The organism is Pseudomonas serboccidentalis (assembly GCF_028830055.1).
Taxonomy (GTDB): domain Bacteria; phylum Pseudomonadota; class Gammaproteobacteria; order Pseudomonadales; family Pseudomonadaceae; genus Aquipseudomonas; species Aquipseudomonas serboccidentalis.
On record NZ_CP101655.1, the window covers coordinates 4,783,999 to 4,831,756 of the forward strand.

Annotated in this window: 39 protein-coding genes (1 of these 39 cut by a window edge); 29 read left to right on the forward strand and 10 right to left on the reverse strand. The window is 59.8% G+C overall.

The genetic code is table 11. The annotated features are described in order from the left end of the window. A protein-coding gene (locus tag NN484_RS21825) for an ABC transporter substrate-binding protein (RefSeq protein ID WP_215500140.1) crosses the window boundary here: on the reverse strand, nt 1-976 show its 5' portion. It extends 299 nt beyond the left edge of the window; the window shows 976 of its 1,275 coding nt (coding positions 1-976); it begins with the start codon at nt 974-976; its stop codon lies off the left edge, out of view. Nucleotides 977-1,145: 169 nt separating this feature from the next. Here NN484_RS21825 and NN484_RS21830 point away from each other — a divergent pair, with 169 nt between their 5' ends. Next, nucleotides 1,146-2,711 carry a carbohydrate porin gene (locus tag NN484_RS21830; protein WP_274657868.1) on the forward strand — a complete coding sequence of 522 codons (1,566 nt, stop codon included), beginning with the start codon at nt 1,146-1,148 and terminating at the stop codon, nt 2,709-2,711. Nucleotides 2,712-2,836: 125 nt separating this feature from the next. Beyond that, nucleotides 2,837-3,241, forward strand: coding sequence for an acyl-CoA thioesterase (locus NN484_RS21835; protein ID WP_127647321.1), 405 nt, complete (start codon nt 2,837-2,839; stop codon nt 3,239-3,241). 126 nt (nt 3,242-3,367) lie between these two features. Here NN484_RS21835 and NN484_RS21840 read toward each other — a convergent pair whose 3' ends face one another. The 5 genes from NN484_RS21840 to xylA form a co-directional block, all read right to left on the reverse strand. Beyond that, nucleotides 3,368-4,501: an aminotransferase class V-fold PLP-dependent enzyme gene (locus NN484_RS21840; RefSeq protein WP_274657869.1), complete on the reverse strand. Its 1,134-nt coding sequence runs from the start codon at nt 4,499-4,501 to the stop codon at nt 3,368-3,370. 248 nt (nt 4,502-4,749) lie between these two features. Beyond that, the gene (locus NN484_RS21845) at nt 4,750-5,886 is read right to left on the reverse strand and encodes a sugar ABC transporter permease (RefSeq protein WP_215500142.1); all 1,137 of its coding nucleotides are present in this window, start codon (nt 5,884-5,886) and stop codon (nt 4,750-4,752) included. After that, nucleotides 5,887-7,443 (reverse strand): D-xylose ABC transporter ATP-binding protein, encoded by a 1,557-nt coding sequence (gene xylG, locus NN484_RS21850; RefSeq protein WP_274657870.1) that lies wholly within the window; start codon nt 7,441-7,443, stop codon nt 5,887-5,889. 100 nt (nt 7,444-7,543) lie between these two features. Further along, nucleotides 7,544-8,545 carry a D-xylose ABC transporter substrate-binding protein gene (gene xylF / locus NN484_RS21855; protein ID WP_102899781.1) on the reverse strand — a complete coding sequence of 334 codons (1,002 nt, stop codon included), beginning with the start codon at nt 8,543-8,545 and terminating at the stop codon, nt 7,544-7,546. Nucleotides 8,546-8,694: 149 nt separating this feature from the next. Then, the gene (xylA, locus tag NN484_RS21860; protein ID WP_274657871.1) at nt 8,695-10,011 is read right to left on the reverse strand and encodes a xylose isomerase; all 1,317 of its coding nucleotides are present in this window, start codon (nt 10,009-10,011) and stop codon (nt 8,695-8,697) included. 175 nt (nt 10,012-10,186) lie between these two features. Between xylA and NN484_RS21865 the strand changes: the two genes are divergently transcribed. Both NN484_RS21865 and NN484_RS21870 read left to right on the forward strand, forming a co-directional pair. After that, on the forward strand, nt 10,187-11,368 hold the full coding sequence (locus NN484_RS21865; RefSeq protein ID WP_274657872.1) for a XylR family transcriptional regulator: 1,182 nt from the start codon (nt 10,187-10,189) through the stop codon (nt 11,366-11,368). A gap of 57 nt (nt 11,369-11,425) precedes the next feature. Then, entirely contained in the window at nt 11,426-12,037 is a 612-nt protein-coding gene (locus NN484_RS21870; RefSeq protein ID WP_274657873.1) for a dTMP kinase, read from the forward strand. Between the two features lie 853 nt (nt 12,038-12,890). Here the strand turns inward: NN484_RS21870 and NN484_RS21875 are convergent. Beyond that, the gene (locus NN484_RS21875; RefSeq protein ID WP_274657874.1) at nt 12,891-13,787 is read right to left on the reverse strand and encodes a helix-turn-helix domain-containing protein; all 897 of its coding nucleotides are present in this window, start codon (nt 13,785-13,787) and stop codon (nt 12,891-12,893) included. Between the two features lie 161 nt (nt 13,788-13,948). Here NN484_RS21875 and NN484_RS21880 point away from each other — a divergent pair, with 161 nt between their 5' ends. The 5 genes from NN484_RS21880 to NN484_RS21900 all read left to right on the forward strand — a co-directional run bounded on the left by NN484_RS21880 (nt 13,949) and on the right by NN484_RS21900 (nt 20,332). Then, nucleotides 13,949-15,307: a glutamine synthetase family protein gene (locus NN484_RS21880; protein WP_127647288.1), complete on the forward strand. Its 1,359-nt coding sequence runs from the start codon at nt 13,949-13,951 to the stop codon at nt 15,305-15,307. A 158-nt stretch (nt 15,308-15,465) separates the two neighbouring features. Next, nucleotides 15,466-16,554: a polyamine ABC transporter substrate-binding protein gene (locus NN484_RS21885; protein ID WP_127647286.1), complete on the forward strand. Its 1,089-nt coding sequence runs from the start codon at nt 15,466-15,468 to the stop codon at nt 16,552-16,554. Continuing rightward, nucleotides 16,551-17,852: an NAD(P)/FAD-dependent oxidoreductase gene (locus tag NN484_RS21890; protein ID WP_274657875.1), complete on the forward strand. Its 1,302-nt coding sequence runs from the start codon at nt 16,551-16,553 to the stop codon at nt 17,850-17,852. The genes NN484_RS21885 and NN484_RS21890 overlap by 4 nt, the downstream gene beginning before the upstream one ends. 256 nt (nt 17,853-18,108) lie before the next feature. Continuing rightward, a complete protein-coding gene (locus tag NN484_RS21895; RefSeq protein ID WP_274657876.1) occupies nt 18,109-19,764 on the forward strand; it encodes a PqiB family protein in 1,656 nt (551 codons plus the stop codon). Between the two features lie 16 nt (nt 19,765-19,780). After that, a complete protein-coding gene (locus tag NN484_RS21900) occupies nt 19,781-20,332 on the forward strand; it encodes a PqiC family protein (RefSeq protein WP_274657877.1) in 552 nt (183 codons plus the stop codon). Here NN484_RS21900 and NN484_RS21905 read toward each other — a convergent pair. Continuing rightward, on the reverse strand, nt 20,290-21,603 hold the full coding sequence (locus NN484_RS21905) for a sensor histidine kinase (protein WP_274657879.1): 1,314 nt from the start codon (nt 21,601-21,603) through the stop codon (nt 20,290-20,292). The two genes, NN484_RS21900 and NN484_RS21905, sit on opposite strands and share 43 nt — an antisense overlap. Before the next feature lie 311 nt (nt 21,604-21,914). On the opposite strand from NN484_RS21905, the gene pmrG reads away from it, so the two are divergent. The 6 genes from pmrG (at nt 21,915) to NN484_RS21935 (ending at nt 29,984) form a co-directional block, all read left to right on the forward strand. Beyond that, the gene (gene pmrG / locus NN484_RS21910; protein WP_274657880.1) at nt 21,915-22,595 is read left to right on the forward strand and encodes a lipopolysaccharide core heptose(II)-phosphate phosphatase PmrG; all 681 of its coding nucleotides are present in this window, start codon (nt 21,915-21,917) and stop codon (nt 22,593-22,595) included. 299 nt (nt 22,596-22,894) lie between these two features. Continuing rightward, complete coding sequence (gene arnT, locus NN484_RS21915) at nt 22,895-24,616, forward strand: lipid IV(A) 4-amino-4-deoxy-L-arabinosyltransferase (protein ID WP_274657881.1); 1,722 nt, start codon at nt 22,895-22,897, stop codon at nt 24,614-24,616. Beyond that, entirely contained in the window at nt 24,613-26,136 is a 1,524-nt protein-coding gene (locus NN484_RS21920) for an ArnT family glycosyltransferase (protein WP_274657882.1), read from the forward strand. Before arnT (NN484_RS21915) ends, NN484_RS21920 begins: the two co-directional genes overlap by 4 nt. 180 nt (nt 26,137-26,316) lie before the next feature. Next, a complete protein-coding gene (locus NN484_RS21925; RefSeq protein WP_274657883.1) occupies nt 26,317-27,330 on the forward strand; it encodes an iron ABC transporter substrate-binding protein in 1,014 nt (337 codons plus the stop codon). Nucleotides 27,331-27,333: 3 nt separating this feature from the next. Next, nucleotides 27,334-28,929, forward strand: a complete 1,596-nt coding sequence (locus NN484_RS21930) for an ABC transporter permease (RefSeq protein WP_274657884.1) — start codon at nt 27,334-27,336, stop codon at nt 28,927-28,929. After that, nucleotides 28,926-29,984: an ABC transporter ATP-binding protein gene (locus NN484_RS21935; RefSeq protein WP_127647266.1), complete on the forward strand. Its 1,059-nt coding sequence runs from the start codon at nt 28,926-28,928 to the stop codon at nt 29,982-29,984. Before NN484_RS21930 ends, NN484_RS21935 begins: the two co-directional genes overlap by 4 nt. Here the strand turns inward: NN484_RS21935 and NN484_RS21940 are convergent, their stop codons facing one another. Then, a complete protein-coding gene (locus NN484_RS21940; RefSeq protein WP_127647264.1) occupies nt 29,985-30,875 on the reverse strand; it encodes a site-specific integrase in 891 nt (296 codons plus the stop codon). Nucleotides 30,876-31,310: 435 nt separating this feature from the next. Here NN484_RS21940 and arnB point away from each other — a divergent pair, with 435 nt between their 5' ends. The 10 genes from arnB (at nt 31,311) to NN484_RS21990 (ending at nt 42,340) form a co-directional block, all read left to right on the forward strand. After that, nucleotides 31,311-32,459 (forward strand): UDP-4-amino-4-deoxy-L-arabinose aminotransferase, encoded by a 1,149-nt coding sequence (arnB, locus tag NN484_RS21945; protein ID WP_274657886.1) that lies wholly within the window; start codon nt 31,311-31,313, stop codon nt 32,457-32,459. Beyond that, nucleotides 32,456-33,487, forward strand: a complete 1,032-nt coding sequence (gene arnC, locus NN484_RS21950) for an undecaprenyl-phosphate 4-deoxy-4-formamido-L-arabinose transferase (protein ID WP_127647260.1) — start codon at nt 32,456-32,458, stop codon at nt 33,485-33,487. The genes arnB and arnC overlap by 4 nt, the downstream gene beginning before the upstream one ends. Further along, a complete protein-coding gene (arnA, locus tag NN484_RS21955) occupies nt 33,484-35,475 on the forward strand; it encodes a bifunctional UDP-4-amino-4-deoxy-L-arabinose formyltransferase/UDP-glucuronic acid oxidase ArnA (protein ID WP_274657887.1) in 1,992 nt (663 codons plus the stop codon). The genes arnC and arnA overlap by 4 nt, the downstream gene beginning before the upstream one ends. Next, nucleotides 35,475-36,359 (forward strand): 4-deoxy-4-formamido-L-arabinose-phosphoundecaprenol deformylase, encoded by an 885-nt coding sequence (gene arnD / locus NN484_RS21960; RefSeq protein WP_127647256.1) that lies wholly within the window; start codon nt 35,475-35,477, stop codon nt 36,357-36,359. Before arnA ends, arnD begins: the two co-directional genes overlap by 1 nt. After that, nucleotides 36,356-38,005 (forward strand): lipid IV(A) 4-amino-4-deoxy-L-arabinosyltransferase, encoded by a 1,650-nt coding sequence (arnT, locus tag NN484_RS21965; protein ID WP_215500158.1) that lies wholly within the window; start codon nt 36,356-36,358, stop codon nt 38,003-38,005. Before arnD ends, arnT (NN484_RS21965) begins: the two co-directional genes overlap by 4 nt. Further along, the gene (arnE, locus tag NN484_RS21970) at nt 38,002-38,346 is read left to right on the forward strand and encodes a 4-amino-4-deoxy-L-arabinose-phosphoundecaprenol flippase subunit ArnE (protein ID WP_127647252.1); all 345 of its coding nucleotides are present in this window, start codon (nt 38,002-38,004) and stop codon (nt 38,344-38,346) included. The genes arnT (NN484_RS21965) and arnE overlap by 4 nt, the downstream gene beginning before the upstream one ends. Further along, on the forward strand, nt 38,343-38,756 hold the full coding sequence (gene arnF, locus NN484_RS21975; RefSeq protein ID WP_127647250.1) for a 4-amino-4-deoxy-L-arabinose-phosphoundecaprenol flippase subunit ArnF: 414 nt from the start codon (nt 38,343-38,345) through the stop codon (nt 38,754-38,756). The genes arnE and arnF overlap by 4 nt, the downstream gene beginning before the upstream one ends. Continuing rightward, on the forward strand, nt 38,753-40,132 hold the full coding sequence (locus NN484_RS21980; RefSeq protein WP_274657888.1) for a UDP-glucose dehydrogenase family protein: 1,380 nt from the start codon (nt 38,753-38,755) through the stop codon (nt 40,130-40,132). Before arnF ends, NN484_RS21980 begins: the two co-directional genes overlap by 4 nt. Continuing rightward, nucleotides 40,129-41,727: an ArnT family glycosyltransferase gene (locus NN484_RS21985; protein ID WP_274657889.1), complete on the forward strand. Its 1,599-nt coding sequence runs from the start codon at nt 40,129-40,131 to the stop codon at nt 41,725-41,727. The genes NN484_RS21980 and NN484_RS21985 overlap by 4 nt, the downstream gene beginning before the upstream one ends. Before the next feature lie 85 nt (nt 41,728-41,812). Further along, nucleotides 41,813-42,340, forward strand: coding sequence for a GNAT family N-acetyltransferase (locus tag NN484_RS21990; protein ID WP_274657890.1), 528 nt, complete (start codon nt 41,813-41,815; stop codon nt 42,338-42,340). Here NN484_RS21990 and NN484_RS21995 read toward each other — a convergent pair. Continuing rightward, a complete protein-coding gene (locus NN484_RS21995) occupies nt 42,324-43,289 on the reverse strand; it encodes a LysR family transcriptional regulator (protein ID WP_274657891.1) in 966 nt (321 codons plus the stop codon). The two genes, NN484_RS21990 and NN484_RS21995, sit on opposite strands and share 17 nt — an antisense overlap. A gap of 298 nt (nt 43,290-43,587) precedes the next feature. Here NN484_RS21995 and argH point away from each other — a divergent pair, with 298 nt between their 5' ends. The 4 genes from argH to NN484_RS22015 all read left to right on the forward strand — a co-directional run bounded on the left by argH (nt 43,588) and on the right by NN484_RS22015 (nt 47,686). Further along, nucleotides 43,588-45,015 carry an argininosuccinate lyase gene (gene argH / locus NN484_RS22000; protein WP_215500163.1) on the forward strand — a complete coding sequence of 476 codons (1,428 nt, stop codon included), beginning with the start codon at nt 43,588-43,590 and terminating at the stop codon, nt 45,013-45,015. A 154-nt stretch (nt 45,016-45,169) separates the two neighbouring features. After that, nucleotides 45,170-46,048: an amino acid ABC transporter permease gene (locus NN484_RS22005; protein ID WP_123468870.1), complete on the forward strand. Its 879-nt coding sequence runs from the start codon at nt 45,170-45,172 to the stop codon at nt 46,046-46,048. Nucleotides 46,049-46,058: 10 nt separating this feature from the next. Beyond that, a complete protein-coding gene (locus NN484_RS22010) occupies nt 46,059-46,823 on the forward strand; it encodes an amino acid ABC transporter ATP-binding protein (protein WP_127647236.1) in 765 nt (254 codons plus the stop codon). A gap of 38 nt (nt 46,824-46,861) precedes the next feature. After that, complete coding sequence (locus NN484_RS22015) at nt 46,862-47,686, forward strand: ABC transporter substrate-binding protein (RefSeq protein WP_274657892.1); 825 nt, start codon at nt 46,862-46,864, stop codon at nt 47,684-47,686. Nucleotides 47,687-47,758 lie beyond the last annotated feature (72 nt).

Consider the following 47,758-nt stretch of genomic DNA (forward strand, 5'->3'; position numbering starts at 1 on the left):
AGCTCACCAATTCGGCGGCAAGTTGGGGATGGGCGCTGTAGCGCGATACCGCCAGGCCCCAGCCACCGAGGGTGGATGCATGGCGGCCGGTCTCGCCGCCGCGGGGCAGGGGGGCGACCCCGACCTTGTCTTTTACGGCGCTGTCCTGGCTTTGCACCAGGGCCCAGACATAAGGCCAGTTACGCATGAACAGCGCATTGCCCGACTGGAATACACCCCGGCCTTCTTCCTCGGTGTAGTTCAGTACGCCACGCGGGGAGATGTCTCCCACCCAGCTTTTCGCCAGGGTCAAAGCCGCTTTTGAGGCCTGACTGTTGACCACGATGTCGCCTTGTGGATTGACCAGCCCGCCTTCCGGTTGGCTGCTGATCCACTCCAGCGCATTACACGTCAGGCCCTCGTATGCGCGTCCCTGAAAGATGTAACCCCACACGTTGGCGTTCCCGGCATTGCGCTCAGCCTGCTGAACATCCCTGGCGGTAGCGGTCATTTCCTCCCAAGTCTGGGGAACCTGTTTGTTGTATTTCTCGAGCAAGTCTTTGCGGTAATACAACAGGCCCGAGTCGGTGAACCACGGCATCGTCACCAGCCGTCCGTTTACCGTGGCGTTATCGACCTGTGCCTGGAAGTAGCCTTCGGTCGCGTTGGCTGGAAGCACCTCACGCAGATCCATCAGATGTTTGGCCAGCATTCCCGGCCACACCATATCGATTTGAATGATGTCGATGTCAGTGGACTGCGCGCTGAGGATCTGCTGGTAGAACGACAACCGCTCGGTCGCCGAGTTAGGCGTGGAAACCACTTCAACGTTGTTGCCGGTCTGCTTCGACCACGTCTCGACGGCCTCCTTGCACAGTTGTAACTCCGCACCCACCGCACCGCACGAGATCGTCAGATCGGCTGCGCTCGATACGGATGGAAGTGCGGCACACAGGGTGATCAATGCGCTGGGCAGGAGCGATTTCAGGTGTTTCATCGAGCGTCCTTTATTTTTGTTTTTAGAAAAGTTAACGTTAACATCGCCAAATGTAGCAGCGTATTTGCGATGAGGCACCCTTTTTTTCGTCGATTGCGACAACTCGCAACGCACGCAAAAAACGACTACTTGCGTCAACAAACAATAAAAACAAAACAGGGATTTTCACATGCAGAAAGCAACAGGCTGGCTACTGGCAGGTGTGCTCGGCACAACGGCAGCGACCTCTCAGGCCGCGACTCTGGAAGAACGCATGGCCGCGTTTGAAGCCCGTGCCAGCGCAGCGGAAAAGCGTGCAGCCGCAGCCGAACAGCAGACCCAGGCACTTGCCAGGGAACTGCAGCAGATCAAACTTTCAACGTCTACCTTGCCGCCCGCCGCCTCTACTGCGACAGCAATTTCGGCGCCTGCTTTGGATACCCGGTTGGCAAAACTCGAAGCCCGCCAGCAAAGCCTGGAGAAGGAGGGCAATACCGGCCACCTCACCGATGGGTTCAGCTTCAACGGTTATGCCCGCTCCGGATTGCTGGTCGACGAGGGGCTGGGGGGTGGCCGTGGCGGCCCTTACACAACGCCGGCCGGCTCGGTGGGTGGGGCAGTCGGACGACTCGGCAACGAAGACGACACCTACGTGCGTATAGACCTGTCGAAAGAAATCCATGCGCAAAACGGTACCCGTGCCAAATTCACGGTTTCAATCGCCGACGGTGTGGAAAGTTCCAATGACTGGACGGCCGACGAAAGCAAACTGAACGTACGCCAGGTATTCACAACGCTCGACCATGTCGCTGCGTTCAAAGGCAATTCAGTGTTCGAGAACGCCACGCTGTGGGCTGGCAAGCGATTCGACAGAGACAATTTCGATATCCACTGGCTCGACTCGGACGTCGTTTACCTGGCCGGCACCGGCGGGGGAATTTACGATGTGCAGATGAGCAAGAACTGGCGCTCGAATTACTCCTTGATTGGTCGTAGCTACGGCGATTTCAGTCAAGGCGGTATTAATGCCGATGTGGAAAGCTACATCCTGACCTCCAACCAGTTCTTCGACGATGGCCAGTGGCAGTGGATGTACAACGCCATCGGCGCAAAGAAAAACGATTTCGGTACCCGCACCAATAAAGCCGGCTTGACGCCTGCGGATTCCGGCTTGCACAGCATGCTGGCCAACCACCAGAAAACCTTTTTTGGCAGAGAAGGTTTCTTCAAAACGGCGCTGCTCTATGGGCAAGGTCTGGGGGCAGAGGTCAAGAACGTTGGCTCGGACGGTGAACTGATTGATGACGCCCGCGCGCTGCGGCTGGCGCTTTACGGTGAAACGCCTCTTGCGTCTGACTGGCGCATCGGGCCCAGCTTGCTGGCCGAACAGAGCAAGGATAGATACGTCAAAGGTGACGACTACCGCTGGCTGACCCTGAACGTGCGATTGGCTAACAGAATCAACAGCAACTTCGAAATGGCCTACGAAATGAGCTGGCAAACCATGAACCTCGACCCCAAGGGCTATCTGCAACGTAATGCGGTCGACGGTAACTTCTGGAAATTCACGGTCGCTCCGACTTTCAAACTTGACGTCGCAGATCTTCTCACGCGTCCCGAATTGCGAGTGTTCGCAAGCTTCATGAACTGGTCTTCGGATCTGGACAGATTCAGTACCACAGACGCCTTTGGCATGACTGACTTCCATGCTGGAGGTGTATGGCAGTACGGCATACAGATGGAGACCTGGTTTTAAAATTGAAGCGTTCGGCCAACACGTCTTCAGCTGACCTGTTGGCTGTTAATGAAGATCGGCACCTGTTGCAATACTAAAACAAGGTGCCGACGACTCGGGCAAGCAATAACCATAGGGATGAATTAATGCCGGATGCAGTTTTTGTAAATCGAACTGTTTTGTTCGGAGATTGTGATCCGGCAGGGGTGGTTTACACTCCCCGGTTCTCATATTTTGCTGTAGAGGCTATTGGCGTAGCGCTTGATCGGTGGGTGGGCGCTCCGGGGCTTCGAACTTTAATGGGTTTTAATATATTGCCGCCGGTGCGCGCGATGTCGATTGAGTTGCTGAGCCCGGTGACGTGGGATGATGAAATGATTATAAAGGTTGGTGTGGCCAGGCTGGGGGAACACTCTTTTACCTTTTTGGTTGAGGGTTTTCTAGGTGAGGGCGTATTGGCTTTTACGGCGAATGTCACCCATGTATGTATCTCACCGGAGAGTAAGGAAGTTATATCCATTCCGGCGCCGCTGAGAGCACTTCTTTCATAGAGAGCGAGCGGCGAACGGGTAGTGGCCTAATGAAGCCGGAGGTCGCCATCCGTTCGCGGCGTTGGTGGCTGACCGCGACGGCAGCCAAGCTGCTGTCGCTAAAATCAACCAAGGGCAAGATGAGGGCTAGTCAACCATCACCTCGTCGAGTGCCTGCTCAAGCGTGCTGACCGTGCGCTCGATATTCTGCAGCTTCTCGAGTCCGAACAGCCCGATACGGAAGGTCTGGAAGTCGGCCGGTTCATCGCATTGCAACGGCACTCCGGCGGCGATCTGCAGACCGTGCTCGGCAAATTTCTTGCCGTTCTTGATGTCGGCATCATCGGTGTAGCTCACCACGACGCCCGGGGCTTGAAAGCCGGCAGCGGCCACGCTTTTGAAGCCATTGCCGGTCAACATGGCGCGTACCCGATCACCCAGCGCCTGTTGTTCGTCGCGGATCTTGTCGAAACCGTAGGCTTGCGTCTCTTTCATCACGTCGTTAAACCGCGCGAGGGAATCGCTGGGCATGGTTGCGTGATAGGCATGTCCGCCCTGTTCGTAGGCCTGCATGATCTGCAGCCACTTTTTCAGGTCGCAGGCGAAGCTGCTGCTTTGTGTCTGCTCGATGCGTTCAAGGGCCAGAGCACTGAACATCACCAGGGCGCAGCAAGGGGAGGCGCTCCAGCCTTTCTGCGGTGCGCTGATCAGCAGGTCGACGGCGCATTTGTGCATATCCACCCAAATCGTGCCCGAGGCGATGCAGTCCAGCACGAACAGACCGCCCACCGCATGCACGGCGTCGCCGACCGCTCGCAGGTACTCGTCGGGCAGGATGATTCCGGAGGACGTTTCAACGTGGGGCGCGAACACCACCTGCGGCTTCTGCGCCGCAATGGCTGCCAGCACTTCGTCCAGCGGCGGCGGGGCGTAGGCTGCCTGGCGACCCGTCTCGACCGGACGGGCCTTGAGCACCGTGGTAGCTGCCGGGATGTTGCCCATCTCAAGGATCTGGCTCCAGCGATAACTGAACCAGCCGTTGCGTATCACCAGGCATGGCTGGCCGGTGGCGAACTGCCGCGCCACTGCTTCCATGCCGAATGTGCCACTGCCCGGCACCACCGCAACAGCCTCGGCGTTGTAGACCTGTTTCAGGGTCTTGGAAATATTCTTCATCACGCCTTGAAAAGACTGCGACATGTGGTTAAGCGAGCGGTCGGTGTAGACCACTGAGTACTCGACCAGCCCCTCAGGATCGATACCGGGATAGAGCTTTGACATGGCGTAACTCCTTTGGCAGGGATGTAGTGATATCGACCCTGCCTCAAGCCTGGGCAAATGACAAGGTTGCCCGGGGTGGAGTAACACCGCCGCCGAGCAGAAACAACCTCACCGCGAGCAGCGTCGAGGACAACGGCAGCAGGACGATCACCCGCGATAAAACCCTGCCAGATTGACGCTGCTGAACACGATGAAAATGGTCAACAGGCTGCGCACCGAAGCACGTACCTGAGACAGCCCTCTGTGGCTCAACGGCGCCCGGTCCGCGTACTCACATCCACCCAAACGGCCAACACCAGAATGCTGCCCTTGACGATCATCTGCCAATAGCTGTCGACATCGAGCATGGACATGCCGTTGTCCAGGCTGGTGATGACCAGCGCACCGAGCAGGGCGCCGTACACCGTGCCGGAGCCACCGCGCATGGAGGTGCCGCCGATGAAGCAGGCGGCGATGGCGTCGAGTTCGCCCATGCTGCCGGCCGAAGGCGAGCCGGCGGCGAGGCGCGCGGTGTTGACCACGCCGGCGAGGGCGCACATCACGCCCATGATCCCGAAAATCCACAGCTTCACAGCCTGCACATTGATACCGGACAGGCGCGTCGCTTCCATGTTGCTGCCCACGGCGTACACGCGCCGCCCGAACACGGTCTGACTGGTCACGTAACTGAACACGCCCAACAGAATCAGCAGCAGCAAGACCGGCACGGGAATGCCATCGTAGCTGTTGAGCGTCTGCACGAAGCCGGCCAGCACGGCGCCGATCACTAACACGCGGATGACGTCACGCACCAATGAATGCGCCGCCAGCCCGTGAAGGGCACGATTGCGCCGTTGTTTCCAAGTGAGGAACACCGTCAGCGCGAACAGCACAACGCCCAGCCCAGTGCCGATCGCGTGGGGCAGGTAGCCCTGGCCGATGTAGACGAGTTCCGGCGATACCGGCGCAATGGTCGTGCCGCCGGTAATCCCCAGCAGAATCCCGCGAAACGCCAACATGCCGCCCAGCCCGACAATGAATGAGGGGATGCGCAGGTAAGCCGCCATGTAGCCGTTGGCAAGGCCGATCAGCAGTCCGCACAGCGCGACCAGGCTCAGGTTAGCCAGCAGAGGAATGTGGTAGACCACATCGAGAATGGCCGCGAGGCCACCGAGCAGGCCGAGCAAAGAGCCGACCGACAAATCGATCTCGCCGCTGATGATCACCAGCACCATGCCGCAAGCGAGAATGCCGGTAATCGACATCTGACGCAGCAGATTGGAGAGGTTGCGCGGGGTCAGGAATCCGCCTTCGGTCTGCCAGCTGAAAAACAGCCAGATCAGCACCACGGCAAACACCAGCGCGAGCATTTTGTAGCGGGTGAACAGTTGTTTGACCTGATTCATTTACGCGGATTTCCGATCATTATTGTTATGGCTGCCAGGCTGGCTGAGGGCGGCGGCGAGCACCTGTTCCTGGGTGAGGTCATGGTTGATGAAGTCGCCACGCAACTGGCCTTCGCCGATCACCAGCACGCGGTCGGAAACGCCGAGCACTTCGGCCAGCTCCGACGACACCATGATGATCGACACGCCTGCGGCAGCCAGCGCGCCCATCAATTTGTAGATTTCGTATTTGGCGCCGACGTCCACGCCTCGGGTCGGCTCATCGAGAATCAGCACCCGCGGTTGGGCCAGCAGCATCTTCGCCAGGACGGCTTTTTGTTGATTACCCCCCGACAGACTGGTGATCGGCAGGAACGGACTTGCGGTCTTGAGGTGCAGGCGCGAGATTTCCTGATCGATGCAGCCCAGTTCGGCTTCGGCATCGATACGGGTCAGTTTCGAGTAGTTGTCCAGCACGGCGAGGGTGATGTTCTGGCCGACGCCCAGGTCTGGAATGATGCCTTGGCGCTTGCGGTCCTCCGGCACCAGGCACAGGCCGGCACGGATCGATTTGAGCGGCGTGCGCGTGTCGATGGGTTGTCCGTCCAGCCAGACTTCGCCCTCGTGGCGGCCGGGGTAAGCGCCGAACAGTGCGGTTACCAGTTCGGTACGGCCGGCACCGACCAGCCCGGCGATACCGAGGATTTCGCCGCGTTTGAGGACGAAGGAAATATCGTCGACCCGTTTGCGCCTGGGGTTGTCGACGTCGTAGCAGGTGATATGAAGGGCCTCGAAAATCACTTCGCCGATGGCGTGTGGCTCGGTGGGGTAGAGGTTGCTCATTTCCCGCCCGACCATCTGGGTGATGATCTGCGCAATATCCATATCGGCCATCGCGGTGGTGGCGATATGTTTGCCATCGCGGATCACTGAAATGGTGTCGCACACGGCGGCCACTTCATCGAGCTTGTGCGAGATATAGACGCAGGCGACGCCTTTGGCTTTGAGGTCGCGGATGATGTCCAGCAACACCTCGATTTCCGAACGGCTCAAAGCCGATGAGGGCTCGTCGAGGATCAGCAGGCGGGCCTTTTTGTTCAGGGCCTTGGCGATTTCCACCAGTTGCTGATAGCCACCGCCGTACTGCGACACCGGCAGCGATACGTTCATGTCCGGCACTTTCAATTCGCGCATCAGGGCTTCGGCGCGGTGGATCATCGCCGGGTAATTCATGCGTCCGCCGGGCAGCGTCAGTTCATGGCCCATGAAAATGTTTTCAGCCACCGACAGGTCGGGCACCAGCGTCAGTTCCTGGTGAATGATGACGATGCCGGCGGCTTCCGTTTCGCTGATCGATTGCGCTCTGAGCGGTCGCCCGTCCCAGAGGATTTCACCGTCCCAGGTGCCGTGCGGGTAAACCGCCGAAAGGATCTTCATCAGCGTGGACTTGCCGGCGCCATTCTCGCCGCACAGGCCAACGCATTCACCCGGTTTGACCTTGATGTCGATGCCGTTGAGTGCTTTGACACCACCGAAGGTTTTGACGATGCCGTTCATTTGCAGCAGATAGTCGGACATGGAGAGGGCTCGTATATCAAAGACTCACACACCACTGAACCTGTGTGGGAGCAAGCTCGCTCCCACAAGGGTTTTCGCATAACCGGAGTTTGTGATGTGATCACTTCCCGGCGATTTGCGCCTTGGTGTAGAAGCCGTCCTGTTCGAGCAGGTCGATGTTGTCCTTGGTCAGCGGGGTTGGCGTGAGCAGGATGGTGTCGACTTTTTTGCTGCCGTTGTCGTACTGCGAGCTGAAGGCGGGTTTTTCGTTGCGCGCCAGTTGCACCGAGAGCTTGGCTGCTTCTGAGGCAATCAGTTTGAGCGGCTTGTACACGGTCATGGTTTGTGTGCCGGCGATCACGCGCTTGACCGCAGCGAGGTCAGCATCCTGCCCGGAAATCGGTACCTTGCCAGCCAGTTGCTGCGCCGCCAGTGCCTGAATGGCACCGCCCGCCGTGGCGTCGTTGGAGGCGACAATGCCGTCGATTTTGTTGTCGTTGCGGGTCAGGGCGTTTTCAACAATGCTCAGCGCCTCGGTAGGGTTCCATTCCTTCACCCACTGCTGGCCGACTATCTTGATATCGCCCTTGTCGATGGCCGGCTGCAGCACTTTCATCTGACCCTCGCGCAGTATTTTTGCGTTGTTGTCGGTGGGCGCACCACCGAGCAAAAAGTAATTGCCCTTGGGCGCAGCTTTCAGCACGCCGCTGGCCTGCATCTCGCCGACTTTCTCGTTATCGAAGGAAATATAGGCGTCAACATCGGCATTGAGGATCAGGCGATCGTAGGACACGACTTTGATCCCGGCTTTCTTCGCTTCAGCCACCGCGTTGGTCAGCACCGTGGCGTTGAACGGCACGATGACAATGACATCGACGCCTCGGGAAATAAGGTTTTCGATCTGGGAAATCTGCTTTTGCTCGTTGGCATCGGCCGACTGCACGAAGACCTTGGCGTCCATTTTTTCTGCCGCCGCGACGAAATAGTCGCGGTCACGCGACCAGCGCTCCAGGCGCAGATCATCAATGGAGAAACCGATTTTCGGGTGGGCAGCGTCAGCCATCACTGGCAGTGACAGCAATGCCAGGGCAGTGGCCAATAACGTGCGTTTTACGTTCTTCATGGTGGGGCGTCCTTTTATTGTTGTTGGAAAGACACGGCCTGACGATGAGTATCGGGCTGGTAAAACTGTAGAGAATCCGCAGGCGCTGCAGGCACAGATTTGTCGTGCAATTGTCACCGCGTCGTTGCGCCGGCAGAGTCTCGTAGCGTTCAGCGATAGATAAACCGGTTAACGATGTTCTCGAGCATTTCCTGCCGGCCGCTGACGGCTTGCGGGTTCAACTCGTTGGTGAACGCGTGCTCGGCCAAGGACTCAAGATTGAAGTCACCCGCCATCACCGCCTGCCCGAACGGCTGCTTCCAACCGGCGTAGCGTTGATCCTTGAGCCGTTGCAGCTGGTCGTTCTGCACCATGGCCGCTGCCCGTTCCAGAGACAGGGCGAGAACGTCCATGGCGCCGACGTGGCCATGGAACAGATCGATCTGATCGAGGCTTTGCCGACGCACCTTGGAGTCAAAGTTGAATCCGCCATTCTTGAACCCGCCAGCCTTGAGGATTTCATAGGTGGCCAGGGTCATTTCTTCGACGCTGTTGGGGAACTGGTCGGTGTCCCAGCCGTTTTGCGGATCACCACGGTTGGCGTCGATGCTGCCAAAAATCCCCAGCGAGACGGCCGTCGCAATCTCGTGATGGAAGCTATGCCCGGCCAGCGTCGCGTGGTTAGCCTCGATGTTGACCTTGATTTCGTGCTCCAGTCCGTACTGCTGGAGAAAGCCGAACACAGTGGCGCTGTCGTAATCGTATTGATGCTTGGTCGGCTCTTGCGGCTTGGGTTCGATCAGCAGGTCGCCGGTGAAACCGATCTTGTGCTTGTGCTCGACCACCATGCGCATGAAGCGGCCCAGTTGTTCGCGTTCACGCTTCAAGTCCGTGTTGAGCAGAGTTTCGTAGCCCTCGCGGCCGCCCCACAACACGTAGTTGGCGCCTTTCAGGCGATGGGTCGCGTTCATCGCGCTGAACACCTGGGCAGCGGCGCAGGCGAACACTTCCGGATCCGGGTTGCTCGCGGCACCCGCGGCGAAACGCGGGTTGCTGAAGCAATTGGCGGTGCCCCACAACAGCTTTATCCCGCTTTGTTCCTGATGTCGCTCCAGGTGATCGACCATTTGCGCGAAGTGGTTGCGGTACTCCTTGAGAGACTGGCCTTCCGGGGCGACATCCGTGTCATGGAAGCAGTAATAGTCGATACCCAGTTTGGAGAAAAATTCGAAGGCCGCGGCTGCCTTGCCTATGGCCAGCTCCATCGGGTCGCCGGCGTGTTGCCACGGGCGCTTGAACGTCCCCGCGCCGAACACATCGGAACCCGGCCAGACGAACGTGTGCCAGTAACAGGCGGCCATACGCAGGTGTTCGCGCATGGGTTTGCCGAGGATGAGTTTGTCGGCGTCGTAGTGACGAAAGGAGAGGGGAGAATCGCTGTTTGGGCCTTCGAACCGAATCGGCTCGACATCGGGGAAATACTGCATGGACTTTGTCCTTGTTGTTCTTGGCGGTGTCTCGATACTAGCAACGGCCCTGTGCCTGCTGATTATGAAAAGCACCAACACCGGGTGCGATTTTGCGTATTGAGCTTCTTCGGTGAGGCGCCTAGTCTGTGCCAATCGCCTCTGTGACAAGGGGCTCAGAACAAGCATAAAAACAATGAAAACCGTACCGCCTGTTCACCGCATCGCGCTGTTGTTCAACGGCAGCAAGATCTATGACCGTGGGATCATCAGCGGCATCGGCAACTACCTGAGCAGCACTCGCGCCTCCTGGGACCTGTTTCTGGAAGAGGATTTTCTCTGTCGTTTGAAAGGGATAGAGCGCTGGCAGGGTGACGGGATCATTGCCGACTTTGACGATCCGCTGATTGGCGAAGCGCTGGCCGACATTCAGATGCCGGTGGTAGCAGTAGGGGGGTCGTACGAGGACAAGCGCGCTTATCCGAAAGCGATCCCGTACGTCGCCACCGATAACAATGCACTGATCAACTTGGCTTACTCGCATTTGATCGAAGCGGGACTGCAGCGTTTTGCCTGCTTCAGCCTGCCTGAAGCGCAGGCCAATCGATGGGCGCAGGAGCGGGAAAAAGCCTTTCGCAGACTGATGCGGCGCGACGGCTTGCACGCCGAAATCTACCGCGGCATGGGCACCAGCGCACCGCTGTGGGACAGCGCCGTCGAACAACTGATCGCCTGGTTGCAAAGCCTGCCCAAGCCCATCGGTATCATCGCCGTCAGCGACGCCCGCGCGCGACAGTTGCTGCAAGCCTGCCTGACCGCCGGCATCGCCGTGCCGGAGCAAGTGGCATTGATAGGAATCGACAACGACCCGCTGACCCGCAGCCTGACCCGAGTGCCCCTGAGTTCGGTCATCCAGGGCACGGAAACCATGGGTCGTACCGCCGCGCAATTGCTCCACCAGATGCTTCACGGCATGCCATCCACCGGCACACAAATCCTGATTCCTCCCGATGCGGTCAACGTGCAGGTGTCGAGTTTGCACCAGCCATTGGGCAATCCCTACGTCATGCAAGCACTGCTGTTCATCCGCCAATACGCCTGCCAAGGCATCAAAACGGCGCAAGTGGCGGCTTATGTCGGCGTGTCGCGCTCATCACTCGAAGCACATTTCCGCGCCGAGCGAGGCTGCAGCGTGCATGACGAGATCCTGCGTTTCAAACTGGCAGCGGCCACCCGCGGCCTGAAAAATACCGACTCAGTGATTGCCGACGTTGCGCGCAGCTGTGGGTTCAAATCTGCGCAGTATCTGCACACGGTGTTTCGGCGGGAGTTTGGTTGCACGCCTCGGGAGTATCAGCAAGGGGCAGGGATGCGCTAATGGAATGCCGGAAATGAGGTTAGAGTGGTCATCAATGTCTTGATGGTTGCGTGAACAATGAATCGTCCGCTGTTCGTTTCTCTGGATGGGCCCAAAGGCACCGGCAAAACCACACTGTTGGAGGCCGTTACGCAAGTACTGAGGGCGGGCAACCAGAAAGTCATCCGGCTATGCGAGAGAAAAAGCGATCCTTTCAGGGGTGAAACCATGGCCCTGGTTAATACGCTGGCCAGAAATCCTTCCCGGGATCTGGAGTGGGCTGTGTGTCAGCGACTTGCTGATAGCCGCAGTTGGATCTCCCATAACGTTCTGACGAAGCAGCCGCTGGACAGCATTATCTTGATCGATCGCTGGTATCCGTCTGATGCCGCGTTTCGCCAAACCATCCCGTTTGCCGAGATTCTGCAGTTGAACATAGATCGAGGCGTGCGAGTGCCGGACCTGCATGTCGGCGTCGTCACCGATCCGGATATTTCATGGGCAAGGGCCACGGCGCGATCGCGAGGATTGGGCGGCACAGTGATTCAGAAGCACCCAGCGCATGTGGCGTGTACGGAGATGTTCGAGCACGCGATTAAGGAGCACGGCTGGGTTCTATGCCGTAATGAGGGAACGATTGAGGACGCTACGAGGCAGGTGGTTTCTGAGATCTATAAAATGCTGGGGTGATTTTTCGAGATAGAGATAGGTGTTGGTGCTAGGGTGCGTAGCGTAATACTTGATTTAACATAATATACATTACACGTAACAAGATATTTCAGAATCAGCCCAGTTGCGCACGCGTTTTCAATCTCCAGCGACCGCTTGCAAGCGTAGTCCTCGGAAGTAATCTTTAGGACAGTTGCGGAACTAATTCATAGACAGCAACGATTCTTCTCCGAGTTCACATTTTACTTCCAGCACTCGCTGCGCCTAATTTCTGCCATTCGCGAGCCTGACGATGAGGACCAGAATTAGTCATAAGGACAGTCAGTAGCATTACTGTGCGTCACAGATGCGCCTGCAAACACGGCGCTGTGCGAAATCTGCGCCGTTCAGCGTGGAGTTGGTGCGCAGATTTCAAGGTTGCCAAGAGTGGAAAATTCAAAAAACGCTGATCTCCTTGTGAGCGCTGATGGTTTGGCAACGAAACCGTTTCGCTCGAATCCCATTGAGCTCTCCGACCTCCAAATATCTTGGGAAGCCGGCCTTACCTGATTGCATAAATAGCTCAGTGGAATGCCCGTCCGACGCCTCTGTTAACCGCTTTTTTGACTTGTTAGCCGCTGTAGCTAACAAGTCAAAAAACGAGTTTACAGAGTAATATTGAATCATGTGTGAACCTTGATTCGTCTAGCACACCTAGGCTTTCAAAGCTCCCAGTTGCCGGAAGGCGCCCTAGCGTATGTCTGCAGAGGTATGTACTCTTGAGGGCGCTCTCGCCGAAAATGAACACTTAACAATCTCTGCGTGAAATATTCTCTAACTCAACTAAACATCTATTTAGTGTAGTTAACAGACGATGGCCGATATTTACCGATTTTCACCGCTTTAGCGTCTCGCTCGGCAACTCATTGAACAGCGCTCGATAACTGCTGGAAAACCGCCCCAAATGCCAGAACGACCACTGCATCGCGACTTGCGCAACGGTAGTCTCCGTCGGGCTGCGTTGGCGCAGTTCACGGTGTGCGCTATTCAACCGCCGCAGGCGTAACCAGTGACTGGGTGTCATCCCGGTGTAGGCCTTGAACGCGTGTTGCAACTGTCGCAACGACACGCCGGCCACCTGCGCCAACTCAAGCAGATTAAGTGTCTCCTCCGGTGAATCAGCAGCCCACTCCCCTACGCGCTTCATGATGTTTCGCTCTTCTGCGCGGCGCTGTAAACCGCCGCGATCCAGGCACACCTGCGCGTTATCGAGGATGAACAAACAGTCCTCCAACAGCTGCTGGGTCAGCGCCTCTTTACTTGGCGGATCAAGGGGTTGCGTCAACTTCGTGAGAGTCGAGCTTAACCAGCGACTGAACAAGGCGTTCTGCCCGCAATTCAGTGGCGCCATGAACAAACCCTCGAGGCGCCGAACATCCAGACCGTGTTGCTGAACGAATTCCGGGCCGAACACCACGGCGATTTCCTGGTAGTTCTCCGGAGTGATCCAGATGTTGCGGCTCTCTTCGTTGAGCAGGTACAGCGCGTTGTCGCTGCGATCAAAACAGAACGCCAAAGCACCCGCCGGCGCGCTGAAATTCTGCTCGACGCGCGTGTTCATCTGTTCTTCGTAAACCTGCACACCCTGCAAATCCAGATAGCGAATCTGCCCGGCGAAATGTCCGGGAGACATCTGCTGGTAATGCTGGACCCAACCCGGCGTGGCGCGGATTTGCTCGGTGACATCAGCGGTATTGAAAGCCTGAACCTGTAACGGATTGCACGTTGTCATGAGAGACCTTGCGCACTCTTTTGGTGCGCTTTGGTGCTGCTTAAAGTGGATAGATGGAACTGCAAGGCACGCCCAAGATAGTCGTCAACGCGCCACAGGGGAAGGGGCGGAAGATGAAACCCGCCCTCCCCGGCGTCTATGAAACCAATAACGAGGTCTTTATGAATGCCCCTTTCGATCAGCTGTTCACGTGGCTGAAAGATCACAAGATTACCGAAGTTGAATGTGTGGTCAGCGACCTGACCGGCATCGCTCGCGGCAAGATCGCACCGACCAACAAGTTCCTGCATGAGCGAGGCATGCGCCTGCCGGAAAGTGTGCTGCTGCAAACGGTAACCGGGGATTTTGTCGACGACGACATCTACTACGACCTGCTCGACCCGGCCGACATCGACATGGTCTGCAAGCCGGTGGCCGACGCCGTGTACGTGATTCCGTGGGCGATCGAGCCGACCGCCATCGTCATCCACGACACCTTCGACAAGTTTGGCAACCCGATCGAACTGTCACCACGCAACGTACTGAAGAAAGTCCTGCAGCTGTACACCGACAAAGGCTGGAAGCCGATTGTCGCGCCGGAAATGGAGTTCTACCTGACCCAGCGCTGCGAAGACCCGGACCTGCCACTCAAGGCGCCGCTGGGCCGTTCGGGCCGTGCGGAAAGTGGCCGTCAGTCGTTCTCGATCGACGCCGCCAACGAATTCGATCCGCTGTTTGAAGACGTCTATGACTGGTGCGAATTGCAAGGTCTGGACCTGGACACGCTGATCCACGAAGACGGGCCGGCGCAGATGGAAATCAACTTCCGTCACGGCGACGCCCTCGATCTGGCTGACCAGATTACCGTGTTCAAACGCACCCTGCGCGAAGCCGCCCTCAAGCACAACGTCACCGCCACGTTCATGGCCAAGCCGATTGGCGACGAGCCCGGCAGTGCCATGCACTTGCACCAGAGCGTGGTGGAAATTGCCAGCGGCAAGCCGATCTTCGCCGACGCCGACGGCAAGATGAGCGACCTGTTCCGGCATCACATCGGCGGCCTGCAGAAGTACATCCCGAAAGTGCTGCCGATGTTCGCGCCCAACGTGAACTCGTTTCGCCGCTTCCTGCCGGACACCTCGGCACCGGTGAACGTCGAATGGGGAGAAGAAAACCGCACCGTCGGCCTGCGCGTGCCGACCTCCGGCCCGGAAGCGATGCGCGTGGAAAACCGCTTGCCGGGCGCCGACGCCAACCCGTACCTGGCGATCGCCGCCAGTTTGCTGTGTGGCTACATCGGCATGGTCGAAGGCATCGAGCCGAGCGCGGCCGTTGAAGGTCGGGCCTACGAGCGCCGCAACCTGCGCCTGCCGATCACCATCGAAGAGGCGCTGACGCAAATGGAAGAGTGCGACACCGTTGCCGAGTACCTGGGCAGCAAATTCGTCCGCGGCTACGTCGCCGTCAAACGCGCCGAGCACGAAAACTTCAAGCGCGTGATCAGTTCGTGGGAGCGCGAGTTTCTGCTGCTGAGCGTCTGACTCCAGCCCAAAACCCTGTAGGAGTGAGCCTGCTCGCGAAGGCGTCAGCACAGTCACCATCGACGTTGCCTGACCCTCCGTTTTCGCGAGCAGGCTCGCTCCCACAAGGGGAATAGCGAACCACCTGAAAAAATCCAATAACTTCAAGAGGTGTCGATATGCGTCTACTGAAATCCATGGTCCCCGCCGCACTGGCAATGTTGTGCAGCACCGCAGCCCTGGCCCAACCCCAGGTCAGCGTCTACAACTGGACCGACTACATCGGTGAAACCACCCTCGCCGACTTCCAGGCCAAGACCGGGATCAAGGTGATCTACGACGTTTTCGACTCCAACGAAACCCTGGAAGGCAAGCTGCTCGCCGGGCGTACCGGTTACGACGTGGTGGTACCGTCCAACCACTTCCTTGCCCGTCAGGTGAAGGCCGGTGCGTTCCTCAAACTGGATCGCGAGCAGTTGCCGAACTGGAAAAATCTCGACCCGAAACTGCTCGCGCTGCTGGAGAAAAACGACCCGCAAAACGCGCACTCGGTGCCGTACCTGTGGGGCACCAACGGCATCGGTTACAACGTCGACAAGGTCAAGCAAGTGCTGGGCATCGACCACATCGATTCCTGGGCCGTGCTGTTCGAGCCGGAAAACATCAAGAAGCTGTCGCAGTGCGGCGTGTCGATGATGGACTCGGCTGACGAAGTGTTCCCGGCCATCCTCAACTACATGGGCATGGATCCGCGCAGCGAGAACCCGGAAGACTTCAAAAAGGCTGAAGCCAAACTGCTGAGCATCCGCCCGTACATCACCTACTTCCACTCCTCCAAATACGTCTCGGACCTGGCCAACGGTGACATCTGCGTAGCCTTCGGTTATTCCGGTGACGTGTTCCAGGCCGCCAACCGCGCCAAGGAAGCCAAGAACGGCGTGAACATCGCCTACGCCATTCCCAAGGAAGGCTCCAATCTGTGGTTTGACCTGCTCGCGGTTCCGGCCGACGCCGCCAACCCGAAGGAAGCCCACGCCTTCATTAATTACCTGCTCGATCCGCAAGTGATCGCCAAGGTCAGCGCCTCGGTCGGTTACGCCAACCCGAACCCGGCCGCCAAACAGTACATGGACGTGGCGCTGGTGAATAACCCAGAGGTTTATCCGCCACAGGAAGTCCTCGACAAGCTGTACATTTCCACCACCCCGCCCCAGTCGATCATGCGTCTGATGACCCGGTCCTGGAGCAAAGTGAAGTCGAACAAATGAATCAGTACACCCAGGAACACGCCCGCTCCTATTACGCAGCCTCGGCGCGGGCAACCACTCCCTACCCCAGGCTGGACGGTGACCTGAGCGTTGATGTCTGCGTGATCGGCGGTGGTTTCACCGGGGTCAACACCGCCATTGAGCTCGCGCAGCGCGGGTTGTCGGTGGTGTTGATCGAAGCCCGGCGCATCGGCTGGGGCGCCAGTGGGCGCAACGGTGGGCAGTTGATCCGCGGCATCGGTCATGAGGTCGAAGGCTTCGCGCGCTATGTCGGCAATGACGGCGTGCGCTACTTGCAGCGCGCCGGGATCGATTCGGTGGAACTGGTGCGACAGCGCATCACCGACCACAGTATCGAGTGCGACTTGCGCTGGGGATTCTGCGAGCTGGCCAACACCCCTGCACAGTTCGCCGCGTTCAAGGACGAGCAAGTCAGCCTCGGCGAACTCGGCTACCGCCATGAAACCCGGCTGGTCGCCCCCGAACAGATCCGTCAACAAGTAGTGAATGCCGACGTCTACGCCGGTGGTCTGGTCGACATGGGCTCCGGCCATTTGCACCCGCTGGACCTGGTGCAGGGCGAAGCGCGTCTGGCGGCCTCCCTCGGCGTACGGATTTTCGAGCAAAGCCCGGTGCAGCAGATCGTCCACGGCGAAACTGTCCAGGTGCGCTGCGCCACGGGCACCGTCCGCGCCGGCAGTCTGGTGCTCGGTTGCAACGCGCATCTGGATGAACTCGAACAGCAACTCAGCGGTAAAGTGCTGCCCGCCGGCAGCTACATCATCGCCACCGAGCCATTGTCCGAGGAGCACGCCGCGCAGTTGATCCCGCAGAATCTGGCGCTGTGCGACCAGAAAGTCGGCCTCGATTACTACCGGCTCTCGGCGGATCGGCGTCTGTTGTTCGGTGGCGCCTGCCATTATTCCGGACGCGATCCGGCGGACATCGCCGCCTACATGCGACCGAAGATGCTCAAGGTCTTCCCGCAACTGGCGGATGTGCGCATCGACTATCAATGGGGCGGCAAGATCGGCATCACAGCCAACCGCTTCCCGCAGGTCGGGCGCCTCAAGCAGCAGCCGAACGTGTTCTACGCGCAGGGTTATTCCGGTCACGGCCTGAACGTCACGCACTGGTGCGCCAAGCTGCTGGGCGAGGCAATCCACGCGGGCCACAGTCAGGGCATGGACGTGTTCAGCGCGGTGCCGCACATGACTTTCCCCGGCGGCCCGGCCCTGCGTTCGCCACTGCTGGCACTGGGCATGTTCTGGTATCGCCTGCGGGAAATCCTCGGTTAACGCAATATCGTACTTGTGGCGAGGGCGCTTGCTCCCGCTGGACTGCGCAGCAGTCCCTGGCTTTTCAGGTAATGAAGAGCGAGGGCTGCTTCGCGCCCCAGCGGGAGCAAGCTCCCTCGCCACAAATCACTGTCCCCTTACTCTGTTTCTTATCTGGTGAGCTGTACACATTTGCTCTATCGCCAAGCACTTCTATATTGATGAAGTGCTTTTGCGTTCCTGGCGCTCAGTGCCCGATAAACCGAGGAGGACATGGATGAAGTCGTCAGCCGCCGATGAGCCGCGAGCACCGGGCCAAGCCCCGATCAAGACCCGACGTTTCAGCATTTCACTGGTGTGGATCGTGCCGATCGTGGCGGTGCTGGTCGGCATTTCGCTGGTGGTGCACAACGTGATGCAGGAAGGCCCGACGATCATCGTCAACTTCAAGACCGGTAGCGGTCTGACCGCCAACAAGACCGAGGTCAAATACCGCAACGTGGTGATCGGTCAGGTGACTGACGTTGAGTTGAGCGGCGACCAGAAGAGCGTCGACGCCACCATCAAACTGTCCAAACAGGCCGAAACCTTCACCCGCGAAGACTCACAGTACTGGGTCGTGCGCCCACGCATAGGCGCCGGTGGCGTTTCGGGCATCGACACCCTGCTCTCCGGCGACTATATCGGCGCTGACATCGGTCAGGCCAACAACCGCGCCAAACACTTCAAGGGCCTGGAAAATCCGCCACCGATCACCTACGGCGAACCGGGCAAGCGCTTCATGCTGCACGCACCGGATCTCGGTTCGCTGGACATCGGCTCCCCGGTTTACTACCGCAAGATCCCGGTCGGCCAGGTCGTCACCTACGCCCTCAATCCCGAAGGCAAAGGAGTGGATATCGAGGTGTTCATTCACTCGCCGAACGACGCCTTCGTCACCGAAAACACCCGGTTCTGGAATGCCAGCGGTATCGATATCAATGTCGGCGCCAACGGCTTTGCGGTGAAGACCGAATCACTCTCGACCCTGCTGGTGGGCGGCATTGCTTTCCGTGCGCCGGATTACAGTCCCAACGATGTGGCTGCAGGCGAGGACAAGGACTTCGAGCTGTTCGCCGATCAACAGGCCGCCCTCGCCCCGCCCAATGGCAAGGCGCAATACATGGTGTTGCGTTTCGAGCAGTCGTTGCGCGGACTCAAGGTCGATGCGCCGGTGGAGTTTCTCGGCATGGAGATCGGTCGGGTCGTGGGCATCAACCTGGATTTCGACGCGAAAAAACGCACCTTCCCGCTTAACGTCGGGATCGTCATTTACCCGCAGCGCCTCGGCCAGGCCTACAAGAAGATGCTCACGGAATTCAAGCACGATCCCAACGACGAGGCTGCCGGTGTTCGGCTGCTGGGCACCTTCGTCGATAACGGCCTGCGCGCCCAGGCCCGTAGCGGCAATCTGCTGACCGGACAACTGTACATCGCGCTGGATTTCTTCCCCAAAGCGGAAAAAGTCGCGTTCGACCCAACGGCTCGCCCGGTTGCTCTGCCGACCGTTCCCGGCAGTCTCGAACAACTGCAGGAAAAACTCGAAGCGATGGTCGACAAGCTCAACAAACTGCCGGTCGAACGGATTGCCGGCAACCTCGACAGCAATCTGGTCGAGCTGCGCAAAGGCCTGCAACAGTTCAACGCCAAGACCCTGCCAGGCGTGCAGACCACCCTGGCGGATGTCAGCAAGACCCTGCAATCGGCCAGCTCGACACTGGCCGAAGATTCGCCGCAGCGTGAAAAACTCACTGAAACACTCGACGAACTCGGGCGCATGTCGCGTTCGCTGCGTGAGCTTTCTGACTACCTCGGCCGCCACCCGGAATCGCTGATCCGTGGCCGTCCCGACAACGCTGCACCGCTGGACCTGAAAGGACCACCGCGCAATTGAGCACAGGAGTCAGACCATGGCTGCACCGTTGAAGATCACCGTGCTTGCAGCGTGCCTGTTGCTCGGCGCCTGTCGCAGCGAGCCAATCAGTTTTCACACCCTGACCCCGGTGCAACTGACCAACACGCGGGCCGGCACGGTGATTCCCATCGAGGGAATCACCGTGCCGCCGCAAGTCGACCGCCCGCAAATCGTCATCCGCCAGGGCAACAACGGCCTGGCGATTCTGGAAACCCAATGGTGGGGGGCGAGTCTGGCGGATGAGTTGCGCAGTGCGCTTAGCGATCAACTGAGCAATACCGGCAGTCGCGGCAATGTCTCGGTGCGCATCGATGTGCAGCGATTTGATTCGATCCCCGGCCAGTACGGACTGATCGACGTCAAATGGCGTCTGCGCCCGAGCGGTGCGGCGGACAATGGCCTGCTGACTTGCCATTCGACCTTGCAAACACCCTCAGGCCCGAGCATCGATGAACTGGTGACGGCGCAACAGAATAACGTCAGACGCCTGGCGGCACTGATCAATCAGGCGGCGGGCAATTCACGCACCTGTCCATCGGCCTCCTGAGTCGCCACCGAAAGCGTGACGGTGAAACGGCAGCCGTTGGGTTCGCGAGTCACCAGTTGGACTTGCCAGCGTTGATGGCTGCAGATTCGCTGCACCAGCGACAACCCCAGTCCAAGCCCTTCACCACGCTGTTCATCACCGCGTACGAATGGCTGAAACATTGCGTGGCGTTTCTCTTCCGGAATTCCGATACCACTGTCCTCAACCACGAAGCTGTCCCTGAGCAAGGTCAACCGTACAAAGCCATGATCGGTGTAGTGCCAGGCATTACGCAAAAGATTGCCCATGACCGACTGCAAGAACGTCAGGTCGTATCGCGTGGTGCCAGCCAGTTGCGGCTCGTAGATAAACTCCAGACCTTTTTCGCGAATCAATCGCCCCCAGATTTCCACCTGAGCATCGGCAATATCCTTGAGGGTGCAGGTGGACGCGGTGCCAAGCTCTTCGGGTTTGCGCGCCAGCATCAAAAAGGTCTCGACCAGTTGGCGCATCTCGGCGCTGGCCCGGGCAATACGTTTGACCTGCGCAGTGGAACGCGGATCAAGCGAAGGGTTGACCAGCAACAACTCGCAGGAGCTGGCCAGAATCATCAACGGCGTGCGCAGTTCATGGCTCACGTCACTGGTGAAGAGCTTTTCCCGATTCAGGGTGTCTCGTAACCGGCCAAGGGTCTGGTCAAAAGACTGTGCCAGCTCCCCTACCTCATCATCGGCGTAATCGGGACGCAATGCCGGGGCCAACGCGATCAACTGATCGCGATGACGCACCTGCCCCGCCAGGCGAATCACCGGGGCCATGACCTGGCGCGCCAACAACCTGCCGAGCGCGACGGCCAACATGACGCTGAGGATGAAACCGACGATCACCACGACGAACAGCAGGTGCTCTCGCTGTTCAAAACTTTCCTGATTGCGCAGCAGCACATATTTGCGTCCGCCAACCGCGTCAACCATGGCATAGAAGTCATCACCGTTGAACGATATCTCCTGGAAGCCCAGGGGCAGGCTCGCCAGTGGTTCCGCCAGCGCCATCGGGCCGGGACCGTTCTCGAAGAAAAACAGTTCGCTTTTTTCCGGCTCATGCCGCCATTGGCGGATGTCGTCCATCGCCAGCAACCGGCGCAACCCACCGTTCAGGGCGGTCATGGTCAACTTGTGCTCCACGACATGCACGGTGGCGACAATGCCCATTGCGAACACACCGGCAACCAGAGCGCTCATCAAGGCGAACACAATCACAATCCGATTGGCGAGGCTTTGCTTGAGGTCCATCCGGTTCAATGACTCCAGTGCTGATGTCAGGGCTGCAAGGGGCAGCGCCACGACGCTGCCCAACGCTCGCAGCTTCACCTTGCCCGGCGCTGTTGTTAAGTGCCTAAAACAAACAAAACGGGTATTTGAGTTTGTTTATCAAATACCCGTTTTAGTTAAAACACGCTGGCCCTCGCAAATTTTTCACATGTTCTTCACTGCTCCGACACGAGTCTGAACGTAGTGTTCAGCAGCCATTCAAGCAAGCCACCGTAAAGTAACTAACCTCCTAGAGCTTACGTTGCACTGTGTGTACTGAATGGAACTCGGGAATGACAAGGGGCAACGTTGTGGTTGAATTAGTACAAATACAATCAGCACCCAAGAGATCGAACCTCTCTCGTCCGCGCACCTGGGCAATCATTGCTGTCGGTTTGCTGCTGATTGCACTGATTCTTGGCTTTGTCTGGATGCAACGCTCGCCCGCCAACCTGCGCTATGCCAGCGCCTCTGCCACCCAGGAATGGGTGAACGCCTGGCAGGCCGGTGAGGTCGTCGCACTGGTACGTCATACCGAACGTTGCGACCGCTCGACCAATACGTGTCTGGGCCCGGCGGACGGTATCACTCAAGTTGGCAGTGTGGCTGCAGGCGTTGTTGGCCGTGGCTTCACGCAACTGGGCCTGGAGAAAACCCAGTTTTTCAGCAGCCCGCTGACGCGCACGATGCAGACTGCGCATTACATGCTCGGCCACGATGCGGTAGCCCAGGAATGGCTGGAAACCTGTGGCCCGACACTGCGCGATGACGTGGTGGCGCACAAGACGCCCGGGCAGAACATGATCCTGGTGACTCACAGCGGCTGCATCGCCGACTTTGAAAGGCAAACCGGTTACCCCCGGGCTGTCGCTGCCGAGTATGGCAGTGCTGTTTTAGTGCGGATAGACGCGCAAGGCCAACTTAAAGTGATTGGCATCATGAATCCCGAAGGCTGGCAACGAATGAGTAAATAATAAGCAAACTTTTTTTCGCAACTTTGCGGTATTGCGCAGACAAGCCTCTGGCCAGCGCATTTGCGCCCGCCAATTTGTAATAAGAAATGTTTTTTAGTTTCGAAAACTGGACATATTCCATTTTAAAGCTTGTCTTTCCAGAGAGAACTTAGAGCTGGAAGCACGCCAGTTCTCTGAATACAGGAGACGTCCACCGGACGTGCTCGCACCTGCATTCATCCAACCCGGTGATACGCCTGCTACGGAAATCGCCAGGCGCTTCACTGAAACGCACACTTGTACTGCACCAAGGTCCAGTCATGACGTCTGAGAACAAACCGCTGCACCACGCGGCGTTGAATTTGCCGCGCCTCCACCAGAGCAGCTTGATCGAGCGTTTTGCGATCCCCGGTCTGGTGCTGGCGTTCGTAGTGTTTTATCTGCTGCCACTGATGACCCACGGCCTGTGGATTCCGGATGAAACCCGTTATGGCCAGATCAGCCAGGAAATGCTGCAGAGTGGCAACTGGGTAGCGCCGCACTTCATGGGCATTCGCTATTTTGAAAAACCGATTGCCGGCTACTGGATGATCGCCATCGGCCAGGCGATTTTCGGCGAGAACCTGTTTGGCGTGCGCATCGCCTCGGCGCTGAGTACCGGCGTGAGCGTATGGCTGGCCTATCTGTTGGCGCGCCGCCTGTGGAACAACACGCGCATCAGCGCCGCTTGCGCCCTCCTTTATATGAGCTTCGGCCTGATCGCCGGTCAGGCGGGCTATGCCAACCTCGATCCGCAGTTCACCTTGTGGGTCAACCTGAGCCTGGTTGCGATCTGGTTTGCCATCGACAGCAATACCCCGCGCGCTCGCCTGGGCGGCTGGGCGCTGTTGGGACTCGCGTGCGGCATGGGTTTGATGACCAAGGGTTTTCTCGCCCTGATGCTGCCGGTACTGATCGCCCTGCCCTACATGATCTGGCAGCGGCGTTTTGGCGAACTGGTGCGTTACGGGTTAGTTGCCGTCGCAGTGGCCGCGCTGGTCAGCGTGCCGTGGGCACTGGCCGTGCATGCCCGTGAACCGGACTTCTGGCGTTTCTTCTTCTGGCACGAACACATCCGCCGCTTTGCCGCCGGTGAAGATGCCCAGCATGCGCGCCCATGGTGGTTCTACCTGCCACTGCTGTTTGCTTCCACCTTGCCGTGGGCACTGCTGCTGCCGTCGACACTGCTGCGCACCTGGCGCGAAAAACGCGATCCGAAAATCGGCTTCCTGGCCTTGTGGTTTGTGCTGCCGCTGGCATTTTTCAGCGCGAGCAGCGGCAAACTCCCGACCTACATCATGCCGTGCCTGCTGCCGTTGGCCTTGCTGATGGGTTACACCGTGATGGGTTGGCTCGACCGGCAGGACGGTCGCGTCTTGCGTACCAACGGCGTGGTCAACGTGGTGCTGGCCATTGCCGCACTGGTCGCACTGATCTATCTGCAATCGACCCGCGAAATTTACGAACACACCGAAATGTTCAGCCTGTCGCTGGGCTATATCGTGCTGCTCGGCTGGCTCATCGCCGGCGCGCTGCAAATAGTGCGGCCACTGACGCTGTGGGCAATGCCGGCGCTGGGCATTGGCCTGCTCATCGCGCTGCTACCGGCGGCCATGCCGGCGACCATCGTCAACAGCAAGATGCCGGACCAGTTCATTGCCGAACACCAGCAGGAACTGAGCGAAACCACTTCGTTGCTCAGCAACGATCTGGGCGCAGCGTCTGCGTTGTCCTGGCGTCTGCGTCGTCCGCAGGTGGATCTGTTCAACACCGTTGGCGAGCTCAAGTACGGTCTCGATGACCCGGCCATGGCCTCGCGAAAAGTCAGTCTGGAAGGTGTCGGGCAGTGGATGACCGAAGCCCGCAAAAAAGGCTCGGTCGGCGTGGTGATGCGGGTCAACAGCACCTCGGACGCTCAGCAGCTTGAGCTGCTGCCCATCGACGGCAAGCATTACCGCCGCGGCCAACTGGAAATCCTCATCTTCAACCAGAGCCAGCCATGATCCAGAACAAAACTGGCCGGGGGCCGTTGCTGCTCCTGTTGGCGGCGACTGCCCTGCTGTTATTGCTCGGCCTGGGCAGCCGCGAATTGTGGGGCGCGGAAACCCGCTGGGCCAACATCGCGCTGCAGATGCTGCAAAGTGGCGACTATTTCGACCCGTACCTCAAGGGCAGTCCGTATTACGACAAACCGCTGCTGTCGTACTGGCTGATCACCGCCACCTCCTGGTTCACCGGTGGGCTGGGGCATTGGTCGCTGCGATTGTCCTCGGTGATTTCCGCATGGTTCAGCGTGTGGCTGGTGTACCTGCTCGGCGAACAATTGTTTCGAAAAGGCACCGGGCTGATCGCGGGATGGATGCTGGCGACCACCTTCTACTTCGTGTTCTGGGCGCGGGTGGCCACCGCCGACATTCTTACGGTGTGCGGCGTGCTGGCGGCGGTCTGGTGGTACTGGCGCGGGCCGGATGACACGCGCTTTTCGCGTTATCTGGTGTTCTTCGGGCTGTTGTCGCTGACGTCGCTGTTCAAAGGCCTGATCGGCTTCATTCTGCCCGGGCTGGTGCTGTTGCCGCATTTGCTCAGCGAGCAGCGCTGGAAGCGTCACCTCAACCTGCGTCTGTGCGCGGCGCTGCTGGTTGCCGGCGCCTTCTACATGGTGCCGTTTCTGTTGTCGCATCTCTATGGCGAGCCGAACTACGGCGAAAGCGGCCTGGGACTGGTGTTGCGGGAAAACGTCGTGCGGTTTTTCCAGCCGTTCGATCAGTTCGGGCCGATTTACACCTACCTGATCTACCTGCCGGTCTACACCCTGCCCTGGGCGCCGTGCTGGATAATTGCCCTGTGGGTCGCCGCGCGGAACTGGAAACACATCGAGCCGGATACCCGCTGGCTGATTCAAGGGCTCGCGCTGCTGATGCTGTTCTTCACCGCCAGCGGCAGTCGCCGTAGTTATTACGTCTTGCCGCTGGTGCCTTTCGCGCAACTGCTGGGCGCCTGGTGGATCACCCGGCGCATGGCCGCCCGCAACAGTGACGGTCGTGGGTTGAAGATCGGATTCGGTATCACCACTGTCTTGCTCGCCGCGATACTGGGTGTGCTCTACCCGTGGACCAACAGCGGCGGTGGCGTTATCCGTTTTGGTGAGCAGGTTCGCCAACAGGCCAGTCAGCAGGCACCGTTGAATCAATGGCGCATGGTCATGATCGAGGTCGACAACAAAGTACCGATGTACCTGCAGACCGGTGGTGCGCCGTTTTACTACGTGCCGGAAACGGTCCAGGACTTCCCGCACAATGGCGACACAGCGACGCTGATCGCCTGGCTGGAACGCACCAGCGGGCAACATTGGGATCCGCAACGCACGATTTTCGTGGCGCAATACCGCTCCGGTGATGCCGTGCCACTGGATGCGCTGAAAGCGGATCACCAGGTCATCACCACCACCCCCACCCGTGGCGAGCAGGTCTTCCACGGGCGTGAAGACCAGAGCGTGGCCTACATCCCCACTCCTGAGCGATGACGTTGTAAGACAAAAGTGTAGAGTCGCAGTAAATTTGAATGGCAATGACAAGTATTAACGGCTTCTTTGACGTTTTTTTCTCATTTGCCAGCCTACATTGCCGCGACTCGACACTTGCAAATCGTTCGCATTGATTCCTGCGAAAGTTTGCTCATAACGTCTAAAACAGGAGCTGCCCGAATGAATTCACGCCTTCCATCCTTCTTCAAGCGCGCATTGCTGGCTACTGCGCTGCTTGGCGCCGGGCACGCTGTTGCGGCCGACTCGGTGGGTCTGGTGGTCTACAACGCGCAGCACGAGAGCCTGACCAAGGCATGGGTCGCCGGTTTCACCGAAGAGACCGGCATCCCGGTCACCGTGCGCAACGGCGATGACACCGAAATGGGCAACCAGATCGTTCAGGAAGGCGCCGCCTCGCCGGCGGATGTGTTCCTGACCGAGAACTCCCCGGCAATGGTGCTGGTGGACAACGCCAAACTGTTTGCCCCGTTGGCGCCGACAACCCTTGAGCAAATCGATTCCGCCTACCGCCCGGCCCACGGCAATTGGGTTGGGATCGCCGCCCGTTCGACGGTGTTCGTCTACAACCCGAGCAAATTGACCGACAAAGACCTGCCCAAATCCCTGCTCGACCTCGCGACCCCAGCGTGGAAGGGTCGTTGGGCCGCCTCCCCCGCCGGCGCCGACTTCCAGGCGATCGTCGCCGCTGTCCTGCAGCAAAAAGGCGAAGCCGCCACCCTGGAATGGCTCAAGGGTATGAAGACCAACGCGACGATCTATCGCGGCAACAGCGCGGTGCTCAAAGCGGTGAATGCCGGGCAGATCGACAGCGGCGTGATTTACCACTACTACAGCTTCGTCGATCAGTCCAAGACCGGCGAGAACAGCAAAAACACCCGCCTGCACTACTTCAAGCATCAGGACCCGGGCGCGTTCGTCAGCACTTCCGGCGCCGGCGTACTGGCTTCGAGCAAACACCTTGAGCAAGCGCAGGCGTTCGTCAAATACATCACCAGCAAGGAAGGTCAGGAGATTCTCGAAACCGGCACCTCCTTCGAATACGCCGTAGGCAAAGACGCGCCATCCAACCCGAAACTGACGCCGCTCAAAACCCTCGATGCGCCGAAAATCGATGCTTCGACCCTCGACAGCAAAAAAGCCGTCGAGCTGATGACCCAGGCCGGATTGCTCTAAGTGATGCCACAGACCTTGCCTGCGCAGGCCGTTGCGACGGACTCCGCCAGTGCCCCGCACCCTCACCGCGTCATCGCCGGGCGCGGCGGCTCGTGGGTGGTAACCACGGCGATTCTGGTGTCGTTACTGTCACTGCTGCCGATTGCATTCGTGATCGGCGTGTCGTGGTACACCGGTTGGGCGACCATCGAAGCCCTGGTGTTCCGCCCACGGGTCGGCGAATTGCTGATCAACACCGTGTTGCTGGTGCTGATCACCCTGCCGCTGTGCATCCTGCTCGGCACCACGCTGGCCTGGCTGACCGAACGCAGCAATCTGCCCGGTCGGCGTCTATGGTCACTGCTGGCGGTGGCACCGCTGGCCGTGCCGGCGTTCGTCCACAGCTATGCGTGGGTCAGCCTGATTCCGTCGATCCACGGTTTGCCTGCGGGTGTACTGGTGTCGGTGATCGCGTATTTCCCGTTTTTGTACTTGCCGATCGCGGCGACTTTGCGTCGTCTCGACCCGGCCATTGAAGACGTCGCGCAATCCCTGGGCCTCAAGCCATGGGCGGTGTTTTTTCGGGTGGTGTTGCCGCAACTGCGCCTGGCGATTTGCGGTGGCGCGTTGCTGGTCGGCCTGCATCTGCTGGCCGAATACGGCTTGTACGCGATGATCCGTTTCGACACCTTCACCACTGCGATCTTCGACCAGTTCAAGTCGACCTTCAACGGCCCGGCCGCCAACATGCTCGCCGGGGTTCTGGCGTTGTGCTGTCTGGCGATGCTCACGGCTGAATCCGCCGCCCGTGGCCAGGCGCGTTATGCGCGAGTCGGCTCCGGCAGCGCCCGGGATCAACGCAGCGTGCAACTGGGCCGTGGCGCGACGACATTGGCGTTACTGCTGCAAACCCTGACCTGCCTGCTGGCACTCGGTGTGCCCTTGCTGACACTGGGTCGCTGGCTGCTGGCTGGTGGCGTGCAGGTCTGGCAAGGCGACGAATTGCTGCCCGCCTTGCTGCAAACGCTGTCGTACGGGGTGGCCGGCGCGTTGCTGACCAGCGTCGCGGCCATTCCCATCGCTTGGCTGTCGATTCGCGCTCCCGGCAAGTTGCAGCGTTTGCTGGAAGGCTGCAATTACATCACCAGTTCGCTGCCCGGCATCGTCGTAGCCTTGGCACTGGTGACCGTGACCATCCATTTGGCCCGGCCGATTTACCAGACGACCATCACCGTGCTGCTGGCGTATCTGCTGATGTTCCTGCCGCGCGCCCTGGTGAGCCTGCGCGCCGGTTTCGCTCAGGCTCCGGTGGAGCTGGAAAACATCGCGCAAAGCCTCGGTCGCTCGCCATTTCGGGCGTTGTGGCTGATCACGGTAAGGCTGGCGGCACCGGGCGCGGCCGCCGGTGCGGCGCTGGTGTTTCTGGCGATCACCAATGAACTGACCGCGACCCTGCTGCTCGCGCCCAACGGCACGCGCACCCTCGCCACTGGCTTCTGGGCGATGACCAGCGAAATCGATTACGCCGCTGCCGCGCCCTACGCGCTGCTGATGATCCTGCTTTCACTGCCGCTGACGGCCATTCTCTATCACCAATCCAGGCGTACCGCTGGCCGATGAACGCACTCGAACTGCTCAACCTCAGTAAAACCTTCGGCGCGCAAAAAGCGCTCGATGACGTCAGCCTCAACGTGCCGACCGGCAGCCGCACGGTCATCGTCGGCCCCTCTGGCTCCGGCAAAACCACGCTGTTGCGGATGATCGCCGGGTTCGAATTTCCCGACCGCGGCAGCCTTACGCTCAACGGCCAGACGCTGGTCGATCGCACCCACGCGGTGCCGGCCTATCAACGGCAGATCGGCTACGTTCCGCAGGACGGGGCGCTGTTCCCGCACATGACGGTGGCAGCAAATATCGGTTTCGGTCTGGCCCTGACCGGCGCGGCCCGCACCCAGCGCATCCTTGAGTTGATGGACAGTGTCGCGCTGGACGCAAACATGGCCAACCGTTGGCCGCATGAACTGTCCGGCGGCCAGCAACAGCGGGTATCGCTGGCCCGCGCCCTGGCGCAGCAGCCGCGTTTGATGCTGCTCGACGAGCCGTTTTCCGCGCTCGACACTGGTTTGCGCAGTGCCATGCGCAAAATGGTCGCGCGCCTGCTCGAAGCCGCTGGCGTCACGACCATTCTGGTGACCCACGATCAGAGCGAAGCGTTGTCATTCGCCGACCAATTGGCGGTGATGCGTGGCGGGCGCCTGGTGCAGTCCGGGCATCCGATGGACCTCTACCGCTATCCGAACGACGAACAGACCGCGCATTTTCTCGGCGAAGCCGTGGTGCTGCCCGCGCGGATCGAGGCCGGTTGGGCGCACTGCGATCTGGGTCAGGTGGCGGTCAACAGCAACGGTTTCAGCGGCGCCGCGCAGATCATGCTGCGCCCCGAGCAATTGCAGATCGCCGAAGTACCAACGGACAGCCCGGGTTGCCATGCGACGGTCACCGAGCGCGATTTTGCCGGCAACACCTGCACCTTGACCGTCGAGCTGAGCGCCTCCCCTGCTCAGGATCCGGTCCGTTCGATTCTGGTGCGCAGTACCGGCATGCACGCACCGCCCGCCGGCAGCGCGGTGCAACTGTCAGTGCTCGGTGCGGCGCATGTATTTGGCCTGAACTGATCAGAGATCGAAGCGATCCACTGCTCGCCGCCGCTCGTTGTCATCGCGCACATCGTAGTTGGCGGTGGTCTGGATGTTGCTGTGATGCGCGAGTTTCTGCGCGATCGAAAGGTCGTGCTCCTCGATCACTCGGGTGATGAACGAACGACGGAAGTCGTGGGGCATGATCTTCACCCCGACCTGCGTGCCACGCTGGCGGGCGATGTAGTAGATCGCGTGTTTGGTGATGCGCTCACGGGTGATGTGGCTGCCACGGCGAATGCGGTTGAACAGGAACGCATCGTCACTCTCGCCGTCCTTGAGCTGCGAACGGCGCAGTTCGAGCCATGCATCGAGCTTGCTGAACGCCCATGCCGGCGCGTACTTGATCAACTGTTTATTGCCTTTGGCAGTGACGCACAGGCTGCGTTCGCTGAAGTCGACCTGGTTCAGATCAAGGTCCACCGATTCCGACTTGCGCATGCCGGTACCGTACAGCAAGGCAATGATTGCGGCGTCGCGCAGGCCCTGCGGGCGTGGGTCGGCGGCGCAGACTTCCATCAATTCGTGAATCAGCGTGCGCTTGAGATTGCGGCCCTGGGACAGACGTGTACCGGCGATGCCCTTGACCGAGCGCATCTTCAAAAGATGTTCCTGGCTGATCAGACTCATGCGCCAGGCCTCATTCATGACCCCGCGCACCGCATTGACATACAACGAAGAAGTGTTCGGCGCATAGTTGTCTGCGCGCAATGCGGCGACCAGCGCTACAACATCTTCCGGTTGCAAGGCGTGCCACGGAATCTCTTCGACATTCATGTCTTCGAAACCCAGGCGATCGGCTGCATCTTGCAGCACGTAGCGCATGGTGAGCTGGCTGGAGGGCGCCAAACGCGCGAGGTACAGGCTCATCGGGTTGGTTTTTGGAGCGTCTGGGGTTGCAGCAACTAAATCAATCAAACGTTAAACCTTGAGTAAAAAATGTACAGCACAACAGCAACTAACAAATGCAATGTACTTGAAGTAAAGAAGGTACTTTGGCCGCACTGGCCGACAAAAACTGCGATGGACGGCAGAAGCCTGAACAGCGGCTGTATAAGTGACAGATAAACGATTCGCCAACCGGTTTTTCATGTTCCTTTCACAAAAACCGGCATAACCTTAATTCCCATAGGTTCGGTAGTGGCTATGCCCAACCTGCCGGGCAAATCGTGAAAAGTCAATCAATCCCCGACGTCATGCTTTTTTTGCCAAGTTATTGATGCAGGAGCGATTTTCTGCGTCTACGCTGAGGCTGGATCCAACGTGTCCGTGAGTCCGCCCTTTATTTTTTTCAATGAGGTGCCCATGAGTCAGGCCTTTCTCCCCTTCTCCCGCCCGAGTATTGGCGATGAGGAAATTGCAGCCGTCGAGCAGGTGTTGCGCTCGGGCTGGATCACGACGGGGCCGAAAAACCAGGCACTCGAAGAGCAGTTTGCGCAGTATGTGGGTTGCAAACATGCAGTGGCCTTGTCTTCGGCCACCGGCGGGATGCACATCACCCTGCTGGCCCTGGGCATTGGCCCGGGCGACGAAGTCATCACCCCGTCGCAGACCTGGGTCTCAACCGCGAACATGATTTCCCTGCTCGGCGCCAAACCGGTGTTCGTCGATGTCGACCGCGATACGCTGATGACCGACGCTGCGCGCATCGAAGCGGCCATCACCCCGCGTACCAAGGCGATCATCCCGGTGCACTACGCCGGCGCCGCGTTCGACCTCGATCCGCTGTATGCCCTGGCTGACAAGCATGGCATCCCGGTCATCGAAGACGCCGCCCACGCTGCCGGCACCCGTTACAAGGGGCGTCACGTCGGTTCGCAAGGCACGGCGATTTTTTCCTTCCATGCCATCAAGAACATGACCTGTGCCGAAGGCGCGATGTTCGTCACCGACGACGAAGCCCTCGCCAGCCGCGTGCGCATGCTCAAATTCCACGGCCTGGGCGTCGACGCCTATGACCGCCTGACCGGTGGCCGCAAGCCGCAGGCGCAAGTGATGGAGCCGGGCTTCAAGTACAACCTAGCCGACATCAACGCCGCGATTGCCCTGGTGCAGCTGCAGCGCCTGGACGAAATCAACGCCCGTCGCACCGAACTGGCGACCACTTATCTGCAACGATTCGAAGGCCTGCCGGTGCAACCACTGGCGCTGCCCGACTACGCTCAGCAACACGCCTGGCACCTGTTCATCCTGCGCATCGACAGCGAGCGTTGCGGCATGGATCGCGAAGCCTTCATGAAGGCGTTGCAGGATCAGGGCATCGGCACCGGTATCCACTTTATCGCCACCCACCTGCACACCTGGTATCGCCAGCGTGACCCCGACCTGTACCTGCCCAACACCGAATGGAACTCGGCGCGGCTGTGCTCGATTCCACTGTTCCCCGACATGACCGGTCAAGACCTTGACCGTGTGGTCGGTGCCATCGAACAAATCATGGAAAACCGCCTGTGAAACCCTATCCAATCCGTAGCGTGTCGATCGTCATCCCGGTCTACAACGAACAGGAAAGCCTGCCTGAACTGCTGCGTCGTACCGAGGCGGCTTGCCGCCAGCTGAAACACGACTTTGAAATCGTGCTGGTCGACGACGGCAGCCGCGACGAATCGGCAAACATGCTTGAAGAAGCCGCTGGCCGTGAAAACAGCCCGTTCGTGGCGGTAATCCTCAACCGCAACTATGGTCAGCACGCCGCGATCATGGCCGGTTTCGAACAGTGCAAAGGCGACGTGGTGATCACCCTCGACGCCGACCTGCAGAACCCGCCGGAAGAAATTCCACGGCTGGTGGCCGAAGCCGAAAAAGGTTACGACGTGGTCGGCACCGTGCGTGGCAACCGTCAGGATTCGGCCCTGCGCCGCTACCCGTCGAAGCTGATCAACCTTGCCGTGCAACGCTCCACCGGCGTCGCCATGAGCGACTACGGCTGCATGCTGCGCGCCTACCGCCGCACCATCATCGACGCGATGCTCGCCTGCCGCGAACGCAGCACGTTCATCCCGATCCTGGCCAACAGTTTCGCCCGCCACACCACCGAAATCGTCGTGGCCCACGCCGAGCGTGAACACGGCGATTCCAAATACAGCCCGATGCGCCTGATCAACCTGATGTTCGATCTGGTCACCTGCATGACCACCACCCCGCTGCGTCTGCTGAGCATCGTCGGCTTCGCCATGGCCGGGCTGGGTGTGCTGTTCGCCGTCGCGCTGATCGTTCTGCGTCTGGCGTTCGGTGCCGGATGGGCCGGTGACGGTACGTTCGTGCTGTTCGCCGTGCTGTTCGTGTTCACCGGTGGTCAGTTCATCGGCATGGGGCTTTTGGGTGAATACCTGGGCCGCATGTACAGCGATGTGCGCGCCCGTCCGCGTTTCTTCATTGAAAAGGTGCTGCGCAGCCAGCCGGCCGATCCGGCCCCTGCGGTCACCGTTGATGGTCTTTCTACTGCTTCTAACTCCTCTACTTCCGATCAGGTTCTCTCATGAGTGCAAAAACTGTTGTCTTCGCCTACCACGATATTGGCTGCGCCGGCATTGAAGCCCTGCTCAACAGCGGCTACGACATTGCAGCAGTGTTCACTCACGCCGATGATCCGAAAGAAAACGCTTTCTATGCATCGGTTGCACAGCTGTGCGCCAACAAAGGCATCCCGGTGCACGCCCCGGAAGACGCCAACCACCCGCTGTGGATCGAGCGCATCGCCAAGCTGGACCCGGAGTACATTTTCTCCTTCTACTACCGCAACTTGCTGAGCGAGCCACTGCTGGCCCTGGCCAAAAAAGGTGCGTTCAACCTGCACGGCTCGCTGCTGCCACGCTACCGCGGCCGCGCACCGGCGAACTGGGTGCTGGTCAACGGCGAAACCGAAACCGGCGTGACCTTGCACCGCATGGTCAAGCGCGCTGATGCTGGCGCCATAGTTGCCCAGCAACGCGTTGCCATCGAGCGCAGCGACACCGGCCTGACCCTGCACGCCAAACTGCGCACGGCCGCCAGCGACCTGCTGCGCGACACCCTGCCGAACATGCTGCAAGGCAAGATCACCGAAACCCCGCAAGACGAATCCAAAGCCACCGTATTTGGCCGTCGTACCCCGGCAGACGGCAAACTGGTCTGGGCCAAACCGGCCGAAGAACTGTTCAACCTGGTTCGCGCCGTGACCCGTCCTTACCCGGGCGCGTTCTGCGCCGTGGGCGAGCACAAGCTGATCGTCTGGAGCGCTGAAGTCGTCAAGGGCAACGAAGGCCAGGCGCCAGGCCGCGTGATCAGCGTCGATCCGCTGCGCATTGCCTGCGGTCAGGACTCGCTGGTGATCAACGCCGGTCAGCGCAACGACAGCGGCCTGTACCTCAGCGGCCCGCAACTGGCCAACGAACTGGGCCTGGTTGACGGCTCACTGCTGCGCGGTGCCGAATCCGGTCGCGCGCCTCGTCGTACCCGCGTGCTGATCCTCGGTGTCAACGGCTTCATCGGTAACCACCTGTCCGAGCGCCTGCTGCGTGACGACCGCTACGAAGTCTATGGTCTGGACATCGGCTCCGACGCCATCGACCGTCTGCGCAGCCATCCGAACTTCCACTTCGTCGAAGGCGACATCAGCATTCACTCCGAGTGGATCGAGTACCACATCAAGAAGTGCGACGTGGTTCTGCCGCTGGTGGCCATCGCCACCCCGATCGAATACACCCGCAACCCGCTGCGCGTATTCGAACTGGACTTCGAAGAGAACCTGAAACTGGTTCGTTACTGCGTCAAGTACAACAAGCGCGTGATCTTCCCGTCGACCTCGGAAGTCTATGGCATGTGCCAGGACAAGAACTTCGATGAAGACAGCTCGAACCTGATCGTCGGCCCGATCAACAAGCAGCGCTGGATCTACTCGGTCTCCAAGCAACTGCTGGACCGCGTGATCTGGGCTTACGGCGCCAAGGGCCTGAATTTCACCCTGTTCCGTCCGTTCAACTGGATGGGCCCGCGTCTGGACCGTCTGGATTCGGCCCGAATCGGCAGTTCCCGCGCCATCACCCAACTGATCCTCAACCTGGTGGAAGGCACGCCAGTCCGTCTGTTCGACGGCGGCGAGCAGAAGCGTTGCTTCACCGACATCGCTGACGGCGTCGAGGCACTGGCGCGCATCATCGATAACGACAACGACGTCTGCAACGGCCAGATCATCAACATCGGCAACCCGGACAACGAAGCCAGCATCCGTCAGTTGGGCGAAGAGCTGCTGCGTCAGTTCGAAGCGCACCCGCTGCGCCACAACTTCCCTCCGTTCGCCGGTTTCCGCGACGTGGAAAGCAAGGCGTTCTACGGTGCCGGTTACCAGGACGTGGAACACCGCAAGCCAAGCATTGCCAACGCCAAGCGCCTGCTGAACTGGGAGCCGACCGTGGAAATGCGCGAGACCATCGGCAACACCCTGGACTTCTTCCTGCGTGAAGCCATGCTCGAAATCGCGGACAAGAAGTAATGCAGGCAGGTCTTCGTATCGATGTCGACACCTACCGTGGCACCCGTGAAGGTGTGCCGCGACTGTTGGAGATGCTCGACGAGGCTCAGGTCAAGGCAACGTTTTTCTTCAGTGTCGGCCCGGACAACATGGGCCGGCATCTGTGGCGCCTGATCCGCCCGCAATTCCTCTGGAAAATGCTGCGTTCCAACGCTGCCGGCCTGTACGGCTGGGACATTCTGCTGGCCGGCACCGCCTGGCCCGGCAAACCGATTGGCCGTGATCTCGGGCACCTGATGCGTCAGGCCCGGGACGCCGGTCACGAAGTCGGCCTGCACGCCTGGGATCACCATGGCTGGCAGGCGAATGCCGGGCGCTGGAGCGATGCCCAACTGATCGAACAGATCCGTCGGGGCGTCGATACGCTGAGCGACATCCTCGGAGAAAAGATCCAGTGTTCGGCCGCCGCCGGTTGGCGTGCGGACGAGCGCGTGATCGAGGCCAAGCAGACCTTCGGCTTTCGCTACAACAGCGATTGCCGCGGGCAGAGCCTGTTCCGTCCGCTGCTGGCGGACGGCACGCCGGGCACGCCGCAGATTCCGGTGGACCTGCCGACCTTCGACGAAGTCGTCGGTCCGCACGTGGCGGCGAAGGACTTCAACGCCTTCATCCTCGACCGGTTCCGGCCGCAAGCACTCAACGTCTACACCATTCATGCCGAAGTAGAAGGGATTCTGATGGCTCAGGACTTTCGTCAATTGCTGGCCGATGCACGCCAGCGCAACATTGACTTCCAACCCTTGGGCAACTTGCTGCCCGAGTATTTCAACACCCTGCCCGTGGGCCGCGTGCAACGCGGTGCGCTCGAAGGCCGTGAAGGCTGGCTGGGAGTGCAAGGCGCATGACCAAACGCTGGGCACTGCCGCTGTTGGTCGGGCTCTGTCTGCTGGCCTATCTGTTGCCGTTGAGCACCCACGGCCTGTGGATCCCCGACGAAACCCGTTACGCACAGATCAGCCAGGACATGCTGCTGAGCGGCAACTGGGTATCGCCGCATTTCATGGGTCTGCGTTACTTCGAAAAACCGATTGCCGGCTACTGGATGATCGCCATCGGCCAAGCGTTGTTCGGACAGAACCTGTTCGGCGTACGTTTCGCCTCGGTCCTCAGCACTGCGTTGAGTGTGCTGCTGGCCTACCTGATCGCGCGCCGGTTGTGGAACGATCCGCGCAAGAGCTTCGTCTGCGCCCTGCTCTACATGAGCTTCACGGTCATTGCCGGTCAGGCCGGATACGCCAACCTCGATCCGCAATTCACCTTCTGGGTCAACCTGAGTCTGGTGGCGCTGTGGTTTGCCGTGGACAGCCGCAGCACCGGTCAACGTCTGGGCGCCTGGGCGCTGCTGGGGCTGTCCTGCGGTATGGGTTTCATGACCAAGGGTTTTCTTGCCTGGTTGCTGCCGGTGCTGATCGCGTTGCCGTGGATGCTCTGGCAGAAACGCTGGCGCGAACTGCTGGTGTTCGGTCCGGTGGCGATCGCCATCGCGATCATCGTCAGCTTGCCATGGGCATTGGCGGTGCATGCACAGGAAGCGGACTACTGGCGGTTCTTCTTCTGGCACGAACACATCCGCCGCTTTGCCGGGGATGACGCGCAGCACGATGCACCGTGGTGGTTTTACCTGCCGCTGCTGGTGGCGTTCAGTCTGCCGTGGGTGGGCCTGTTGCCGACGGCGTTCCGGCAAGCGTGGCAAACCCGTGCCCAGCCGAAGATGGTCTTTCTGCTGTTGTGGCTGTTGCTGCCGCTGGGCTTTTTCAGCCTGAGCAACGGCAAGCTGCCGACCTACATCCTGCCCTGCCTGTTGCCGATGGCGTTGTTGCTGGGCAATGCGCTGGCTGATCGCTTGCGTCTGGAACAAGGTCGGGCGCTGGGGATCAATGGCCTGCTCAACCTGCTGCTGGGCGTGGTCACGCTGATCGCACTGGTTTACCTGCAATTGAAAAAACCGGTGTACGACCACGAACTGCACAGCATGGTGCTGGTGTTCATCGCCCTGATCGGCTGGATCATCGCCAACCTGGCGCAAGCGTTTCTGCCGCTGCAGTGCTGGGCGGCGCCGGCGCTGGGCAGCCTGTTACTGGCCGGGATCCTGCCGGCGGCATTGCCCAAATCGGTGGTGGCCAACAAAACCCCCGATCAGTTCATTCGTCACCACGTCACGGAACTGTCCGGCACCACGCATTTGCTGAGCAATGATCTGGGCGCCGCAGCGGCATTGGCCTGGCGCATGAAAAAACCGGACGTGGCGTTGTACAACACGGTCGGCGAACTCAAGTACGGTCTGGCCTACCCTGAAGCGGCCGAACGCCGGATCACCAAAGACACGGTTCAACAATGGGTACGCGAGGCCCGCCGCAGCGGATCGGTCGGTGTGCTGATGCGCGTCAAAGGGCAGGATGAGCTCGAAGAGCTCGACCTGCTGCCCAAGGACGGTACCCGTTACGAATCGGGGAATCTGGTGATCATGGTTCTGCCCAAGGATCCGTCATGAGTTGGTTGCTGTTACTGACAGCGTGTCTGCTGACCTGCCTGGGGCAAGTCGCACAGAAATTCGCCGTGGAGAGCTGGCGTGGCGTTGATTCGTCGTGGGCCGACAAATTGTGTTCGCCGTGGTTGTGGCTGGCGCTGTTTGCTCTCGGTAGCGGGCTGTTGGTCTGGCTGCTGGTGTTGCAACGCCTTGAAGTGGGCATCGCTTACCCGATGCTCAGCCTCAACTTTGTGTTGATCACCCTGATCGCCCGCTTCGTCTTTCGCGAGCCCATCGACCGCCAGCATTGGCTGGGCGTGGCGCTGGTGATCGGCGGCGTGGTTTTGCTGGGGCAACAATCATGAACAAGGCACGGGGTATCGGATTTGCGCTGGCCAGCGTGGGGTTGGTCAGCAGTGCCCAACTGGGCATGCGCTGGAGCATGACGCGCCTGCCGCAACCGGAGCAATGGTTGACGGCGCTGAGCACCGGCAGCGTCGATCTGTCGGCATTGGCGGTGGTTGTGGCGGCGATTTTCGCCTACGCCCTGTCGATGCTCTGCTGGCTCGCGGCGTTGCGCGACCTGCCGCTGGGGCGGGCCTATTCACTGTTGAGCATCAGCTATGCGCTGGTGTACCTGCTGGCGGCCAGTCTGCCGCTGTTCAACGAATCCTTCAGTTTCACTAAATCACTGGGCGTGGCACTGGTCATGCTCGGGGTCATCACTATTAACACTCGTCCGTCTCGTGCGCCCGAATTCAGGAGTGCTCCATGAAAATCACAGTATTTGGTAGCGGTTATGTCGGTCTGGTACAGGCCGCCGTGTTGGCCGAAGTCGGTCACGACGTCGTGTGCATGGACATCGATCAGAAGAAAGTCGAGCTGCTGCGCCAGGGACACGTCAGCATCTTCGAGCCGGGCCTGTCGAGCCTGGTGCGCGAAGGCCTGGACTCCAGTCGCCTGCATTTCACCTCCGATGAAAAACTTGCCGTGCAGCACGGTCGCGTAGCGTTCATCGCCGTGGGCACACCGTCCAGCGACGACGGCTCGGCCGACCTGAAATACGTGCTGTCGGTGGGTGACGCCGTGGCCCGCCACCGTGAGCAGCCGCTGATCCTGGTGGAGAAATCCACCGTACCGGTCGGCACCGGCGACACCCTGCGTGCGCACATTCAAGCCGCGCTGGACAAGGCTGGTCGTGTGCTGCAGTTCGATATCGTCTCCAACCCGGAATTTCTCAAGGAAGGTTCGGCGGTGTCCGATTGCCGTCGTCCCGACCGCATCGTCATCGGCTGTGAAGGCGACGAAGTGCGCGACGTGATGCGCGACCTGTACTCGCCGTTCAACCGCAACCACGACCGCATCATGTTCATGGACCTGCGCAGCGCCGAGCTGACCAAATACGCCGCCAACTGCATGCTGGCGACCAAAATCAGCTTCATCAACCAGATCGCCGAGCTGGCCGAACACCTGGGTGCGGACATCGAGTCGGTGCGTCAGGGCATCGGTGCCGACACGCGCATCGGTTATCACTTCATCTACCCGGGCTGCGGTTATGGCGGTTCGTGCTTCCCCAAAGACATGCGCGCGCTGATCCACAGCGCCGAACAGGCGCATTGCTCCAGCGACCTGCTGCAAGCGGTCGAGGCGATCAACGAGCGGCAGAAGCACAAGCTGTTCGACCGCATCAATGCGTTCTACAAGGGCGACCTGCGCGGCAAGACCTTCGCCCTGTGGGGCCTGGCGTTCAAACCGAACACCGACGACATGCGCGATGCGCCGAGCCGCGTGCTGCTCGATTCGCTGTTCGCCGCCGGCGCCAGTGTGCGTGCGTTCGACCCGGAAGCGATGCAGGAAACCCAGCATCTGTACCCGAACGAAGAGAAACTGATGCTGATGGGCACCCCGGAATCGGTGCTCGCAGGCTCCGATGCGCTGATCATCTGCACCGAATGGCAGCAGTTCAAAGCGCCGGATTTCGACCTGATCGAGCAGCGCCTGAAAGCCCCGGTGATCTTCGACGGCCGCAACCTGTACGACGCCGAGCGTCTGGCGCGTAACGGCTTCAAGTACTTCCCGATCGGCCGTGGCGATTCGCGCAAACTGCCGATGCCGCTGCAGCAGTGGCCTAACACTGCGGACGTCGCTTGATTACGTTGTCGCCTGTCATCCGCCGGCAGTCCCTGATCGCGGGGCTGCTGGCACTGCTGTTGTTTATCGCCGGGGTTTACGGACAGGCTCCCATTGGCTTCGATTCACGTTTCGTGCTGTTTGCCCAAGAGATGTTGAGACACGGGCCAACGGTATTCCCGACCACCTACGGCCAGCCGTACGCCGATTATTCGGCGCTCTCGACGCTGTTCATCTGGTTGTTGTCGCTACCCTTCGGCGCGGTCAATACCTTGACCGCATGGCTGCCCAGCGCGATCGCCGGTGCGGTGATCGTGACGTTGATGTACCGCTTGCTGGCGGTGCATTCGCAACGTTGGGCGTTGATCAGCATTGCGCTGTTGATGCTCACCAGCACCTTCGTCACCGAAGTGCGCGCGGTGTCGCAAGACCTGATGCTGGCGGCCGTCGCGCTGTCGGTGTTTTACCTGGGTTACGCGCACGACCACTTCGGCTCTGGCCGGCGCTGGGCGCTGATTTTTGTCCTGTTGCTGCTGGGTTTCGGCATTCGCGGGCCCATCGGCCTGGTGGTGCCAACCGGCATGCTCTGCAGTTATTACCTGCTCAACCGTGAGTGGAAACGCCTGTTCGTGTTCGGTGTGCTGGCGTCGATCCTGCTCGCTGCCTGCGTCGGTCTGCTGTTGTGGCTGGCCAGGCTGAGCGGTGGCGAGGCGTTCCTGCAGGACGTGATCCGCATGCAGTTCATGGGGCGTATGGACGGCAGTGAGGGCGTCAGCGGTTCGCTGTATTACTTCACCAGTTCCATGGGCAACTACGCACTGGCGTATCCGCTGGCGATTCTGGCCCTGGCCGCGACCTGGCTGAGTAAACCGCATCAGCGCGGGCCGGCGTTGCGGCTGGTTCAATACTGCGCGGCCGCCGGGTTGATCGTGATGGTCGGCCTGTCGATTCCGCAGGCGAAGAAGGCGCGTTACCTGCTGCCGATGCTGCCGATGGCGGCGATCATTGCGGCGTACCCGTTCCAGGTGCTGCACGGGCGGGTATTCCGAGTGTTACGTGGCGTGATTCAAGGGCTGTGGCTGCTGACACCGGGGCTGTTGATGGTGGCACTGCTGGTTGCCAAGCGCCGGTTTCCCGAGCATCTCAACGGCCTCACGCTGGTGCTGGTCGTGCTGGGCGCTCTGCAATTGCTCGCCCTGTCGCGTTTGTTGGTCCCGCGCTGGCGTGCCGAAGTGTTGGCGCTGTGCTCGGTCCTGGCGTTGTGGACGGTGTATGCCGCCGTGTTCGAACCGGTGGAGCGGCGCCTGTACGACACGCAGACATTCAGTCGCGCCGCGTTCGCTCAGGTGCAACAGAACCCGGCTCCGCTGGTGCTGCACGGCATGGGCAAAGACGCCAAGGCGATCAAGTTCATGGTCAACGTCGAGCACGACCTGCAGCCGCAGTTCACCGAGACGGTGCAGCAACTCGAAGCCATCAAGGGCCCGGCCTGGCTGATGATGGACAGCAAGGACCTGCAATCGCTGCAAGGCACCTCGCTGGCCGGGCTGCAACCGGTGTTGTCCGGTCGTTTCGACAAGAACGACTACGTGCTGTTGTACGTGAAGCCCTTGTAGAGGTTGGCGAAGGCTGCGATCTTCTGGTCTTTTTCAAGATCAAACGATCGCAGCCTGCGGCAATGCCTACAGGGATTTAGTGACCATGAGTTTTGTTGTACGCCGGGCGCGCCACAGTGATGCCGCCGCCCTCCCCGCCATCGAACGGTCGGCCGCCGAACTGTTTCGCGTAGACCCTGCCCTCGCCTGGCTTGCCGATGCCCCCGTGCCCGACGCCGAACAGCACTTGCAGGCAGTCCGCAGCGCTTTGGTGTGGGTGACCGAACACACTGATCAGCAACTTGGCGGTTTTCTGCGGGCGGTGCAAGTCGACAATCAACTGCACGTCGAGGAACTGTCCGTCAGCCAACACTTTCAGGGTCAGGGAATGGGTCGCAAGTTGCTGTTGATGGCCATTGAGTACGCCGCTGAGCGGCAACTTCGCGCCGTCACGCTGACAACATTTTCCGACCTGCCGTGGAACGCGCCATTTTATCAACGGATCGGCTTTAGCCTGTTAACCCCACAAGAAACACCGGCGCATCTACTCGATGCGTTAAACAGCGAAGCAGCCCACGGCTTGCCCATTGAACGGCGCTGCGCCATGCATCTTGAACTCAAACCGCAGCCTTGAGATCGACCCCCAAGGCTTGGGCAAACGCCTTGACCAGCGGACTGCGCACCGTGTTGTGACGCAGGATCAGATTGAACGGCGTCACGATGTGAATCCGCTGCGGCAGCACCGCACGAAACTGCCCGGCCGCGACCAGTGTTGCAGCGTAATGCTCGGGCAGAAAACCCACGAAACGCCCGGTCTTGATCAGCAATGCCACAGCCTCGACCTGGGTAGCCGAGGCGGAAAAACTGTCATAGCGCGCATAGTTGAGCTTATCGCGGTGGATCGCATAGCGGTGGTTGATGCACTCGTAATCCTGCAGCACATTGCCGCTCATTTGCGCCTCGGGCATGTCGAACAGCGGATGGCCGAGCGCGCAGTACACTTGCGAGCGTTCCTCATACAGCGGGTAATAATCAAACTCTTCGCGACGTTGATAAACCGGAACAATTCCGGCAACTAAGCGACCTTCTACGACACCTCTTTCAACCTCATCCAGCTGCGACGCTTGAAGTTGGAATCTTACCTTTGGCGACTCTTCATTGATTTTCTTCAGCGCTGCAACTAACGGCGAATTGGGATCGCTGATCGTATTGTCGATAACGCCCACACCCAGATCCCCAATAAGTTCGTTTTGCGCAGAACTAAGCCGGTCGCGAAAGTTGTCGACAGAGGCAAATAGATCAATTGACGCCTGATACACCAGGCGCCCTTCTTCGGTCAGGTGAAAGCCCTCGCGCCCACGGGTACACAAGCGCATGCCGATACGAATTTCCAGGTCGGAGATCTGTTTGCTGATGGCCGCAAGGCCCACGTTCAGCTCGTTCTGCGCCGCGCTGAAGCCTCCCGCCTCAACCACCGCCTTGAACACCTTGAGCAGTTTGAAGTCCAGGCCACTCAGCGCCAGCGGCGCGCGATGGGCGGGTTTCGGCGGTGGGTTTCCGGAATTGGAAAGTGGGGTTTCCATAATGCTGATTTACCTCTGGCGCAATGTTCAACAATCTGTGTCCAACAACAAAAACATCGCCGACTAATAATAATGATCACAGAAAACACGGCTTGGCAACTGCCAGAAAATCCCGAACATCAGTGCCAACTCACTGATCGCCAAACATTAAAAGCTGACACTTCGATCAGCTCTCGCGACATTGCAACTGCCCTCTTGAAAACTGCTTTGGCCTGAATCCGTCCGCTGATTGTTCAGCCGGAACTTGCAGGTCATGCACACCGATTTCAGTTCGCGTTACCGACGAGGAAAACAACCCATGTCTCAAACCACCGACCGTCTCTGGGGCGCCCGATTCAAAAGCGGCCCGTCCGCTGCCCTGGCGGCGTTGTCCCGTTGCCCTGAGCGCTATTTCCGTCTCACCCCGTACGACTTGGCCGGTTCCAAGGCGCATGCCGGTGAACTGCAGCGTGCCGGTCTGCTCACCGAGCAGGAAACCCGGACCATGCTCGCCGCGCTGGACGCCATCGGTGCAGACTTCCGCGCCGGCAGCATCGCCCCGACGCTGGACGACGAAGACGTTCACACCTTCATCGAACGCCTGCTGACCGAGCGCCTCGGCGCCTTGGGCGGCAAGCTGCGTGCCGGACGTTCGCGCAACGACCAGACCGCCAACGATCTGCGTCTGTTCCTGCGTGATCATGTGCGCACCCTGGCCGTGGAAGTCCTCGCTCTGCAACAGGCGCTGGTCGACCAGGCCGAACAGCATGTCGAAAGCATCTGTCCCGGTTTCACGCACTTGCAGCAGGCGCAGCCGATCGTCTTCGCCCACCACTTGCTGGCCCACGCGCAATCGATGCTGCGTGATGTGCAACGGTTGGTGGACTGGGACGCCCGCACCTCGTTGTCGCCACTCGGTGCTGCCGCCATGGCCGGTTCCGCCATCGCTCGCCAGCCGCAGCAATCGGCAAAGGAAATGGGCTATGCCGGCGTCTGCGAGAACTCCATCGACGCCGTCGCCAGCCGCGATCACGTCGCCGAATTCCTGTTCATCGCCAGCATGCTGGGGATCAATATTTCACGTCTGGCCGAAGAATTTTGCCTGTGGTCGTCGCGCCAGTTCCGCTGGGTTGATCTGGACGATGCCTACGCCACCGGCAGTTCGATCATGCCGCAGAAGAAAAACCCGGACATCGCCGAACTGGCGCGGGGCAAGGCCGGGCGGCTGATCGGCAATCTCACCGGTTTGCTCTCGACGCTCAAATCCCTGCCGCTGTCGTACAACCGCGATCTGAGCGAAGACAAGAACGGCGTGCTCGACAGTGTCGACACCTTGCTGCTGGTACTCCCGGCGATGGCCGGGATGGTCGCGACCATGACCGTCAACGTGGCAGAACTACGGCGTCAGGCGCCCCTCGGTTTCACACTCGCTACCGAAGTCGCCGACTGGCTGGCGATGCGCGGCGTGCCTTTCAAGGAAGCGCACGAAATCACCGGTGCGCTGGTGCAGGCCTGCGAGAAACATGGCATCGAATTATGGGAAGCCTCGCCGGCGCTGCTGGCCGAGATCGATCCGCGCCTGACCGCTGATGTACGCGACAGCCTGACGCTGGAAGCGGCCATTGCGGCGCGCAGCGGCTGGGGCGGTACCGCGCCGCAACAGGTGCGCGAGCAGATCGGCCGCTTGAAAACCGCCCTCGCCGCGCAACAGCAGTGGACGGAAAACTATCAGGGCTTCCGCCTCTGAAGCCCAAAACACAAAACCCTGTAGGAGTGAGCTTGCTCGCGATGGCACCTGCCCATGCAACATTGATGTTGGCTGACCCACCGCTATCGCGAGCAGGCTCACTCCTACAAGGGGCCGGTGTTGGATTTGAAACACAAGTGTACGGAGAAACACCATGAGCCAGACTCAGGCAGAACGACTCCAGGCGGAGCGCAAACTGGCGGAGAACCAGTTCGATATCACCCAGTACCAGCATGTGCCACGGCGCTATTACGGGCGGATTTTCTTCGCCACGCTGATCGTCATCGCGATCATCGGCCTGGTGCGCGCCTTCGCCGAAGGCAAGATCGAATGGTCGTACATCGGCCAGTTCCTGACCTCCCAGGCGATCATGTGGGGCCTGTTCAACACCATCATCATGGCCGTCCTGGCGATGGCGCTGGGCATTGTGTTCGGGGTGATCACGGCGATCATGCGCATGTCGGCCAACCCGATCCTGCGGTACGTGGCGCTGACCTACACCTGGCTGTTTCGCGGTACGCCGCTGATCCTGCAACTGCTGCTGTGGTTCAACCTGGCGCTGATTTTCCCCACCATCGGCATCCCCGGGCTGTTCGAACTCGATACCGTGAGCCTGATGACCCCGTTCGTGGCAGCGCTGCTCGGCTTGAGCATCAACCAGGGCGCCTACACCGCTGAAGTGGTGCGCGCCGGCCTGCTGTCGGTGGACACCGGGCAGTACGAAGCGGCCAAGTCGATCGGCATGCCGCGTCTGCAGGCGCTGCGCCGGATCATCCTGCCGCAGGCCATGCGCATCATTATTCCGCCGGTCGGCAACGAATTCATCGGCATGGTCAAGATGACCTCACTGGCGAGCGTGATCCAGTACTCGGAACTGCTCTACAACGCCCAGAACATTTACTACGCCAACGCCCGAGTGATGGAGCTGCTGATCGTCGCCGGCATCTGGTACCTGGCCACTGTCACCGTGCTGTCCTTTGGTCAAAGCCGTCTGGAGCGTCGCTTCGCTCGCGGCGCCGGCAAGCGTTCTTGAGGAATCGAACATGAGAAGCATCGTCAAGGCCGTCAGCCTGAACAAGTATTACGACCAGTACCACGCGCTCAAGGACATCAACATCGAAGTCGAGCAAGGCGAAGTGCTGTGCATCATCGGCCCGTCCGGCTCGGGCAAGAGCACCCTGCTGCGTTGCGTCAACCAGTTGGAAAAGATCGACAAGGGCGGCTTGTGGGTCGACGGCGAACTGGTCGGCTATCGGGTCGTAGGCAACAAGCTGCACGAACTCAATGAATCGCAGATCGCCCGCCAGCGCCTGGCGACCGGCATGGTGTTCCAGCGCTTCAACCTGTTTCCGCACATGACTGTGCTGCAAAACATCATCGAAGGCCCGTGCCAGGTGCTCAAGCGCTCGCCCAAGGAAGCCCACGAAGAAGCCCTGGAGCTGCTGGCCCGCGTCGGCCTGGCCGACAAACGCAACAGCTACCCGATCGAACTTTCGGGCGGTCAGCAGCAACGAGTCGCCATCGCCAGGGCGCTGGCCATGCGCCCGAAACTGATGCTGTTCGATGAACCCACTTCGGCACTCGACCCGGAACTGGTCGGTGAGGTGCTGTCGGTCATGCGCGATCTGGCGCAGACCGGCATGACCATGATCGTCGTCACCCATGAACTGGGCTTCGCCCGCGAAGTTTCCAATCGCATGGTGTTCATGGACGGCGGGCAGATCGTGGAGGCTGGAAGCCCCGAAGAAATACTAATAAGTCCGCAAAACCCGCGCACCCAAAGCTTCATTTCTGCCGTTCGAACCTAAGCACCGATTGGTGCCACAACACTCATAAGAGAACGACCATGAAGAATTTCGTAATCCCCGCTGTACTCGCTTCTGTCATGTCTTGCGGTTTCGCCGTGGCCGCCGACCTGCCGGCCGGCATCAAGGAAAAAGGCGAGATTGTCGTGGCAATCATGCCGAACTATCCACCGATGGACTTCAAGGACCCGGCCACCAACACCCTGACCGGTCTGGACTACGACCTGGGCAACGCTCTGGCCGAACGTCTGGGGGTGAAGATCAAATGGCAGGAAACCGGCTTCGAACAAATGATCAATGCACTGACCACTGAGCGCGTCGACATGGTGTTGTCGGGCATGACCGACACTGCCGAGCGCCAGGCCAGTGTGACTTTCGTCGACTACTTCACCAGCGGCCCGCAGTTCTACACCTTGCAGAAGAACACCGCGACCAACGAGATCATTGATCTGTGCGGCAAGAAAGTCGGCACCAGCCGTCGCACCACATTCCCGGCAGAAATCGCCGCGTGGAGCAAGGCCAACTGTGAGGCCGTCGGCAAACCGGCGATCAACGTGATCGGCACCGAAGGCTCGGCCGACGCCCGAGCACAACTGCGCCAGAGCCGGATTGACGCGGCGATGCAGGGCAGCGAAACGCTGTCGTACCTCAAGACCCAGGAAAAGGACATGTACAAGACCGTCGGCCAGCCGATCTCGGTGCAGTTCACCGGCCTTGGCGTGAGCAAGAAAAAACCCGAGCTGAGCGCGGCGGTGAAAGTCGCCTTGCAGAGCATGGTCGATGACGGCAGCTACAACGCAATCCTGAAGAAGTGGGACCTGGAGTTGGGCGCGATCAAGGAAGTGACGATCAACGCCGGTCAGTAACACTTCGCCGCTGCCCCCCTGTAGGAGCTGCCGCAGGCTGCGATCTTTTGATCATGGTCTTAAAGATCGCAG

Coding starts and splice junctions, on each gene's coding strand:
- NN484_RS21885 (WP_127647286.1), top strand. CDS start 15,466: ATGCGTCTACTGAAATCCATGGTCCCCGCCGCACTGGCAATGTTGTGC.
- NN484_RS21930 (WP_274657884.1), top strand. CDS start 27,334: ATGCCACAGACCTTGCCTGCGCAGGCCGTTGCGACGGACTCCGCCAGT.
- arnD (WP_127647256.1), top strand. CDS start 35,475: ATGCAGGCAGGTCTTCGTATCGATGTCGACACCTACCGTGGCACCCGT.
- arnA (WP_274657887.1), top strand. CDS start 33,484: ATGAGTGCAAAAACTGTTGTCTTCGCCTACCACGATATTGGCTGCGCC.
- argH (WP_215500163.1), top strand. CDS start 43,588: ATGTCTCAAACCACCGACCGTCTCTGGGGCGCCCGATTCAAAAGCGGC.
- NN484_RS21920 (WP_274657882.1), top strand. CDS start 24,613: ATGATCCAGAACAAAACTGGCCGGGGGCCGTTGCTGCTCCTGTTGGCG.
- xylG (WP_274657870.1), bottom strand. CDS start 7,443: ATGTCCGACTATCTGCTGCAAATGAACGGCATCGTCAAAACCTTCGGT.
- NN484_RS21905 (WP_274657879.1), bottom strand. CDS start 21,603: ATGGACCTCAAGCAAAGCCTCGCCAATCGGATTGTGATTGTGTTCGCC.
- NN484_RS21940 (WP_127647264.1), bottom strand. CDS start 30,875: ATGAGCCTGTACCTCGCGCGTTTGGCGCCCTCCAGCCAGCTCACCATG.
- NN484_RS21990 (WP_274657890.1), top strand. CDS start 41,813: ATGAGTTTTGTTGTACGCCGGGCGCGCCACAGTGATGCCGCCGCCCTC.
- xylF (WP_102899781.1), bottom strand. CDS start 8,545: ATGAAGAACGTAAAACGCACGTTATTGGCCACTGCCCTGGCATTGCTG.
- NN484_RS22015 (WP_274657892.1), top strand. CDS start 46,862: ATGAAGAATTTCGTAATCCCCGCTGTACTCGCTTCTGTCATGTCTTGC.
- NN484_RS21845 (WP_215500142.1), bottom strand. CDS start 5,886: ATGAATCAGGTCAAACAACTGTTCACCCGCTACAAAATGCTCGCGCTG.
- NN484_RS21995 (WP_274657891.1), bottom strand. CDS start 43,289: ATGGAAACCCCACTTTCCAATTCCGGAAACCCACCGCCGAAACCCGCC.
- NN484_RS21900 (WP_274657877.1), top strand. CDS start 19,781: ATGGCTGCACCGTTGAAGATCACCGTGCTTGCAGCGTGCCTGTTGCTC.
- NN484_RS22005 (WP_123468870.1), top strand. CDS start 45,170: ATGAGCCAGACTCAGGCAGAACGACTCCAGGCGGAGCGCAAACTGGCG.
- xylA (WP_274657871.1), bottom strand. CDS start 10,011: ATGCAGTATTTCCCCGATGTCGAGCCGATTCGGTTCGAAGGCCCAAAC.
- NN484_RS21935 (WP_127647266.1), top strand. CDS start 28,926: ATGAACGCACTCGAACTGCTCAACCTCAGTAAAACCTTCGGCGCGCAA.
- arnT (WP_215500158.1), top strand. CDS start 36,356: ATGACCAAACGCTGGGCACTGCCGCTGTTGGTCGGGCTCTGTCTGCTG.
- pmrG (WP_274657880.1), top strand. CDS start 21,915: ATGACAAGGGGCAACGTTGTGGTTGAATTAGTACAAATACAATCAGCA.
- NN484_RS21890 (WP_274657875.1), top strand. CDS start 16,551: ATGAATCAGTACACCCAGGAACACGCCCGCTCCTATTACGCAGCCTCG.
- NN484_RS21865 (WP_274657872.1), top strand. CDS start 10,187: ATGAAAACCGTACCGCCTGTTCACCGCATCGCGCTGTTGTTCAACGGC.
- arnF (WP_127647250.1), top strand. CDS start 38,343: ATGAACAAGGCACGGGGTATCGGATTTGCGCTGGCCAGCGTGGGGTTG.
- NN484_RS21895 (WP_274657876.1), top strand. CDS start 18,109: ATGAAGTCGTCAGCCGCCGATGAGCCGCGAGCACCGGGCCAAGCCCCG.
- NN484_RS21925 (WP_274657883.1), top strand. CDS start 26,317: ATGAATTCACGCCTTCCATCCTTCTTCAAGCGCGCATTGCTGGCTACT.
- NN484_RS21875 (WP_274657874.1), bottom strand. CDS start 13,787: ATGACAACGTGCAATCCGTTACAGGTTCAGGCTTTCAATACCGCTGAT.
- arnT (WP_274657881.1), top strand. CDS start 22,895: ATGACGTCTGAGAACAAACCGCTGCACCACGCGGCGTTGAATTTGCCG.
- NN484_RS21880 (WP_127647288.1), top strand. CDS start 13,949: ATGAATGCCCCTTTCGATCAGCTGTTCACGTGGCTGAAAGATCACAAG.
- NN484_RS22010 (WP_127647236.1), top strand. CDS start 46,059: ATGAGAAGCATCGTCAAGGCCGTCAGCCTGAACAAGTATTACGACCAG.
- NN484_RS21840 (WP_274657869.1), bottom strand. CDS start 4,501: ATGTCAAAGCTCTATCCCGGTATCGATCCTGAGGGGCTGGTCGAGTAC.
- arnE (WP_127647252.1), top strand. CDS start 38,002: ATGAGTTGGTTGCTGTTACTGACAGCGTGTCTGCTGACCTGCCTGGGG.
- NN484_RS21980 (WP_274657888.1), top strand. CDS start 38,753: ATGAAAATCACAGTATTTGGTAGCGGTTATGTCGGTCTGGTACAGGCC.
- arnB (WP_274657886.1), top strand. CDS start 31,311: ATGAGTCAGGCCTTTCTCCCCTTCTCCCGCCCGAGTATTGGCGATGAG.
- NN484_RS21870 (WP_274657873.1), top strand. CDS start 11,426: ATGAATCGTCCGCTGTTCGTTTCTCTGGATGGGCCCAAAGGCACCGGC.
- NN484_RS21835 (WP_127647321.1), top strand. CDS start 2,837: ATGCCGGATGCAGTTTTTGTAAATCGAACTGTTTTGTTCGGAGATTGT.
- NN484_RS21830 (WP_274657868.1), top strand. CDS start 1,146: ATGCAGAAAGCAACAGGCTGGCTACTGGCAGGTGTGCTCGGCACAACG.